Raw genomic sequence first — 54443 nt, forward strand, 5'->3', positions numbered from 1 at the left:
CCATACCCATTTAGAACCCAACAGAATAAAATAATCAAAGCGCTGAACGCGCATATTAGCCAGAAAAGAAACAAATAAACAACTCCCTTAAACATCTCTAAATGCCATAGGAGAAGAACAGTCATGCGACAAAGAAACACTTCCCTTCCCGAAAAAGCAGGGGCATACTTCAAGCAAGGCTACAACTGTACCCAAAGTGTTCTACTTGCAATGCAAGAACACTACAAACTCGAAAACGAGCTCATCCCGAAAATCGCTACGGCCTTCGGAGGCCGGAATCGGAAGATGCGGCTCACTATGCGGAGCCCTAACAGGCGCCATAATGGCAATCAGAATAAAACATGGAACCAACCAGCAAACCCAGAAAACCGAGAAAAAGCATACACACTAGCCCAGAAGTTTTATGAACAATTCGTAAAAGAATGCGGCAGCACTTATTGTCGAGAACTCATCGGATACGATCTAACCAATCTAGAAGACCTTGAGAAGGCTAGGAAGTTAAACGTGTTTGACAAAAAATGATCCCACTTCGTAAAGAAAGCCGTTGAAATACTAATTAACTTAGAAACATAGCGAAGCCCCGAGCGGGAATTGAACCCGCGACCTACAGCTTACAAGGCTGTTGCTCTAGCCACTGAGCTACCGGGGCACACGTGTATTCTCCGACAGAACCAACAAACAAACAGCTTAAATATTTTGTTAAATACACACGCACATTTCACTTTATGCTACAGAGTTGTCGGAATGCAATTTAAGACCGATTATCAGGTTTCCAATTGAGCCGCTATTTTGTTTCCAAACTCTTTGCATCTAGGAAACTCTTCCTCTAGAATCGGCCCCTTCATTCCTTGAACTTTTATTGACAGCCCATGAACCAGCAGTTTGGATTCAGGGACCTTTTCCTTTATTCTTTTCTCCATTTTCTTCACCGCCTTTTCGAAGAAGTAGCCACTTTTTTTCCCAAGGTATGTGTCAAAAGCAGCAAACAGTTTTCCCTTCAAGTCGAGTTTCCCAAGCCTGTCGATAAACGCCTTTACCCCCTTAGTTGGTCCGCCATAATGGTTCGGAGAACCAATCAAAATCGCATGGTAATCAAGGATCTTGTCGAGGTCAACCTCTTTGAGCTCACTGAGGGCAACTTCTATTCCTTCAACTTTTCTTATTCCTTCAACGATTTCTTCCGCTACAAGTTTGGTGTTACCATATTTCGATTCGTAAATAACGATGACTTTCGCCAACACCTCACCTCCTTTCAGATTCTTTAGTGCCGGGGGCGGGATTCGAACTCGCGACCTCTGGGCTTGGGCTCACAAGGCCCCTTTTCAGCTCTCCAGATTATGAGTCTGGCGCCCAAACCAGGCTAGGCTACCCCGGCTCAACCAATCTTTTTTACAAGCCACAATAAAGCCTTTCCGAAACAAAACAACCTCTTTTCAATAAAAACTTATCTAAACAACCATCACTCTTAACCCCTATCAGAAACTCACACAAAATAGCGGCAGGAGAAAACATCAATGGGCTATGAACAATGGTGGAAAACCTTAGAAAACCTCATAACCGAACTTCGAAAAAAACAGGTAACAATCTCCACAGAAGTCATGACCTCTCTACGATCTGCAAAAACCACGATAAACATCTACAAGGCAGACCCATCACGTTTAGAATCTATTCCTGTCATAGAGAACTACCTAATGACTGTCGAATCCAACCTCATAAACAGAGCAAAAGAGAGATTTGGCCAAGCCTTCATAGAGCGTTGGATTAAGAAGCTGGAAAAAGCTAGAAGAGAAGAAAACCTAAAAGCTGAAACGGCGACTTCACGGTTTATTCCAGGGCTTCCAAAAGGTAAGCATTGGATAAGAGTTTCAACTTCCGACGACATCCTTAAAGAAAACGTTGAAAAGTTGGCTGGCGAATTAGGGCTTTCCTGCAAGATGCAAAAAGACGGTTACGTATTAGTGTATGGCAGCAAGGAAGACGTGAAGGATTTTGTCAAAAAAATGGCGAAGGAATACCGAGGAATAAGGAAAAGTTAGACGCTTTTGTTTAAAAAACTGTTAAACGTCAGATTAAGTTATTTATAGAAGAATTCTATAGAAGAAGCTGTAAAGCCAATAGGCTGGCTAGCGAAAGCCGGAAAACCGTGGAGCGACCCCAGAAAGATGCCCTACGTGAAAAAAATCGAATTAAGAGGCTTCAAATCTTTTGGGCCAAAAACAGTAACTGTCACCTTAGACAAGGGTTTCACTGCCGTAACAGGACCAAACGGCAGCGGCAAAACAAACATCGTGGACGCTATTCTTTTTGTCTTAGGTGAACTCAGCGCGAGGAGAATGCGCGCCGAAAACCTGGCTAAATTAATATTCCACGGTTCACCAGATGCGGGATTAGGAAAAGCAAAGTCGGCTAGGGTTGTGCTCCAATTTGATAACAAAGATGGGCGTATACCTATAGACACCAACACTGTGACGATATCTAGAGAAGTTTTCAGAAACGGGCAGTGCGTCTACCGACTTAATGGACGAAGAATTTCGAGAACAAACATTAATAATATGCTCTCCATGGCAGGGATCTCATCTACTAGCCACAACATAATATTACAAGGCACAATTAACCGCATGACAGACATTTCTTCAAAAGACCGCCGAAAGATTCTTGAAGACATGGTGGGCATCGCTCAGTACGATTCTGAGAAAGCAGAAGCAGAAGAAAAACTACGAGTAGCTGAGATTTCAATTCGAACTGCCATGGGAAGAATCGACGAGGTGCAGAAACGAGTTGACGACCTTGAAAGAGAAAGAAACGAGCTACTTCGATATAACTTCATACAAAACGAAATAAAACGATTTGAAGCAATAAAGCTTTCTCACCAAATCTCAATCACCGAAGAGAAAGGGACGGAAATCTCTTCAAAACTTGAAGAAGCTCAACGCAGATTTGAAAACCTACGCCAAGTCCGCGACAAAATGCGGGATAACCGCCATTCCATTGAACGCGAGTGGAGAAGACTCAGCTCGGATATGGTGGAGGAAGGCGGTACACGGGTTCTTGAAGTTCAAATTAAAATAGGAGATTTGAAATCAAGACTAACTGAACTTTCAACAAAGACAAGTGCAGGCACAACCACTCTTGAAGGTTTAAGGAAAGTTAGGGAGAACAATATTCAACAGCTTGATTCGATGCAGGCTGAGATAAGTGAAAATCGCAAAAGAATGCAACAGCTAAAAAGAAAACGAGAGCGACTGTTAAAGGACTTCGACGCCAAACAAGCTGAACATGATATTCTCACCAGCGAGACTACACAACTCTGGGGAGATATTGGAGAAAACAGTAAAGAAATCCGGGAAACCGAACAGCAACTTGACAGGCTTTACCAAGAACTCGCTGACTTGAAGGCCGACTATGCTCAAGGGCAAACATCTAAAAGAATTTTGCTCCACAGACTAAACGACCTAAAAACTCGAAAGGAAAGGTTCACCGTCACTCTGGAAGAACTAGAAAAATCTTTTGTTGACTTGAAAGACGTTCAAAAAGAACAGAAAACGCGGCTGAACAGTCTGCAAAAGTCGCTTGAACGTAGAATCATACAGAAAGAGGCAGTTGAACGAGAAATTGATGAAGCAGGAGAAATTGCAGGCACCGCACGCGAAGCAGTTGTCGAGTTTGCAACCCAACGGGAACTTGCCGAAGCAGTCGCTGCAGAAGAAAACGCCTTGAGAAACATTGAAGAATTAGGCGAACTTGGGGTCATCTCAGGCGTTTATGGACGTCTTAAGAATTTGATCAAAATTGAAGGCCGCTACAAACAAGCTTTAGAAGCGGCTGGAGCAGGTTGGCTAGACGCTTTAGTAGTGCGTGATTTCGAAGCCGCATTTACGTGTGCTGAAACATTGAGACGTCTAAAACTTGGTAGGATTAGAATTATCCCGATAAAGGGGCTGGCAAGGAAAGTTGCGAGTCCGCGAGAATTAAGGAATGTTGAGGGATTCGCAACGGCCTTTGTGAAGTGTGCAAGAGAACATGAGCCAGCAGTTGATTTCGTTTTTGGCGATACGGTCGTTGCAAGGAACGATAAGACAGCATTGGGTGTATGTCAAAAAGGATACAGAAGTGTAACGACAAATGGAGACGTTTACGAAGTTGGGGGAGGGTTAGAAAGCGGCTTTTTCCGTGCACCCATCGATTTCTCCGCAATAATTCCAAGCGAAACCGCTATCAAAAGCCTAGATGAAGCCGTGAGAGCCCTTAAAGAACACTTAGCAAGAAGAGGAAAAGACGTTTCATTCTTCGAAGAGGAGATAGAGCTAACTCGAAGCGAGATAATAGGATTATCTGAAGCCATCGGCACCCTCGATGCTGAAATAGCTAGAGTTAAAAAAAGCACTAAAGTCACAAAACGAAACATCCGACGAATAGGCTTTTACATTCAAGGCGTTCAAGCAAAGCTGGAAAAAGAAAAAACGGAAATCGGGCTTCAAAAGGCTCAGCGACATGCAATTCGAAAAGACATGCGAAAACTGCGCACCAAATTGGCTGAATTAAGGCGCAAAACAGACCCGACACACATACAGAAGCTAGAAATCCAGAGGGATAGATTAGCCGAGAACATTATCATGCTTAGACAAAACTTAGGTAGTGTCAAAACAGAGTTCTCAACTTTGCAATCGAAATATGACAACGTTCTAAGGTTAGGCTACCGAAACGTCAAAGTTCAGCTTAGGAAGGTAGAAAAGCAGCTCGCAGTTGTGGAAAAAGAAGTTTATGAGGCACTGCAAGAAAAAGAACAGTTAAAAGAGGAACTTCTCAAGCTCGAAAAATCTAGAGAAGAACTTTCTCGCACTGTCCTAGGCGCAAGAGAAGAAGCAAAGAAGTTCACCGCTCAAATTGACGACATTGATAAGGAACTCAGAAAGATAGATGCTGAATACGAGCGTGCAGACCGTTTGCGCAATCAGCTTCAACTTTCACATCAAACATTACAACTTCAGGTGGACGGTTTTAGACGACAGTTAAGAGAATTCGGCTATGAAAAATTAATATCAATAACTCCTAGGCAACTTGAAGAAGCTGAAACTTCTCTTAGAATGATGGAATTTGAAGTAGAACGGCTAGGAGCAGTCAACCAGCTCGCTCTTTCTCATTACGCTGAACAAATATCCCGCTATAAGGAACTGTCACTACGCATGAACGAGCTGGAACGCGAAAAGCAATCCATAATAGCCTTCATGAACGAAGTAGAACGCAAAAAACGCGCGGTCTTCATGGAGGCTTTCGAAAAAATAAATAAAAACTTGAGGAGATACTTCTTAAAAGTAACAGATGGGGGTAATGCAGAGCTAAAGCTAGAGAACCCTGAAGACCCGTTCTCCGGAGGCATCGACATGATAGTTCGGTTTCCAGGCAAACAACCCTTACTCGTAAGCGGAGCCAGCGGCGGAGAAAGATCGGTTTCGGCAGTTGCATTTTTATTGGCCATACAAGAGCTTACGCCAGCCGCATTTTACATTCTTGACGAAGTTGACGCTCACTTAGATGCCTTGCATGTTGCAAAACTAGGAGAGCTTTTAGCAGAAGAGGCGGACAAATCTCAATTCATAGTAGTCACGTTGAAGCCTGAGATGGTTAACAAAGCTCAAAAAATTTACGGAGTTTACGAACGCAATGGAGTCTCCAAAGTGGTTTCCACCATGTTCACGGAGGCCAAATCCTAGTGACCATGAAAAAACCTTTTTATCTGCAACCCCCATGGAACATTCTCTTTGAAATTCACAAACTGGAAAAGGTGAAGCCTTGGAACGTTAACATATCCTTCCTGCTGGCGTCTTTCTTGGATGAAATGCAGAAGCGAGGCGAGGTTGACTTCCGCGCGTCAGGCGTGGCTTTAGACTCTTCTGCTTTCATATATTTAATGAAGTCAAAGCTTCTGCTAAAACTTGAGGAACCACCTGCTCCACCTAAACTCCCGCCGGACTTCATACCACCACCAATTTTCCTTCCACTACGGTACGAATTAACCTCTACTACGATTGAACAATTGCTTGAGGCTTTAGATTCGGTTTTGAAAGGCGAAAAACTATTACCATTGAAGCTCCGTTCAGAACCAATTCTACCCCTGCCAACTGATATTCTGCCTGAAATCGACCGTTATCTAATGGAAATCGAAAACTTGATGGAAAAACTATATACCAACATGCTTTGCCTCTCCAAAGGAAAACCGTTCTTGAACTTCAAGAAACTCATATTAAAAATGGATAGGGTTGAAGCAATCCGCACCTTTATTCTTCTTCTCTTTCTAGCTCAAAGGCGAAAAATTTGGCTCTGGCAAGAAGAAGAGTTTGGTGAAATCTACATCTCTATGAAGGGAGACGCTGTTGTTGAAGGAAGTGGAGCAAGCATCGCCTGAGACAACATCGCCAGAAATAAACAGGCAGAAACAGCGCCTAGCATTAATAGAGGCAGCATTGTACGTCGCCGGAAGACCGTTAGACTTGAAAACTTTAGCCTCTGTAGTTAAGACGCGTTCAAAAAATCTGGTTCAACAACTTGCACGCACCCTTAAACAAGAATATGACAATCGAAATACGAGTTTGGAAATATTAGAGTTGATGGATGAACGCTTCGTCATGCAACTAAGACCAGAATACTCTCCGCGCGTGCAAAGACTAGCTATGCGCCCCCTCCTGACGGTTGGCCCGTTAAAAACACTTTCATACATTGCCTATAGACAGCCTGTCCCCCAAAAACAAGTACTAAACGTCCGTGGCCACCATGTGTATAGCCACCTGAAGCAGTTAGAGGACTTTGGACTAATCACACGAGAACCTGTAGGTCGAACAAAAGTTATACGGACGACCCAATTTTTCGCAGACTACTTTGGCCTAAGCCACGACCTACGCGCCATGAAACGCCAACTCAAAAAGGTTTTTGGATCCGCCGAACCCGAATCCAAAGGAAAAGAAGAGAAATAGCGCTAAGCTTATATGTTAAATTTCGGTAGTCTCATGAAGTTCCACTGGAGATATTAGCGTTGTCTGTTTGGCACGGAGATTCACACAAAAAGAAACTTTCAGGCGGTCGCAAACGCGCCCATCGCAAAAAACGCCGCTTCGAACGAGGTTCTTTCCCAGTAGAAACTAGGTTGAGCGAAAGAAAACTAAAAACAGTTCGCCGACGAGGCGGTAACATAAAAACACGAGCCCTCAGAGAAAAACAAGCAAGCATTTCCAATCCAGCAACAGGAAAAACAGAAAAAACAGAGATCCTGCGAGTAGTGAAAAACCCAGCTAACATAGACTATGACAGACGCGGTGTAATCACAAAAGGAACAATTATAGAGACAAAGTTAGGACTTGCACGTGTAACTTCACGTCCTGGGCAACACGGATTAATAAACGCCATTTTGATTCCAGAAAAACAATAGCCTTGGACAAGCATTTTCTTATCACCCAGCACGCTTTGGATAACGCTATGACTTCTATGGAAAAGAAAGGCTATTACACACGCGCTTTTCTGATGGCAAAGAGTCTTTGTAGTTAGCACCAAAAAAGTAAGAGATCCTATTCTCTTGTTTCCTGACGGATGGCTGCTATTTCCTCAGCCATTTTCATTAAAGTTTGCATTTTTGTCTCTCTTTTCTGCACCATTATCCGTCCAGTTTTTCGCCAATGAATCGTTGGGTAGGTGGAATTCGTTTCGACTTCCGGCTTCAATTCTAAATGTTCTGCCGCTTTTTGAATTTCTGCCAAGTTTGGGTTTGGCACTGCAATATTTTTTGGCACTCTTCGTCCTTCCTTCCTCGTCTTAGACGAGTCGAAATAGACTGGCCAAAGAAGTATCTTCTTCTGCTTTCGCATATTTTTCCCTCTCTTAACATCAACATTTATTTTGCTCTTCTGTATTTCTATTTTCTTGCCGGATGATGAAAAGGTATTTGTTTGACTCGATGATATATCAGAGTTACACAGACGGCAACTCACGAAACTCATAGATGCTTTCTACAATTTGAGTCTAAAACTGATGAAACTAATAGTTTGCTTGCCGGATAACGATTTTTTGCTTCTTATTTTGTGTTTTCCGCTTTTTTGGGGATGTTTTCGTACTTTTAAGTTTTTCGGTTGCAGGTACTGTGTCCTCTGCGTCGGATTTGAAATCTGTTTTTTTTCGTCGGATGGAATAAACGGCAATTTTTGAGATTTGAAATTTTCTTTTGAAGTGATTTCTTCGTAAAGAATAACCACCTGATGCAATAAGTAGTCAATTCCACGATCTAACGGAACATTGTTTTTCTCAGCATAATCTCTCAGCCTCAAAAGCGTTAAATGTAGAGTCTCAAACAGTTCCATGTTGAGTCGATGCATACGTAATGTTTCATCGCACACATCTCTTAGCTTTTCAATGATATCCAAAGTCAAATACCTCACTTGTTCTCCATTAACCATTTTTTCTTTTGTTCCTTGGCGTTTTCGATGTCTCTGATACGAGGTCTTATTCGTTCCTCAAGTTCTTTTTCTATTCCTTCAAGATCTTTCTGTATTTTGTCTAACTGGGTTTTGTCTGCTTTGCCCTTGAGTGAACGCACTTCATCAGTAAGCGAGGACAATGCACGTTTTAGAGCGATCATTTGGTTGTGAAGCGGGAAGACTATATCAGTTATGAACCCCAAATGTTCATCCGTTTTTCGTCGGGTTTTTTGCTCGTTTTCTATTAGCATATAAGTGTCTCCAACATAGAAGGCAAGTTTTTGTATTATGTGATTTAAAGGGCGCACAATGTTTGATATTACGATTCGTGCCACTGGCAACGAGCTATCCAGTTTTTCGAGTTGTTTTATGAGATCTGCGGTTTCTTCTTGGCGCCTCTTGAGGTAGTTGTCATTTGTCTTCATCATCTTTTTCCCGCCTCTTTTTGTGGTTTGGATAGATCTTGTTTAATCCACAAGTCAATAGCTTCTTCTATGGCTTCGCTAATGTTTCCTTTTTTCATTCCCTTTCGTTCAAAGATTGTTCGTCTGAACTTTTCTTCTAGTTTGTCCTTAAGGACAACATTTATTTTCCCCATTATATCACCACAAAACCTTATAGAGATAGATACATAAAAGGTTTTAGGTTTGGAGAGATAAACCGATAACCTTTTATACTTATTTATGTATTTATAGAGATAGAGAGATATGTGGTGATTGAATGATAACTACTACACAACAAACCGCTCGAAAAGAACGGGGAAAAACAATAGCGATTATAGGCGGTCAAGTGAAGTTTTTTGAAGAAACTATTTTTGAAGTGAAAAGTCAGTCGGGTAATGGCAAATATGAGGTTTTGAAAACGAGTATAGGTTGGATGTGTAGTTGCCCAGACCATATTTACCGACACATTAAATGCAAACACATCTACGCAGTCAATTTTTCTCTAGCATTAAAGAAACGAGTAGAATCTAAACGAATAACTCCAATAAACAATGTTTCTTCTTGCATCTACTGTAAATCAACAAACATAGTAAAGGATGGAGTCCGACACAACAAACACACAGACATTCAAAAGTTCTACTGCCGAAACTGTCAACAATACTTCTCTTTCAATGTAGGATTTGAAAAGATGAAACATAGCCCCCAAGCAATAACCACGGCATTGCAACTATACTTCAGTGGAGAATCTTTAAGGAACACTCAGAAATCGTTGAGACTTTTAGGCGTGGAAGTTGTACACTCAACGGTTTACAAATGGATAAAGAAGTACATCGGTTTAATGGAAAAATACATCGAGAAACTAAAACCAGAAGTTTCTGACACTTGGAGAGCTGACGAACTTTGGGTAAAATTCAAAGGCGACATGAAATACGTCTTCGCTATAATGGATGATGAAACACGTTGCTGGATAGCTCAAGAAGTTGCAGAAACCAAGTTTAAGCATGATGCTAGAAAGCTGTTTCAGTTAGCCAAGAAGGTAACTGGAAAAAAGCCTATGACATTGATAACTGACGGTCTTCCAGCTTACAATGACGCATACAAGAAAGAGTTCTGGACACTTAGAAATCCAAGAACCAACCACATACGACACATCAAAATACGAGGCGACAAGAACAACAACAAAATGGAAAGACTAAACGGAGAAATTCGTGATAGAGAAAAAGTCATGAGAGGATTGAAAAAGAAAGACACTCCAATACTTAAGGGATACCAAATATTTCATAACTACATTAGAACCCACGAAGGTTTGAACGGCAAAACACCCGCAGAAGCATGTGGAATAAACGTTGAAGGAAAGAACAAGTGGAAAACTCTAATTCAAAACGCAAGTAGAAACGGAAATTAATTCAACAGTCTAATACGATTCCAACATTTCCCCATGAAGAAAGGTCTAATTCAATATTATGGAGTTTCTTTCTTGGAAAGTTATCACCAGTCATTCTCACTTCTAGGACATATTTCTCACCTTTAGGAAGTACGAGAGGTTGCTGAAGGATTGTGCGGATAGCGACATTAAGTGATTTCTTTGGCACTTGACATAGTTGAACGATTATTCTATCACCAGAATTGATACTTGTACGTCTTTCATAGACTGGATGTGGCAAAATGAGCTGATAGTCGTCTTCCCCACGACCTTTTACTTTTATTTTAACCTTACAATCTATTGCTTTGGTTTTTCCCTTGTTTCTGATTCGTAAAAATAGGTCTTTATACTCGTCTTTAGTGCCAGCGTTACGAAGCTTTACCCATGAGTTCTCGATTGTAAAGTCGGGTTCACTAAACATTTTCAGAACATATCCTATACCGCCAAACATAGCAAAAAACCCCAGAAATAGAGCTAGAATTAATGCCCCGAATCTCTCGTCTCTCATGTTCAAGAATGAATAGTAATAGATGGCTAGAGCAATTGAAAAACCAAAATATGCCAATGAGACCATTTTCACAATAGTCTTGTCTTGAACCATAATCAACACTAATATTCATCTTCGCATTTAAGCAAAAAATGTTTATCCGACGAAAAAAACCACATTTCAAATCCGACATAGACGATACAGCACCCGGTTGCACAAGGTTTAAATAAGGCGAAGTTTTTGAGTTTTTTGTCCTTTTGTGAGGGGATCTGGAAATTTGCAGCATTTAGGTCATGTGCTTCACGTAAGTGTAAGTCGGAATTTAATTCTAAAGGCAAAACTTCAGCCAAAAATCGGCGACAAAGTTGTAGATGAAAACCTAAGATATGTTGGTTCTGTTTTCGATGTTTTCGGTCCTGTTTCCTCACCTTACGTTTCAGTAAAACCTATAATAACAGAGCCGCAAAGCTTGATTAAAAGTACACTTTACACGATTCCCTCTACAGCAAGGAGAAAGGAGAAGAGAAAGTATGCAAGATAAAGGAAGCTCTACGATTACTTCTGCTTCCACTCAGCCAGTAAAAGTTCAAAAATGCCCAGAATGTGGAAGCGACCGCCTTATACGTGATTATGAGACTGCTGAAATTGTTTGCATGGATTGCGGTATTGTCATTGCTGCAAAGCTTCAGGATACGGGACCTGAATGGAGGGCATTTGACGATGAGCAACGGGCTAAAAGAATACGGGTAGGTGCGCCGTTAACATATACGATTCATGATAAAGGCTTATCCACTGTGATTGACTGGCACGACCGAGATGTTTATGGCAAGCGTCTTTCACCTGGCCAAAAGGCACAGGTTTATCGTCTTAGAAAATGGCAGCGGCGTATTCGAGTTTCAGATGCTACGGAACGGAATCTGGCTTATGCACTTTCAGAAATTAGCAACATTGCTAATGCCCTCAGCTTGCCCAAAAACATTCTCGAAACCGCTTCAGTAATTTATCGAAGGGCTGTAAAGGCACGTCTAATTCGCGGTCGGTCTATTCAAGGCGTAACTGCTGCTGCAATATATGTTGCCTGTAGGCAGTGTACTCTTCCAAGAACTTTGGAAGAAATTGCCCAAGCTTCACACATAAACAAGAAGGAGGTTGGCCGTAGCTACCGTTTCCTCGTCAAAGAACTTGATTACTTTATTCCACCACTTAAGCCAAGTCAATATATCGCGAAGTTTTCGAATCAGTTGACGATGCAGGGCAAAGTAGAAGAGATAGCTCATAAGATCTTGGCAACCGCAAAGGAGTTGAGATTGACTTCAGGAAGAGGCCCCACAGGTATCGCTGCAGCTGCAAGCTACATCGCATCTGTCTTAACAGGAGAAAGAAAGACTCAACGAGAAATCGCTGAAATTGCGCAAGTCACAGAAGTAACCATAAGAAACCGTTACAAAGAACTTGTTGAACGCCTCTCATTCGCAATAAGCATGTAGCCTTCACCCTTTCTTTTTTTAGATTCTTGCACAAGTTGCCACTATGACGAACCAAACCAGCCTTTATGATAACAAAGCATTTTAGCAAAATATTGCCTAATCATATTGGAGCTGCAAGTCTTGGCTAAATGTCCAAAGTGTGAAACTGAAGTCACCGTTCCTTTCAAGACATGGTCTATTTCGAGAAAGACTTCAAAACCTGGTGGCACCACCGAGATTGTTTTTGGAATGTTTGAATGCCCAGAATGTGGAAATAAATTCCGTACTGGCGGGAAAAGAGAAGAGAAAAAAGAGTTAAGCATAAAAGGAGTGGCGGAAAAGATTAAAGGAATCGAGGGAGAACTGGTGAATACGCTGAAAAACCTGAGAGAAAAACTAAAAACTTTAGAAACAGAACGAGCAAACCTCCTATTGGAAATTAACGGATTGAAAAAAATGGCTGAGGCTAAGGCTAGTGCCTTGGAAAGCGAAATCGGAATGCTAAGAGAAGAAGTGCAGTCGCTAAAACAGTTACTTGGCGTTGGCGAAATGGAATCTTGAATAACGATTGTCTACCTCAATAAGCGTTCGCTCAGCTTCGCCATGAAGAAAATTCGACAAATAGAAGCTTATTTTTTCTCTTTCATTCACCCTTATTATTAAAAATCTTTTTATGATTCCGTTCATCCTTCTTACTGACATGCAGATATTGCAGTTATCAACGGCCGCACCTAAAAGTAGGTATTCAACAGATGAACTCATGGAAGCCTTTCCATGCCAGATTCCGGATGGTATTAAAAGGAACATCATGAATTTAGGAGTCTCAAATAGACATTTAGTCAAATATGCTGATTCACCTTCAAAATCAGAGACTATTTTGAGCGAAACGGGCCTAGTCAACCTTTGCCTAGAGGCTTGTAAACACACTGTCGAAAATGCAGGCCTTTCTATTAGAGAAATAGATTACTTTATTGCAGCTTATGATGCGAACCCATTTTTGTGTCCAGGTCTCAGCCAGCTTCTGATTCGGAAACTTGGCTTTAACCCTTATGTTAACCATGTCAATGTTCAAGGAATGGGCTGTACAGCCTTCACGAAAGCACTTGAGCTCGCTCAAAACTATCTTGCGGCGCACCCAAGAGGTTTCGTTCTGCTTTGCATTTCTGGGGTAAATTCATATTGGTTTTATAATCAAGTACAAGGCATGAAAGACATTATGGAAATCAGCAAAATTAACTCGATAATGCACAAAGATAGAAGGCAGATGGAGCTGAGAAAATGGATTGCCGCCATGGAGTTTTTCCTCTTTGGAGACGGGGCAGCCAGCATCATAGTGTCAAATGAGGGAAGCGGCCTGTCCTTTGATAAAATTGTGGAAGTCACGAATTTTAAAAAGATGGATTATTTAGCTGGTTACACCAGACTGACAGCCTTAAACGAGCCATTCAATTTCGGCTTTTACTCACACCTAGACAGAGAAATTCCAGAACTCGGCGTCAAATACATTTCTCTGGTTCTTAGAAAACTGGTTGGAGAACATGTTGAAAAAATCATGAAAGCCACGAGAAAATTGGCAATCCACACCGGCAGCGAAAAGATACTTAACCTCATAGCTGAACACTTCGGGATTCAACCTGAAAAACTTGAAGAGTCCCATGAAGTGCTTAAGGAGTATGGAAATTTAGCCGGAGCAAGTTTGCCATTTATCCTTGAAAAAATAGTTTCTAGAAACAAACTTGCAAAAGGTGACGTTGTTTTAACGCTTGGTTATGGATGGGGCTTTTCAGCCTCTGCCTGTTCATTTGAGTTCAAGAAATAACATAGTCATAACTTTGATGTTAAAGTTACGTGTGCATAAATCATTTGGCCTCCATTAGGCTTCCATTTGGAACCATACAAAAACTGGAGAGGATCAGGAGTTGCACATACACAAGGTTGCACAAATATTCTAGAGCCTAAAATACAGATCTTAGTTTAAGGGTGATGCACACTAGAAATCTCCACTTTTAAATACAATAGAATAGTCTCTTCTTTCAGCCATGCAGAACCAACCCACAATACGCCCAGCCCAACAAAGTGACAAAGAAGTAGTCTTCAAATTCTGTGAACACACGTTCAACTTGGGCGACTACATCGCCAACGTCTGGGACAGATGGCTAAAGGAAAAACAGGCCAGACTACTCACAGCCACACTAAACAGCAAACCCGTAAGCATAATGCGTGTCTCACTGCAAAAACCTGGCGAAGCATGGCTGCGAGCGCGCGTGCCTACTCCTGCCAACAAGAGATCGCAAACGTCTACGCCTTCGCGTGTAACATACCTATAATCTCTGTCGCTCTCACTGAAACTGGCTTCAACAGCGAAGAACCCACAATTGAACTAATCTATGAAAAGAAACTAAACCGATAAAAAGCAAGCAGAAAGAGTTAGCCGCCGCCTACAGGCGGAACAATCGCTACCTCATCGCCTTCCCTCAACCGCGTCTCCAACCCCTCCGACAAGCTTACACTCTTCCCATTAACAAGCAACTGCAAATGCTCCCGCACCCTCCTTTTTTCATCATATAAGTAGTCTTTGAACTCTTTCCCATGCCGTCTCACCAGTTCTTCCAAGACATCCTTGACAGTAACGAATCCCACATCGAATTCCAAGGTCTCATCACCTTTTTGAGCCAATTCACGCAACATCGTAAACAATCGCACCGAAACCTTCAAAACAGATACGACCTTTAAAAGTCAATGTAGGAAATCTAAAAATAAACCTTCCTAGAGAAGTCAAAACTTAAGCATCGCTGAGAACGTTCGAATGTAACTTGGAAATTAACCAAATGCAAAACCTGTAAGATAATATTCTTAGCTTCTCCTTTCTCCCTCTTATTCTCTGCCATTTCTCAGTAAACGTCGACTCAATCTTAGGATTTTGGGCACTGCAACGACTTCGAACTTTCTCCCAACGCGTTAAATAATATTCTACTCGGTTTTCAGTGAGTAAAAGCTATTTTTGTCCAATAAGATTACTTCTTCACAGTGCTTTTTGAGAGCCTTTTTTCTTATACATTTTCCAGCTTAGCGCCATGGTTCTTGGATGTGAAGCTTTTACCTCGTCCAACCTCGTAACAGCAGTGTTTCTGGGCGCTCTCAAAACGATATCTGGGTTAACCTCTGCTTCTTCAGCAATCTTCCGCATAGCTTCAACGAAGCGGTCAAGCTCCTCTCTTTCAAAAGATTCCGTCGGTTCAATCATCAAAGCCTCTTCCACAATCAATGGAAAATAAGTGGTGGGCGCATGAATCCCATAGTCAAGGAGTCGTTTAGAAATGTCTATGACCCTTACACCTTCCCTTTTCTGAAGAGGTTTTGCGCTGAATACACATTCATGCTTCCTCGGCCTCTTTGCATCGTAGGGCAGCTCATAAGCACCGATTCCTTCCATCTTCTTAACTAGATAGTTTGCGTTTAACACCGAAACCTCTGCGGCTTCTTTCAATCCTTCTGCGCCTAAACTAAGTATGTAAGCGTATGCTCTGAGGAGAACCGCCACATTTCCATAGAAACTTCTGACTTTACCAATACTACTAGGCCTATCATAGTCCAAATGATAATTCTCACCATCAAAAACTATTCGTGGGACAGGAAGAAATTTTTCCAATTCTTCAGATACACCTACTGGCCCTGCACCAGGTCCTCCCCCACCATGCGGCGTGCCAAAGGTCTTATGGATGTTTATGTGAACTATGTCGAAGCCCATTGCGCCTGGCCTAACCTTGCCGAGAATTGCGTTGAGGTTTGCACCGTCGTAGTAAAGCAGCCCGCCAGCATCGTGAATTATGTCTGCTATTTCTTCGATATTTTCCTCAAAAATGCCCAACGTATTTGGGTTGGTTAGCATCAAACCAGCTGTTCGGTTTGAAACGGCTGTTTTTAAAGCTTCAATATCTATGCATCCACTTTTGTCGGAAGGCACAATTATTACGTTAAAGCCAGCCATTGTGGCGCTCGCAGGATTAGTCCCATGAGCAGAGTCGGGTATTATGAACTCACTACGGTTTGAAAGGTTCCCGTTAAGCTTGTGGAAAGCCCGCATTATGAGGGCACCTAAAAATTCACCATGCGCCCCTGCTGCAGGTTGAAGTGAGATTTCGTAGGTGCCTGTAATTTCAGCGAGCCACTTACCTAGATCGTAGAGAATTTCAAGCGTGCCTTGCACGTTCTTCTCATTTTGGTATGGATGGAGCTGAGTCAAAGATGGCAAGCTAGCTAAGAGATCGTTGATTTTTGGATTGTACTTCATCGTGCAACTTCCAAGAGGGTAAAGTCCCAAATCTACACAATAGTTCATTTGAGAAAGCCTAGTGAAGTGACGAACAACTTCAACCTCTGATAGTCCAGGCAGTTCTGGAGGCGATTGGCGACGTATTTTCTCAGGGAGCAAAGTCTGTACGTCGCCTAGCGTTTGCCTAATAGAATTCTCAATCTTAGGCACTATGTAGCCTCTACGACTATTGCGTCCAAGCTCAAAGATAACAGGTTCGTTCCAGCGTGCTTGCTTGAAATCTGTCATTAATTCTCACCTCTTCGCAGAACTTCTTCCAGAATATCGGCTAATTCATCAATGTCCTTTTTTGAATGCACCTCTGTGACACAGTAAAGTGCCGTTTCACCAAGTTCTGGAAACTCTTTTGAGATGTCCTTTCCGCCTTGAACATTACGTTTCAGTAATCTTTCATGTACGTTGCTAATACGCCATTTGGCGAAGTTCATAGTGAACTCTTGAAAATGGGGCGATTGGAAAACAGGTGTACTTATGCCTTCAATCTCTGACAAACGCTTTATAGCATAATGCGTCTTGAGCATAATAGTTTCGCCGAGTTCTTTCAAGCCGTTGGGTCCAAGTAGCGCCAAATAAACTGCAGATGCAGCAGCGCATAGAGATTCATTAGTGCAGATATTAGATGTAGCTTTTTGCCGTCGAATATGCTGTTCACGAGTTTGAAGCACCATGCAGAAACCTTTACTGCTTCCATCTCGAGTGGTCGTTATGCCAATAATTCGCCCAGGCATCTGCCGAATCATTGACATGTCGTCCCTACAGGCGAAAATTCCGAGCAGAGGACCGCCAAAATTCATAGGGTTTCCGAGAGGTTGCCCTTCGCCAATAACAATGTCTGCATCATAATTTCCAGGAGCTTTCAAAACCCCAAGTGAAATGGGGTCGACACCGACAATAAATAAGGCTCCTTGGTTATGAGCGATTTCTGCAACTTCCTCGCCTTTCGTTTCAACAAAGCCTAAGTAAGAAGGATTTTCAATGTAGATACCTGCAGTCTTGTCAGAAATTTTTGTCTCTAAATCTTCTAGGTTCAACTGTCCAGTTGTTCTTTCGTAACCTACTTTTTGAACATCCATCCCTATCGGTTCTATGTACGTCTCCAACGTGGCATAGCGTTCAGGGTGAATAACCTTGGGAACCAGAATTTCTCGACGACCAGTTATGCGCATGGCCATTCGCGCAGCTTCTCCTAGCGCTGAAGCCCAATCGTACAAGGAACTGTTAGCAACGTCCATGCCAGTAAGTTCGCATATCATACTTTGATATTCGAAGAGTAATTGAAGCATGCCTTGCGAAATCTCAGGTTGATAAGGTGTGTAAGAGGTAAGAAGTTCGGTTCGTTGAACAATATTATCAACCACAGCAGGTACGTAGTGTGGCCAGCACCCAGCACCTAAAAAAACAGGCATATCTTGGCAGGTTTTGTTCTTAGCCAATAGCGACTCTATGTGGCGTTTAACTTCATATTCAGATGTTGGGCTTGGCAGGTTCAACCTGTGTTTTAGCATAAATCGTTTTGGAACATCAGAGTACAGTTCGTCGATGTTTTCTATGCCAATTTCTTCCATCATTGCTTTTTTGATTTCCGGCTTCGAATTTGGAATATAAGGATGGGTATAGGGCTCAGCCAAGAGTTTTCACCAGCAAACGAGAAATAGGAATTCTCTTAACTATGTCTTTAAGTTTTTGAAAGCGTTTCTGCAACCATCTTTAATAGAGTCTCTGTGTTGCTCAAAACTTGCTTTTTGTTGAAGGCTGGTTGCCATCCAGATGCGTTCAGAATGTCAGAGATCACATGTGCCGAAGCTGTTTCTACGCCTCGATGCTTCGCAACGGCACAAAGGGCGGAAGTTTCCATGTTAATCGCTAAAACCTCAATTTTCCGAAACTTTGCTAGTTTACTTCTTGTTTCTCTATAGACACCAACTGTGGTCAAAACTGAAGTTATCCAATTAAACTGTTAAAAGCTTTTAAACTTCATTTCCTTCTCCTTAAGCAACTGAACATGGAGGCATCGATGATGAAAAGCTACAAAGAACTTCTAAAGCGTGCTCAATCTCAACTTCCACAGGAAAAAGACACTAGGGAACGCTTTGAAATTCCTAGAGTGCGTTCCTCTGTAATCGGTATGCGCACTTACATCCATAACTTCAAGGAAATCGCAGACACACTAAATCGCGACCCACGTCATTTGATGAAATTTTTGACAAATGAAATGGCTACAGCTGCCACCTTGGAAGAGACACGTGCCACTTTTCAGGGTAAGTTTCCCCATAATACACTTGAACGCTTAGTACGCATATACACTGAAAACTTCGTCATATGCCCTGTTTGCAAGCGTCCAGATACGAGAATCGTGAAAGAGAAGCGTCTCTTCTTTTTAGTGTGTGAGGCGTGTGGCGCAAAATCATCAGTAAAAGCAGTCTAAACTCATAGAAGCGAAAAAACATTGGACGTTTACATAAACCTGCAGAGACGGAGAGAATGTATCCTGCTGGCAATGTGCGATGCTAACATGTTAGGTAAAACTTTGAAACAAGGGAAAATAGTCTTCCATATCCGCGAAGAATTCTACAAGGGCGCCTTAGTCAGCCTAGAAGAGGCTGTAGACTTGATTCAGCAATCAACTATAGTTAACATGATTGGACGAAGAATCGTTAAAAAAGCTGTAGAAAAGGGGTTAGTGCATCCAGATGCTGTTCTAGAGATTGCAGGCGTTCCCCACGCTCAAATTGTGAAAGTATAGATAGAATATATTAAAGCAACACTTATTTAAGGAATGGAACAGAGCCTTTTTGAGGTCAGTTCAGATTTGACATGGCAAGAGATGCGATTCACCCAATTTATAAGAATCCTTGTCCAATAAGATGACAGAAAAAAGGGAATTTGGGATGTCTGAACGCAAAGCAATGAAACGCCTTGCCCGCAAGGAAGACCGTTACGAGCGGGAGCAACGGTTGCTGCGTAAAGACCTTTCATCTGAACGAATGGTTATGGAAGAAGTTTTCGACAAATCCACTCTTATGACGATATATGAGCTCTTAAACAAAGGGACAATAGACGAAATCCACGGCGTTGTAAAAGCTGGAAAAGAGGCAAGAATTTATTGGGGAAAAGATCGAGATGGGAAAGAGCTAGCTATCAAGATTTATTTAACAGTAGCAGCAGAGTTCAAAAAAGGCAAACTCCAATACATCGAAGGCGATCCCAGATTTAGGCATGTAAGACATGACACGCGATCCCTAGTTTTTGCGTGGGCAACGAAAGAATTCAAAAACTTGCACCTAGCTCTAAGAGCAAAAGTCAAAGTTCCTAGACCTATTGCAATAAGAAAAAACGTGTTAGTAATGCAATTCATAGGTAAAAATGGTTATCCCGCCCCAGAATTGAAAGAATTGCCTCCTAAAAATCCCGAATTCATTTACAATGAGCTCTTGGAATATGTCAGAAGACTCTACCAGAGAGTAGAACTGGTTCACAGCGACATAAGTGAATACAACGTAATGGTATGGAGAGGCAAACCGGTTCTTTTCGACATGGCACAGGCTGTCCTTCTTTCCCATCCCATGGCAACCACTTTTCTTAAACGTGACCTGCAAAATCTTAACCGATACTTCAAAAGGCTAGGAGTAAGAGTATTATCAGTTGATGAGACGTACAGGAAAGTCACAGAGAATGGCAATGCCTAGCACTTTTGTGAAAATCCCCAAAAGCCGTATAGGTGCTCTCATTGGCCCGAATGCGTCCACAAAAGAGCTTATTGAAAGAAGACTTGGGATACGGCTTGAAGTCAACAGTGAAAGTGGCGACGTAAGCATTAACCTTGCGCCCAAAACAGCCGATCCTTCAATGCTTTTCAGGGCAAAAGAAGTCATTTTGGCCATTGGCAGAGGTTTCTCTCCAGAGAAAGCTGGAAGGCTCTTGGATGACGATGAGGCTATGCTAATAATTATTGATTTGAGGGATTTTGTCGGAAAATCGGAGTCTGACATTAAGCGGTTGAGTGGGAGAATTATTGGTAGAGATGGAAAGACTAGGAGATTTATTGAGGAACTGACGGACGCCTATGTGTCAGTGTATGGCCATACAATTAGCATTATTGGCGCTATTGAAGAGGCTGAAATTGCTCGACAAGCTATAGAGATGTTTATTCGCGGACGTTTGCACAGGTCGGTGTATAGATTTTTGCACGCAAAGAGGAGAGAGTTGAAGAAAAAAAAGATGGAGCTGTGGAAAAGACCCTACAAGAAAATTTGAAGCGCAAAGCGTCCGCATGTATGCTTCTTTGGCCCCATCTAGGCGGTAAACAACCCAAAAACCTAAGCCACGCAGAAAATTGCTTCAACAGTTGTGAAAAGATATATTTTTGCACGTAACAACATATACCTACTAACAGTCAAAAGGCGGAGAAAGTGGGATGGTAAGTCAGGCGTTCGAAGAAATTAGTCCAGCCGACTTCTTTTATCGTAACCGCGACATAGCAGGTTTCACAAATCCATCCCGCGCTATATTCGCCTCCATAAGAGAACTGGTAGAAAACTCGTTAGATGCCGCAGAACTCGTAGGAGTCCCTCCAGACATATATGTTCGCTTAGCTTATGGTGAAGGTGGCCCAGAGTCAGGAGTGTACAAGCTGAGAGTTGAAGACAATGGATCAGGAATCACCTCACGCCACATCCCCTCAGCTTTTGGACAAGTGCTTTTTGGCTCAAAGTACAAACTGAAGCAGTCTAGGGGAACCTTCGGACTAGGTGGCACAATGGCTGTTCTCTACGGACAAATTACTACTCACAAGCCTGCCTACGTAGTCTCCAGCACAGGCTCCACGAAAGTTTATCAATATAGCATAATGATTGATATTCAAAGGAACAGGCCGATTATTCTGGAACGCAAAGTTTTGATAAATAAGGAACAATGGCATGGAACAATCGTAGAGTTTAACCTTGAAGGCGACTATTTCCGCGCTATGCCAAAGATCGTGGAATACTTGAAGCAAACTGCACTAGTAAATCCTTACGCCAACATAACCTTTGTCGACCCGAAGGGACGCTTGTACAAGTTCACACGTGTAACAACGAAGATGCCGCCTTCACCTAAAGAAACCTTACCTCACCCCTATGGCGTGGACGTGGAAACCGTTAAGCGCCTCATACAAGTGACGCCGCATCGAAACATGGTAGATTTTATGAGAACCCATTTTCATCGAGTCAGCGAAAGGATAGTACACAAATTTCTGGAGTTTGCTGCCATTCCAAAGACAAGAAATCCAAAGAAGTTGGGTCCTCAAGACATTGTGAGGCTTGTGCAAAGGATGAAGCGCTTTGAAGAGTTCCGACCGCCAAGTGCCAGTTGTCTGTCACCTCTTGGGGAAGAATTGTTAAGGGCTGGAATTTTGAAGGAATTGAAACCAGAATTTATAGCAGTTTGTCAACGTAAACCTTCCACTTATGCAGGTCATCCTTTCATTGTAGAAGCGGCAATAGCTTATGGCGGAGACATTCCAAAAAGAGGTGATTTTGTGCTCTACCGTTTTGCCAATCGTATTCCGCTTCTCTATGATGAAGCGAGTGATGTGTCGTTTCGTGTCGTTAAAAGTATGAATTGGCGTAGATACAAGGTCTCACAAGACATGCCTGTAGCTGTGCTAGTTCATATCTGCAGTACGAAAATTCCATACAAAACTGTGGGCAAAGAGTTTATTGCAGATAGACCTGAAGTGAAAAGGGAAATCCTGAACGGCATACGAGGAGCAGCTCGACATCTCCAACGATTTTTGTCAAAACGTGAACACGTGGAAAGGGAGAAGAGAAGATTAAGTGTGTTTTCAAAATATTTGCCAAAGATCGCCAAGTTTTCCACACAACTTGCCGGTAGAGAGAAAGAACCTGACATTAGAAAGCTGTTAGAGAGTGTGAATATCATTGGAGGAAAAGAAGCAGGAAAATAACATTTCAGCATTAGAGAAGAAGGAAGCAGCTGTATACTTAGAAAAGTTTGGTGAAACACTTTATCACCAAATGGAGCAAGGCGAGTTCCCGTGGATCAAGATGCCCAGCCGCTCCACAGAAAATATTTGCTACAGCCCAGAGCTTCGCCAGTACATCTTAGGAGAGAGAAAAGTCAAGCGAAGCACTCGTAACATCCGTCACATCCGCCCCTTCACACAGCTAGTTTGGACAGCTTTCTTTGCCCATCAACTCTCAACTCAACGCAAAACCTCAACCCTCCGAGACGTTTACTATTCAGCCCAAGCCTACAATATGTCCTTCAAGGACCAATCAGAGTCAGACAACGTGATCACAGATTTGGAAACAGTAATAGGTCTTCCCAGAGAAGACTTCAATGTCTTCCCAGAAGAACGTTCAGCCATCTTCGGCGACCTAACAATCGAATACACCGTGCCAGGCTATGAAGGAAGACAGATGAATCTGACATCGCATCCAGATGGACTAATGATAGGCCCAGCTTTGACATACAGCGAGTTCGTGAAAACCAGCGCAGACAAAGTAATTGCTATCGAGAAAGGCGGCCTATTCACAAGGTTTATCGAAGAAAACGTGCACAAAAAATACAATGCACTGATTGTTTTAACCGCAGGGCAAGCTCCTCGATCTACTCGCCATTTCATTCGCAGACTCAACAAGGAGTTGGAATTACCGGTCTGCATTTTGACGGATGCAGACCCATGGGGGATGCACATTGCCATGGTCATAATTTCTGGTTCAGCCAACGCTGCACATCTTCGAGGCTTAACAACACCTGACGCCAAATGGAGCGGTGTTTGGGCAACGGATATAATCGATTATAAGTTGCCAAGCGACCCTTTGACCGAAATCGACATGAAACGGCTTCACGAGTTGCACCGAGACCCACGCTACAAAGACGAGCTGTGGCAACGGGAAATAAAGACTTTCATGAAAATTCGGAAAAAGGCAGAGCAGGAAGCATTCAGTCGTTATGGCCTCACATACATTGTAGATGAGTATCTACCAGCTAAACTAGAGGCAATAAAATAAAAGAAGTACTTAAGAAGATTAAAATAAAACCTAGGCCATCATATGTAAACCTCAGTTACAAAGGTGTTTTGATTTGAGCAACAAAGGAGATCTAACAGGGTTCACAATTGCAGAGAAATTCTTTGCTCTAATAATAATTCTCATTGGATCAATAGTAATCTATATCACCACAATAAGTCCTAGTTTGATATACCCCATCTTGTTTACTGTGGGCGGTTTGGCTTTAATAGTTCTCGGATTTTTCATGATTCTTGCAAAAACCCAATAGTTATTGACTCACAATTCAACCGAATGCTTTCTTTCTGTAGAATGCTCAAAACTAAAGCAAAGCCGACAAAAGAAAACCACCACAATCTAGAAAGAGGCTGCAACCGTCTAATGTTTGTCGCAATCTCCCTCTCAAACATGTCAATAAGTCGAATCTTCGTATCCTTATTGTCCAGCGCATTCAGCAATCTCAACAGATTCGCATCTCCGCACACAGGATTCACGCTCCGGTTTAGAGATACACTGCCATCCAAAAGATGAAAATGCGGCATATTAGGCTTTACCACCGAATCTGTAGGCTTCAGCTTCCTTACAGCCTCATAAGCCTCCAAAAGACTTCGTCTAGTGAAATGTGCCGTGCCCAAGCAAGCCGATATAGTTATTGTGGTTCCAGTTGAGAATTTCTGCCAACCACAAACCAGGACTCTTACTACTCAATCCTCATAGTCCGCCTTTTCTTATCCCCAACAGCTTTCTGAATCTTCGGAATCGTCACCTCAAGCACGCCGTTTTTGTAGCTTGCAGTAGCCTTCTCGAGATCAACATTACTGGTCGCTAAATTCACAGTCTTGGAGAAGTTCTTAGCTCTCACTTCAACAGACCCGCTGACTAGATTAAGCTGAATATCACTTTTCTCAACTCCAGGTAACTCCATGTACATCTTGACCAGCTCCTTCTCCTCGAAAACATCTGTTAACGGCTCCCGATCTTCTTCCTTAGCATGCCTTGGAAGATGTATTGGCGCGCCGCTGAGTTGAAATTGTCCCCGGGCAACATACCCTTTTATGCCAGGCTTGTTAATTGGTTTAATGTCCCAATTGCCCTTAAGCTGTCTACTGCTAACAGCCTTTTCGAAATCCTGAATTTCCCTGAACATGCGCTCCATCAACCGATTATAGAAGCTGCTAATGTCCCGAAAAACTTCATCGTCTTCGTAATAGTCTACCATGACCTTTTTTCACCTCCCTTCAACACTTTCAAACATATCTCGCAAATGCCTTAGTACGAAGCTAACCATGATAAAACTGGCTTCTCCAAATTCGGAGCAACGATACCTTCCGTTATCGCTTTTTTTAAGAAGCCCGCTTTCACTAAGTTTCCGTGTGCTTTCCCACACTAATTTAGGGTTAAGATTTAGATCGCGAATGAACTCGGCAAACCCCATCGTCAGATCTTCATCTTCTATCAAAAGCTTCATCATCCTTAACCTGTTCTTATGTGACAATGCGTCGAAGAGTTTAGAAAATTGTTGAAGATCTCGCTCTACGAATCCCAATTCATTTCTTGAAAATTCTTTCGACCACTCTTCCCTTGAAAGTGGTACTTCAAAGATGACATTATCGTCCTTAACCAATATTAACCTCAGCTTCGTTAAAGCACTAGGCATTTGGGTGGAGGGTTCAGCTGAGACAGGCTGGACTTGATATTTGAATGGAAGACAGATTACTTCATCAAAGAATCTTTCGAGATCCTGTCTCTTTTTTGGACCGCAGTAACCGCATGCTACAGCAACTTTGCGTTTTGAGCTCCATCCGACGGCGTCGACTCGGTAACTTTTGAACCAAAATTCTTCATATATTTCATCATCTGCGAAGCCTTTTTCCTTTAAGATTTTTTTGGCCTCCTTTACCAAGTCCCTATGGGTTACCGTCATTTGCGCATTCCTCTATATATCTTGTTACCATTCGGTAATAAATGCTTACCAAAAGGTAATATTTAAGCATTGTGAAAAACAACACCTATAAGAAAACAAACAATATCATATGGAGGATGAACAACATGCCCCTTCACGAAGCCATGCTGTACGAGAAACTGCCCAAAAACAGAGTGCACTGTTACCTATGCGCACGCCACTGCAAAATAACCGAAGGCCAACCAGGATTCTGCCTAGTTCGAAAAAACGAGAAAGGCACACTATACTCTCTAAACTACGCCAAAGCCTGCTCTGCATGCGTCGACCCCATAACCAAAAAACCTCTTGCTCATTTTCATCCAGGCGCACTAGTCATGTCAATAGCCACAGTAGGCTGCAACTTCCGCTGTCGATTCTGTGATAACTGGATGATAAGTCAAGAAAAAGACACCACTGGACACCATTTTCCGCCAGAAGAAGTAGTAAAGGCTACTCGAGATAATGGCTGCCAAGGAGTAAGTTACACATACACCGAACCCACAATATTCTTCGAGTATGCATATGACACAGCGAAGATGGTCCATGGCGTGGGCTTCTTCAACACTTTTGTCACAAATGGTTACATGACACCAGAAGCAGTGAAAACTATTGCTCCTTACTTGGACGCAGCAACTGTAGATTTCAAAGGGGCGGCAGACCCAGAATTTTACAAGAAATTTTCATCAGTACCCTCTACAAAGCCCATTTTCGAATCTTTGATAGAAATGAAGAGAAACGACATCCACATCGAAATCACCAACTTAATCGTGCCTAAAATCGGAGATTCGATGGATAGAATCAAAGAGTTGGCAGTATGGGTGCATGATAATTTGGGCGTGGATACACCCCTTCATCTTTTGAGGTTTCATCCAAGCTACAAGATGACTGGGCAAGCTGTGACTCCGGTGGTGGTTCTGGAAGAGGCATACGCCATTGCTCGAAAAGAAGTTGGTCTGAACTACGTTTATATGGGAAATGTGGCGGGGCATCGTTTTGAAAACACTTACTGTCCCAATTGTAATGAGTTGCTGATAAAACGTTTTAGCTTCGAGATAGTGAAATGGAACCTAACTAAGGACATGCGTTGTCCAGCATGCGGGTACAGCATACCAATAAAAGGAGAGCTACATGCAACCAGAGTTGCCTACCCATATGCCTTGTTCTAAAAACTTTGGGACGAATATGTCGATTATAATAAGGAATTTTGAACTTAGGCATTCTGGAGAACTAAGGCGGTTGAAAACACTTTTTGAGCAAGAACTCCAGTGGTCTCCGCCTGAAATATTCATTGAAGAATTTCTCAAAGTTGTTGCTGGGATATCAAAAAAGGCTCTGAACTTGTAAAACTGGCGGTTGCTGATGGCAAAGTGGTAGGCTACTGCATTGCAGCTAAGGATTTACATTCATGTGAGGGAGTTGTGCTCGATATTACTATGGACTCCGCCTATATTTGGGACATGTATGTTTTGAAAGACTTTCGTCACAAAGACGCGCGCGCTTAGCATTCACCTTCGCTTTGGCTTCTGCCCTATCTATTTTCTCGGCTCTTTCAAACAACGACTTTGGCATCCAGCGCTCTATCAGATCATATGTGTAAGTCATTCTCGGTGCTTTCTTTATACCAACGATTGCAATAGCAAAAGTTAGCTTCAACTCATCAACAGCTTTCGTGAACTCAGACTTCTTTTCCTTTCCCCAGAAACCGAGGCTTTTTCGCAAAACAGTAGTCGAAGCTGAACCGTGCGTTTCTAGAAAATTGAGTGTTTTCTCGGCGAGGTCGCTCAAGTCATCTCTTCTACAAAGCCTGTAAAGTGAAGGAAACAACTCTAATGAAACCAGTGAAACGTGTTTACGAACAAGCTTTCCATAATGAATCAACTTCTCCATAGCTGAATCGTCTGCCCACCCCCACGCCTTGTCAAACTTCTCTTGCCGATTCCCTTTCGTGGCGCGGTAAAGACTGGGAAATGGTTTGCCTTTTATGGGAAATAGCGTGACAATGCCGTATTTGTTGATGAACCCCAACGCCTCTTCTCGCGAGTTTATGACGTTTTCCGGTATCGAATCTACATCCCCCATTTTTTGTTAAAGCCATCCCAACCATATAAATTGACGTTTAGCACTACTTTTCTTTGATGGTCAACGTATGTGGGCGATTCTAAGACCAGATGCAATGGCTGTGTTAAAGGATAAGAATGCTCGTGCAAGCTTGGCTAGATACTTTGATGTCATGCAAAACGACAAAGCAGCCAAATTCATCATTGCCCGAAAACTCGCCGCCCACTTTAAAGATGACTCTACGGCAAAGCTATGGAAAATGCACAACCAACTGTTGAAGGAATTTCGTCAACTTGAGAAGAAACTCGACAGCCGCCTAACAAGCTTGGAAGAATTAGAAACGCCCCCACAATCTTTCTTGGACTTGAAAATTAAAATCGCAAACCGCATTTTAGAAAGCTGCCACTTCTGCACTAGACGATGCGGCGTGAACAGAAAGGAAGGTAAGTTGGGCTACTGCAAGTGCGGCACCCAAATCATAGTCTCCACGATGTTTGAGCACATGGGCGAAGAACCAGAACTCGTACCCTCTGGAACCATATTTACCCTTGGCTGCACGATGCGTTGCCGCCATTGCCAAAACTGGACAATATCCCAGTGGATGGAACCGGGAGAAATCTACACCCCTGAACGTCTCGCAAGAGTGGTGGGGCATCTGCGTAATAATGGTTGCAGAAACGCCAACTTAGTGGGCGGTGACCCAACGCCGTGGCTTGCTCAATGGCTTGAAACTTTCAAACATGTTAAGGTCAATGTGCCGGTTGTCTGGAACTCCAACTCTTATTACAGTGAAGAAACAGCCAAACTCCTAGCAGGATTTGCAGATGTTTATCTTCTCGACTTCAAGTATGGAACTAACGAGTGTGCCAAACACATATCTAATGCCCCACACTATTTGGAAGCTTGCACTCGCAATCATAAGTATGGAAAGGAACACGGCGAACTCCTCATCCGACTCCTGGTTTTACCCGGCCACCTAGACTGTTGCCTCAGTAAAATTTTAAGATGGATAATCAAAAGCCTTGGATCCACAACACGAACAAATGTTATGTTTCAATATAGACCTGAATGGCGTGCGCATGAAATTCCTGAGCTACGAAGAGGCTTAACAGAAGCTGAAAGGAAAAAAGCCGTCCAACTTGCTAGGAAGGCAGGGTTAACTAATTTTATAACTTGACGTGTTTTCATGGACAATTAACCAAAAGCTATTTCACTTTGAATTAGTCTTCTATGCCAAAGGAAGAAAAGCAGATGCCCTATTGCCCAGAATGCGGCGGCGAAATGCAATACATTTCCATGACAAAACGCTATGCGTGCAAGAGCTGTGGGCTCTCAGTTACTCATCAGGAGCTGATTGAGCTTAGACAGCAATTGCGACCAAGGTTCCAGTCGGATAGCGAAGAGCGCAAAAAAGCGCATAAAGAGTACTTGAAATGGTGGCTCGGTAAGAAGAAATAAAAACAAAGGTATGCGTAGCGCTTAATCTTTAGTCTAGACAATTGACTTTTATTTTCTTACTGTAATTATAGCTTCCACACACCCCTGAATTACGGAGTGAAGCTAAGAAAATGGCTACATATGTAGAAATTGTCTCCATAGGAAATGAACTATTAATTGGAAAAACACTAAACACAAACGCTCAATGGTTGGCGAAAAGAATAACATCACTCGGACTTTCTGTCAGTCGAATAACTGTTATTGCTGATGAGGTCAAAACAATCGCGGAAACTTTGAGAGAAGCAGTTCGTCGAAATCCGAATTTTATAATCACAACTGGGGGTTTAGGACCTACATTTGACGATAAGACACAAGAAGGGATCGCTGAAGCCTTTTGCTCTCAACTCGAAATAAACGAGAAAGCGTTGGAGATGGTTAAGGGAAAATATGGCGAGTATGCAGAGGAGATGGGCCACGAAACGTTCGAGTTGACCCCGGCAAGAGTTAAAATGGCGAAAATCCCCAAAATGGCAGAGCCTCTACCAAATCCTATGGGCACTGCGCCAGCAATAGCCATTAGAAACAACAGTGTTACTGTTTTTGCGTTGCCTGGAGTTCCCTCGGAAATGAGGGCCATTTTTGAAAACTCCCTTTTGCCTATTCTTGAAGATGCGGCAGGTAACCTGACGTTTTTTGAAACAAGCCTATACGTCGCAGGGGTTATGGAGTCAGAGATGGCACCATTAATAGATCACGTTATGCACGATAATCCTTACATTTACATCAAGTCTCATCCCATGGGTGCCGAGAAAAAGCCAAAAATAGAGTTGCATCTCTCTACTCAGGCAAAAGACGCTGAGACAGCAAAGAAGCGAGTTGACAGAGCGTTAATACAGCTTTTAGAAATAATTAAAGCAAAAAGTGGAAAATCCACAATCGCTAAGACAAAAAAATTTTGATGCTTTGCTAGATAGAAAAGACTTTTGTTTCTCAAGTACCATTTTCTGTTTGGTTGCGATGAGGGAGCAGGCTAGACTCTGACTCAAAGATGATTGCAGATCCGGGTTCCTGAAGCAACCATCTCCAAAAGAAAGGAAATAAGTAGGAACTTAGCTTCTAAGCTGATTATGTGTAGGTGCATTCTGTGTTCGTTGTGTTTGTTATAGGCACGGCAGGGTCAGGCAAAAGTCTTCTTACCTCAGCTTTCTCGGAATGGTTAAACATGGCAAAACAAGACGTAGCAATCATAAACTTAGACCCAGGTGTGGTGGTATTACCATACACTCCTGACCTGGACGTAAGAGACTACGTGAATATGGCAAGTTTAATGGAAGAATACCGTTTAGGACCAAATGGAGCTTTGATTTTAGCTGCTGACCTCATTGCAGAGAAAATGGAAACGTTGAGTAGAGAGACTGAAGAGCTTAACGCAGATTTGGTTTTAGTTGACACTCCGGGGCAGATGGAGCTTTTTGCTTTCAGAGCTAGTGGACAATACATTGCAGAAGAACTAACTAAAGAACCAAAAGCCATAGTCTATCTTTTCGATCCGGCGTTTTCGCTTAGCCCTATAAACTATGTTTCAAACCTCTTCCTCTCAGCTGCAGTTTACAACCGTTTCCTAATGCCCCAAGTTCACGTGCTGTCAAAAACTGACCTTCTACCGCAAGAAAAAGTTGACAGCATCGTAGATTGGTCCTCGAATCCAAAGATGCTAGAAATGAACATTGAAGAGAAATTAAAAGGTACTCAGCGTCTGTTAAGTCGTGACATAATGCACGCGATTTACAGGTTGGGGCTTCGCTTTCCTTTGATTCCTGTTTCAGCAAAAACCAATGATGGAATGACAAACTTAAACGCAATGTTGGAACGCATCTTCGCTGGTGGGGACAAATTTACCCACTAGGGACATTGTGGTTGTTTAGGATGCTCAACGCCGCCGCTAGAGCACCGTACTCAGCTTTCTCCAAAGTATCTGCACTGCCAATAATAATGGCGTCATCCTCTTCAGGTTCTAACGAGCCCATGAGCTTTCTATAAATATCCGGAAAATCTTCAGCAACTCCACGGTACTCTGGAGGAACCATCAGTTTACCACCTTTAAAGACAAGAGTTGTCGCTCCTTTCGCACCCATCAAAAGAGCAGCGTCTCGTTGTTTCATCCCAAGCTTAACCTTGCTACCGCATCCTTTAACTAATACGGCAACGTTGAACGCTGCAAGTGTCAACCCGCTTCTATCCAAGAAAACTTTTCGAGGAAAGATTGCGCACAAAGCGTTCCACAACTTTTCACCCTTTTTTGAGAAAATGCAACCCGTCCGATCTACCTTGATTAGGCCATAATTTTTCAACCGTTGAATTAATGTTCGTGTTGCCCCTTCTCCTAAAACTAGCTCTTTTGAAAGCTTATTTCTGCCAATAGGTCTTTTCGAAATCAGCTCAAGCGCTTTGACAACATGAACTACCGAAAAGGAATGCCTAGGACCAGGCGCCTTCTCGCTGGTTAGCTCTTTCAAAAGGCGTTTCAAACATGTAGCCTCCTTGCAGTAAGTTACTTATAGGGTTAATTTCTATTTTTCTCAAAACTTGACGTATGGAAGACAACAAAAACTTAAAGAATATCAAGTTTGGCTTTAATTGTGAAACCAACGGGCCCGTAGCTCAGCAAGGATAGCGCGCCAAGCGTCCAAAGCACCGGGCTTTTAACCCGGGGGTCTCGGGTTCAATTCCCGACGGGCTCGCCACCATCCATATACGTGCTCTACAACAGATATTGTTAACCTCGACATATTTTCCATATGAAACATGATAGATAGACAAAGTTGTGAAGAATAACGATGGAGAAAATCGTTGAGAAAAAAGAAGAAAACAGCAGAGCCGTTTTCAGAAAATTATACGATTTTTCATGCCTTAGTTGACGTGATGAAAGAAAAAGAAGGAAAAAAACCAACATCTCTGCTTCACCGTCTGAACCTTCGCAAATAAACTTCATAATGCCTACGAAATAGTTCTCCTTTTCATATTTACTGCTTTTTAGTTATCAAAGATATGAAAAAGAACTACAAAAATGATTTTGGTTGATCATTACTAAGAGGAGGTTAGGAGGGATAGGAAACCTTCCTCTCAGCTCTTTAACGCCTTCTCCTTTCTCCTATGTGGGCGTTCAAGCAATCGTATATGGTCCAAGGTAATAAATGGGTTACTACGCAGATGGTAATATATCTTAACCGAATTATCTCGAAGTTTCGAGCATTTCAACGACGGAACTTCGCTTTTACGATGCTTCAACAGTGTTTTTATTGATGAAGTATGTTTGAGAATATGGCTGTCTCCGCGGTACAGTTCCTTATCATCATGTTTTGGGCAGTAATCGTTTTCATGGTGATTTGGGGTGCTTTGTGGCTACGCTCGCTGCGACATGTCAAGAAAGAATGATAAAGTTTGCACCACTCTAAGAACCTGAAGGACTTTTCTTTTAAATGGGTGCCCAGATTAAGCTTCCATGCCTTAATGTAAAATTCTCCCTTTCTGGGCGATTTCTTCAAGAGACAAGTTACTGTTTCCTCTTTTAGATACTAACTTTACTATGAAGTAATAATATAATGGTTTTTGCATCGAGGGCTGGAGGACACATTGCCTTTCACTCAAAGGAAATGGTCTTTCGCCACAATAGCACTATCTATGATTTCCACGTTAAAGGTGAAGGTGAGAGAGAGAACATGTCTTCGGCAGCGAACGATCCTTTCAATTGCTGATTCAAGAGATTGAGAATAGTTACAATGGAGTTGAGGAGGCGATAGAACGAGTTGTCATAACCATCAGAAATACTTACGGGTATTCTTCTCTAACCTTTCTTCTGTCCGACTGAGCTAAACTTTGTACATATAAAAATTATCCATAAGTGAAAAGTGAAGACTGTAACGGTTTATTTATACAAATGCTCAGATGGTGCTGTTTACCCAAGAGCCAATATGGGAAAAAGGAGCGTACAATTGTCTCCAACAGGTGCTTAGTTGTTGTGGACAAAAAATTGAGGCCAAATGCATCGAGTTCGCCTATGAAAAATTTAAGTAGAAGCCTTTTTTCTTTTAGGAATAGGTGCCCTGGTAGTATAGTCCGGTCTAGTATAGGCGGCTGTCGCCCGCCCGACCCGGGTTCAAGTCCCGGCCAGGGCGCCAAAACCCCTTGTATTGAAAGACCTATGGGTTTTGGTAAAAATTTGCTTAGGATGTACACGTAAGCCATATATTGTCGAAATAGATATTCCGTCTGCGGCGATCAGTATGGCTAAAATAACTGAAACATTGAAGTCTAATTATGATAAACTAATGACGAAGGCTAAAGAGTTAACAATTCTTCAAACAATCGAGTCCGTCGTCCATTGGGACATGGAGACAAAGATGCCTCCGAAAGCTATCAATCTGCGAAGTCAGCAACTAGCCATGCTCAGTCAAATCGAACACAGAATGAGCACGGACCCTAAAATCGAAACATTACTATCAAGAATTGAAAAACATCAAGACTATGAAAGCTTAAACGAGTTGCAGAAAAGAAACGTGTATCTAATCAGGAAGTTCTACGATGAACAGACTAGACTTCCAGAAGAACTTGTAGTAGAGACTGCAAAACAACAAGCTATCACCATTGATGTTTGGAAGAAAGCAAAAGCCGCTAAAGACTTCTCCATGTTTAAGCCTGAACTTGAGAAGCTTCTTGAGCTAAGAAAGAAAGCCGCATCAATCCTTATGCAAGTAAAAGCTACCAAAACACCTTACGATGCCCTCATAGATATATTTGAGCCTAGGATGACCGCTGGGATGATTGCCCAAGTTTTTGGAGAGCTGAGAAAAGGACTAGTCTCCATTTTGAATAGATGTTTAAGTGCACCGAAGCAACCCGACACGTCATTCCTAAAGCGCAGAGTTCCTTTGGATGTTCAATGCAAGATTTCTAACGAACTCGTCAGGTTCATTGGGTATGATGTGGAGTCTCCAAAAGCCGGAGGTAGAATAGATGAGACCGAGCACCCCTTTACTACAGGTTATTACGATGACGTGCGGATTACAACTCACTATTATGAAGATAATATAGCACCCTCTCTGTTTTCTGTATTACACGAGGGCGGTCACGCTATTTACGAACAGAACCTGAAGCCAGAATGGATTTATCAGCCAGTAGGTACTGGTTGTTCTCTAGGATTCCACGAGTCGCAGTCACGGTTCGTGGAAAACATAGTTGGACGATCACGCGAATTCTGGATCTACTTTTTCCCAAAACTTAAAGAACTCACAGGTAACACTTTTTCCGATGTAGCTTTGGACGATTTCGTTCGAGCTATAAACCGAGTTAGACCTTCAAAGATTCGTGTTGAGGCAGACGAAGTTACTTACTGTCTTCATGTAATTATCCGTTTTGAGATTGAACGTGAATTGATAGCAGACAAAATCACTGTAGCTGACCTTCCTGAGGTTTGGAACCAAAAATACAAAGAGTATCTAGGACTGGATATCGAAAACGACTCCGAAGGCGTCATGCAAGACATACACTGGGCCAGTGGCTACTTCGGCTATTTCCCAACCTACGCGCTAGGCAACATATACAGTGGACAACTTCTCGTCATGTTGGAAAAAGCCATGCCCAACTGGAGAGGCCAAATTGCAAAAGGCAACTTTCACGACGTTAAAAAGTGGCTAACAGAGAACGTTCACTACTACGGAAACCTTTACGACCCAACAGTCCTCATCAAAAAAATCACTAGTGAACAAATAAACGTCAAACCCTACTTCGAATATCTAAACAAGAAATACTCATGGATCTACGAATACTAGGTAAAAAGGAACAAACCACAGTATAACACGTTAGGAACCTATTTGCAGCCAAACAAACACTAGAGAAATCTAGAAGCGACATACACCGCTCAGAATAATCCTTACTGACCACCAATCAAGACCAAAGTAAATAGCCCTGTCTAAGCACAGAACGCACGTGCAATAGTGGTTAAATACCTGTTCTTGCATAAAAAACTTGAAGAACCTCAGAAAAAGAAGCAGGGTGTAGCACATCATGAAAATCGACGAAGACCATTTCAAAAAGATGTTTCCAAACCTCACAAGAGAAGTGGATGCGGGTAAACAGAAGGTTGCAATTGACTCTGTACGCTCTGACCGAAAAGCCGCTGAAAAAACAGCATCAGCACAGAAAAACCTTTCCAACTACAACCCAGACGTAATCGATTTCCTCCGCCGATGCGACACCAAACAACAAGCAAGAGAAATAATCATCTACATGGAAAACTGCGGCAAAATATCTCGCAATTACGCCAAAAAATTGCGGCAACAACTCCGAAAGAAAGGCGTTCGAAGCTTCGGACCTAAAAAAGAAGAAGGATACTACTTTAAAGTAAGTAAACAATAGTTCTTTCTCAAAAATAAACAAAACCATTGTGAAAAACCATTTTCCTTAAGAAGCTAAAACGCGTAGACTGGCAAAAAGTAGTGGCTAGCTGCGCGCGCCAAGAGGATAATTCAATCAAGAAGAGACATTAAAATTCGTTTTTCATCAAACCTGGAACGAATCATTGGTGCAAATCTTACCAAACGCATAAACTGCTACGTAGACTTGATAAAAGATTAACAGATTTTCTAAAGACTAAATAAAGGAAAGTAAATAAGGATAATCTGCAATAAATATGGAAGGCTAATCCAAGAGGCATCCAACTTGAAAAAAGCAACGCTGTTCCTACTAATATTCATCCTCCCAATTGCCTCAATTACCTTACTCGCTCCGCATAACACGTATGCAACTTCGCCTCCACAAATCCAAGTCGACAAGATAGACCACATAGTAGAACCTATCTATGGAGGGTATCTCCTCATCAACGACACAGTAAAAATATCTCCAGTAACTGGAAATGCCACGGTAGAAAACTTCTCGATAGGATTCCCACTAGAATACAGAGCAAACCTTCGTTATTCTATGGCTTACAATGCCACAAACTTCGATGATCGGTTAGATGTAACCTTAAACACAGGTTTGGGAGTAATAGGCTATTACGGTGTAACTATAGCTTTTCCCAATAAAGTGCGCGACCTGCTTTACAATGGACAACCTTACACTTTTACAATAGTATTCGTATTTTCAAATCTCATTGATTCCTCAACAAAAGTCGTGAATGCAACCACGAAATATGTATTCACAGCCGATTTTCCTGTATATCCAAGTCTTGCTCAAAATGCTTCAACATGCAATGTCAACGTCATCTTGCCTAAAAACACAAAATACGAGCCCAACAACTTTCCTTTCAACTCTACTGAAGACGATGAACGTTACTATTTGAATTACACAAAAACCCCACTTCCAGAACTTACACGGATGTCCACAAAGGTCAGTTTTACCTCTGAAAATAAAGACAGTTTTGCTTGTTTTTCAGTAAAGAAACTAAGTCAAGAAATAACGATAGATACGAACGGACATATTTCATCTTCTGAACTGCTTTTAATAAAAAGCAAAACTGCCTTCACTGTTGACAGCATAACATTACAGCTTCCCAGCGATGCTAGTAACGTCGCTGCTTTCGACGAACTAGGAAAGAAATTAGATTTCAATGAAGAAGAGAAAAGAGTTTCCCTTAATTTGGTGGAAAATCAGTCGAGAAGCCTTAAACTGACTTACAATCTTTCTGGGGACCGTCTCGTTCAGCAAGATTCGCAAAGTTACATGTTGACACTTGGCCTTTCTGAAAACTTGCAAATGATGCCGAGCACTTTTACTTTGAAGATTATTTCCCCTGAGGGCGCTGTGATTCAATCCTTTCCACAGCAAACATTTAGCATCCACAAGGATGTTTTTCAAGAAACACTTTCGCTCTCCTTCTCTAACATCACGTGGATGCAAAATGACCAGTTGAGTTTCACCTACAGCTACACGATTTTTTGGGCATCCTTCCGACCGACTCTTTGGACAACTGCATTAGTTGTAATTGGTTCCATAGTCGCTCTTGCTTGGCGGAGACCTAGAGCTCCAGTGCCCATTTCAATAATTTTGGTTCCGCGCAAAACGTTGAACGATTTTATTGAGACTTATGAAGAGAAGAAAAAAGTTCTTTCTGGACTTGAACAAGCAAAGCAGAAAGCACGGAAAGGAAAAATTTCTAGGCGGCGATACAAAGTAAGAAAAACTACTTTGGAGAATCGGCTTTCTTCGCTTTCTAGAAGGTTAACAGGCTTACAGCAGAAAATTATGAGTGGCGGAGCGAAATATGCTGATATCATGAGGGGGCTTGAAGTTGCGGAAACAGAGCTTGATAATATCGAGGCAGATATTAGGCGAATTGAAGTTCGATTTAAGCGTGGAGAGGTTTCTGCTCAAACTTATCGGCGACTCATTGAAGACGATTTGCGAAGGCGAGAGAAAGCAAGAATAACAATAGATGGGCTTCTTTTAAGGCTTAAGGAATAGTAATATTCAACAATATTACTTCCCCAAACACTTTTATGTATAAATTACCTTTTGATTCAGTTCCTAAAATCAAGAGGTAGACAAGTAATGGTTGAAGTGAAAGTAGATTTGGAGAAATGTGATGGATGTGGCACCTGCGTTGACACCTGTCCTGTCGAAGTGTTCGAAATAAAAGATGACAAATCTGTACCTGTTAAGCAGGAGGAGTGCTTGGTCTGCCAAGCCTGCGAAGTGCAATGTCCAACCAGTGCAATACAAGTCATAGAATAAAAGTTAGGAGTCTAAACTCCAAAATGCTGACTGTACTTCCTTTATTTCTTCTATAATTTTTTCTGCTTGTTTCTCGGCCCTTGAACTTGTTGGTGGGGTCTCAATTTTTGTTGGATATGAAAAACCAGCCATCATTGAAATTGTTGACACTACGAGTTTCCCTAGTTGTCTGAGGGAATAACCACCTTCTAGCACGGCGACAAATCTGTCTTCGCAAAAAGTTGACGCATAACTAAGGATTTTCTCAAAAATTAAGGTATAAGTAGCAGCGGAAAGGCTTAGCTTAGCAACAGGGTCGCCATAGTAGCCATCATAGCCAACAGATGCCAAAATAAACTGAGGCTCATATTGTCGTATAATGGGAATTACTATATCGTCTATTGCCGCCAAGTACGCTTTGTCACCAGTCCTGAAGGGAAAAGGAATATTAACGTTATAACCCAGTCCTTCACTTTCTCCAATTTCATCTACAAATCCAGTCCCAGGAAAATCTCGGGGGTCTTCATGTAAACTTATGTAAAGAACTTTGTCTGTATTGTAAAAGATTTCTTGTGTCCCATTCCCGTGATGAGCGTCTATGTCCAGAATTAGAACCCGTTCGAAATTGAACCTTTCAACCAAGTGTGCTGCAGCCACAGCTACGTTGTTGAACACGCAAAAACCCGCAGCGTAATATGATCCTGCATGATGCCCAGGAGGGCGAACCAAGGCAAAGGCGTTCTTAACATTTTTGCTCAAAACGAAGTTTACAGCTTTTATTGCTCCTCCAACAGCGTAGCGTGCTACTTCAAAACTTTCTGGGGAAACTACAGTGTCGCCGAGGTCAAGTAGGCTTCCCCCGTGTTCGCAGATGCGTTTCACTAGTTGAATATGTTCTGGGATGTGGACGAGTTCCAAATCTTCTATGCGTGCCAGATCGGGTTCGACCAATTTGCATTCGTTTGCCTTAGAAAATAGATTTATTTTTCCCATTTCGTTCATTATTACTTCGAGCCGTTTCGAAGTTTCGGGATGATCTGGCCCGGTGTTGTGCTCATAATATTTAGGCGTAAAGATTATAGCCGTTTTAGCCATCTTTTATTCCAGCATTTTGCAAGTTTTTAAGAAAGTTTCTTCTACGTATTTTCGCAGAGTTAAACCTTCCTTTTTCGCAAGTTTTCTCATCGCTTGATTTACGCCTGTTGTATATTGGATGGCTTTTTTGGTTTTTTCAGTAATGATTTTGGGAATTCCAAGCTTTTTAGCTGTCCGTCTCAGAATCTTTTTACGTAGAATGTCTTTTGATGAAGCAATCTTAAAGTCTGCGGGAAGGCTTAAGGCAAGTTGAATTACCTCCCAGTCAATGAAGGGCATCCTTAATTCTACGTTATGAAAGGAGCACACTTTGTTGTCTCTTTCGAGATTTGACTCATGGAGTGAAACTACGTCTTGATAGAGCTTTCCTTGCAAGCCAACTAAACCGTGTCTGGCATAGTTTTCAAGGTAGCGGTGATATCCACCGAAAAGCTCGTCTCCTCCTTGCCCAGCCATTAAGACGTTGAAGCCAAGTTTGGCTGATTGTTCAGCAACCCAAAAAATAGGTGCCGCGATACTAGCGTTTACTGGGTTGGGTTCTTCAATTAGCCATAGAACTTTTGGCAAGATTTCTTTTACATCGTTTATAGAATATGTGAAAATGTGAAGTGGGATGCCTAAAGCTGTTGCAGCACGCTGCGCAAAAGCAGTTTCCTTCTGTCTCTCTAACGCCACATAGACTAAATGGACATCAACATGACATAGTTTGGTCAAAAAAGCGACTATACTGCTGTCGATGCCTCCAGAAAAAGCCACTGCAACCTCTTTAACGTTTGAAATGCGCTCTTTTGTTGATTGAAACAAGATTTGTTTGAGCTGTTGAGCAGCAGTTTCCATGTCTGATTTTTGTGAAGGCGGTTGAGTTATGATTTTAGCGATTTCAAAACGGAAACCTTTCTCATTGATTACAGCCAATTTTCCAGGTGGAAACGAATTAGCCTTCGTTATGCCTATTTTCCATAGGGCTTTGCGTTCCGAAGCTACGGCACAAATGTTTTCGTTTTCACCGAAATAAAGTGGACATGCTCCAACCGCATCCCGCCCTACTACGATTTCGCCATCTCTTGCTATCGCAAAAACGTAGTCGCCATTAAGGCTTCGAATAAGGTACACCCCTTTGTTTTCAATATCCTCGAGCTTTCCAAGCAAATAGTCTACTTCACTTTTCGAAGGAGCAGGAAACAAGCGACCATCAAAAGCAAAAGTGAAATCTCGGTTTTGGACCGGTTGAGCTTTATCTTTGGACAAGATTTTGGCAAAATTATGACCTACTAAAATGTTCGAGTTCATGTCTTCTTTCCGTAGCTCTTCCACAGTGTTTTTTATCACTACTTTGTGGGGCGAAGCAACCCCAAAGGCATCGGAACCTCGGTGCATTAGCACCTCAAGCATTGTAACAACTACATCAGAGATGTTTGCGCCTTTTTTGTCTACAGCAGCAATCAAAGCACCCATTCATTTTTTCTCCACTTTAAAGGTAGGGGCAAATGGTAAAAAGTTAATCTTTAAAGCAGTATTGCATTAACATGTTTAGGGGGTAGATGAATGCCAATTCTCCCTATAGATACGATGCGCTATGGAACCAAAGAAATGAGAGAGATTTTTGAAGAAGAAAGCAAGCTTAAGCGAATGTTAGATGTTGAAGCTGCTCTTGCATGGGCACATGCCGAAGTTGGGAATGTCCCGCAAAAAGACGCAGAAATAATTATGAAGAAAGCATCAACACGATATGTTAAGCTGAAACGGGTCAAAGCTATCGAGAGCGAGATTAAACATGACGTTGCTTCAATTGTCAGGGCATTAGCTGAGCAATGTGGCTCAAGCGGTGCCTATGTTCATCTAGGTGCAACAAGCTATGACATCGTTGACACCGCAAACGCTCTTCTGCTAAAAGACGCTGTGAAGTTTATCGAACAGAAATTGGACAGCTTGGAGCAGATTTTGATGAAAAAAGCCAGCAAGTTTAAGAGAACAATTATGATTGGGAGGACACATGGTCAACACGCCTTACCAACAACTTTAGGCTTTAAATTCGCAGTTTGGATGCGAGAAAACGCTAGAAACATCCAGCGATTGGGGCAATGCCGTGAGCGTTTGCTCGTTGGAAAAATGACGGGTGCCGTGGGAACTCAAGCAGGTTTGGGTCGACATGCCATGGAGATTCAGAAACTTGTGATGAAGAAAATGGGCATAAAACACGCTGACATTTCCACGCAGATTGTGCAGCGTGATCGCCATGGCGAATTTATTTGTCTCTTAGCTTTAATTGCTTCTTCATTAGACAACATAGCTACAGAAATTCGGGAACTGCAACGACCGGAAATTGCGGAGTTATTCGAGGCTTTTGAATATGAGAAACAGGTTGGGAGCTCTGCAATGTCGCATAAACGTAACCCAGAAACTTGTGAAACGGTTTGTGGATTGGCGAAAGTTTTGAGAGGCTTAGTTTCGCCTTCACTTGAAAACGTTGTAACCTGGCATGAACGGGATTTGACACAGTCTTCAGCTGAACGCTTCGTGATCCCGGAAGCTTGCATTCTAGTTGATCACATGTTGTTCCTAATAATCAATGTTCTAGACAACCTGCGAGTTGACATAGAACGAATGAGGCGGAATTTGAAGATTACACAGGGACGGGCAATGTCTGAGGCTGTCATGACAGCGCTTGTAAAGAAGGGAATGAACCGCCAAGAAGCCCATGAACTTCTAAGAAAGCTGACAATCAAGAGCGAATTAGAAAGTCGTCACTTCAAAGAAGCCTTAGCTGAGAGCGGAAAAATACGGAAGTTCTTAACAGAAACAGAGATTAGTGACGCTCTTAACCCGCAGAAATATTTAGGCACTGCCATCGAGCAAGTAGAGCTAGTTATAAAGAAAACACAAAAAAGAAGAAAAGCAAGAGCACGAACGTGATTTACTTTCCAAATCTACGTTTACGCCGTTGATAAGTTCTCACTGCCCGCAATAAATCAATTCTCCGAAAATCCGGCCAAAACATATCTAGAAAACACAGCTCGCTGTAGGCACTTTGCCACAGCAAAAACCCACTTAGCCGCTCCTCTCCGCTAGTCCTAATAATTAAGTCCGGATCAGGCCTTGGCATGTAAGCTGTATACAAGAATTTCTCAAATGTGCCTTCGTTGATCTTCTCCACTAGTAACTCTCCTTGCTTAACCTTCTCGGCGATTTTCTTGGCGGCATCCACTATCTCAGCTCGTCCTCCATAAGCCAAGGCTATGGTCAAGAACTGTTTATCGTACGCTTGTGTGGCCTTCTCTACTTCCCGAATTAACTCTTGCAGCTTTTTCGGCAGGAGTTCAGCTCGTCCAATAACTTTTACTCGAACCTCATTCTTATGAATGCGTTCATCAGCCAAGATCTCCCGTAACTTTTCCTCAGTAAGACGTAGAATCTCCTCAACCTCTCGTGGCTCCCGTGCAAAATTCTCAGTCGAAAATGAATACAAAGTCACACATCTTACACCTAGATCCAAACACCAATCAAGCAACTGGCTAACTCGTTCAGCTCCGTGTTTGTGACCCATCCACGATTTGAGCAGCTGCTCAGAGGCCCAACGTCTATTGCCGTCTAAAATAATGGCAATGTGCTCTGGCATCTTGCCGCCTTTAACTTGGTGCCAGAGCCACCGTTCGTAAATTCTGTAGGCACCAATTGCCGAAAGTATTCCTTTTAGCATAGTAATGAAACCTCAAAGTTGTGCGTCTTCTAAAGCATGAGCACAAACGCAACTGCGCGTCTTCGGTAGAAGAACAATTGCCTCTTTTAAAACTTGTTCAATGACGAATTTTTTCTTTTCCGCAATCTCTGTTAGTTCGCTGATGGTTTGATGTTTCTGCAAGCCAACGGCCATATTAGAAACGTAGCAGAGTGAAGCATAACACATCTCTAATTCTCGAGCAAGAACAGCTTCAGGCAAGCCAGTCATCCCCACTATGTCACATCCAAAACTTCGAAGCATCTTAACTTCGGTGGGGGTTTCATATCGTGGACCTTCGGTGCAAGCTAAAACTGCTTCATCCCAAACGCTTTCTGCAGCATGTTTTGCCGCTTTTATCAAAGCATCACGAATCTCTGGACAATAGGGCTGAGACATATCTATATGTGTCACAGGGGCACATTCATAGAAAGTTCCTTTTCTAAGCTTAGTGAAGTCCAAAAAATCGTTAGGAACTACCAATTCTCCAAGCTCTAAGCGTCTGTTTATGCCACCCACAGCATTAGTTGCAAAAACTCGTTCCACTCCAAGCAGGTGCAAAGCAAAAATGTTGGCACGATAATTTATACGATGCGGGGGAACTGTGTGACTCAAGCCGTGACGAGAAAGAAAAGCTACGGCTTTGCCTCCGATTCCTCCAACAGAGATTGGCGAAGGCAAACCGTAAGGAGTCCCGATTCGAACATGCTCTACTTCTCTCAGTAAACCTTCTAAACCACTACCCCCAATAAGAGCTACACTAGCTTTGCTCAAATTCTTCAACTTTCTTTTTCCTCTTCTTGAAAAAGCTGCCGTATTTTATATTAATTACAAGAGCTACAAGAGAAATTGCAATAGCCAACAATATACCAATGAATATTGTGAAAACGAGTTCTGCCCATGCCACTGTGGGATCAATAAGAATTTCTGAAACTTGCTTAAATATTTGTGAAGACCAAGCGATCACAACAGTAATAACTAGTGTGCGTAGAAGTCGAATGTCGCGCTTGAAATACCAATGGATTGCTCTTCCAGATAATACTACACAAATCCCAATGACCATTAGGTATATGCCTTGCCCAATAAACTCACCTGTAAACCTTGGCAGCAGACTTAGCCATGCATCCAGAGTTGTTGGTGGAGTGCTAAGACTTGAATAGTATGCTGTTGCTCCGTTTATCCCGAGAAATATTCCGACAGCAGCTGCTATGATTCCTCCAGCAAGGGCAAAGCCTGAAATCTGAACTGGAAGTGGAGGAGGTTCGTATTCTTTGATCCACCGAAGAAAGTTCATCGTTGCTTTGTCAATGCCGAATCCTTTGACAAGAAGAACAGCTCCTAAAACTAGGAGAAAGGCTATCCACGTATAGTATAGCAAGCCCCCAAGATACATGATGGCTAAAATTATTAGCAGGAGTCCTGGAACTCCGAGGGCAACTCGTGAGTAGCGGGGGGTTTCTGTGAGCATCTTGAGATATTTACCGAAAAGTGCTACAGTTTCTTCGATGGATTTGCTGTGTTTGATGATAATTCTTCGAACCGACGTGACAGGCACCCTCGATTCAACCAAGGGGAGTACCGCCTCATCTGAGTATCCATCAGTTACGAGGATGACACTGTTGGCTGGAAAAGCTTTTAAAACTTGTTTTAGTTCTCTGACCAGTTTCCGGTCTGCGTCGACACCGAGCAACTGTGAGCCAGAGATTGTGGCGATTTGGAATTTTTCATGTCGTTGGCCTTGCTTTTTAAGTTGGTCGTAAACTCTCACAGCTTCAAACATGGCGTTGGCGTCTGGCTCTTCGGGATCTTTTAAGGCTAGTGAAACAGCGGCATCAAGATTTTTCTCTCTGCCTAGTATAGGGGTTTTATCTTCTGTCTTAGTGCCTATGTCGCCATCTCGGTCAACGCATAAAATCAGTAATCTTTCTTCTTTTTCTTTTGAAGCCATAGATAGTTTCCACTTTTGTTTGTAGGTTGTCGCAACTTTAACTTTACGTTCTATTAATAAGAGATTTCGTGTGCAGTATAAGTATTTAGCCTATAATTTCTAGAATTTAGACAAGTCCTTTGGATTTCCTGAAGAACATGATACCATTCTTGCCGACAATTATTCGAAGCAGGCGCAGAAAAAGAACATGACCTTTTAGTGCACCGAGAACACGATTAGAAGCAATGTCTATCCAAGTCATCGAATTGAAAAGCCTCATAAAGAAACTGCAAAACAATGGACACCAAACCATACACACACAAAGACCAGACTAGTTGCTCATTGTCAAGCTGGGGCTTAAACTCAAACGCCAATTACACAAAGTAAATGGTAAGAGGGGACATGGGTGTATCGCTATCTTCTTGGAAATCCTTGTGCTGTATGCAGAAGCCTGAACTTTCAGGCGTCAAAACGTGCAGTGAGGAAGTCTCCTATCTGAATTAGACTAAACATTCTCAACCGCGGCAGAATATGTAGCTTGAGGATGAACGTCGCTTTAGGCTGCTTTAAGGTGATTAAGCATTCCATAATTTATTCAGATTGTTGTGGGTTTTGGAAAGTTTGTGCTCTATCAGCAAACGTGATTTCAATTGAATCGTGCAACTGTTCAATGTTAATGGCAGAAATAGTGACTTTTCAGACAAATTCATTAAACTGAACGCGTGGAGAATCATAAAAGATAACAATTCGTTGCGAAGTACATTGTATTCCGCAGGGGTTTCGAGTCGCATTTCAGTTTTCAGGTAAGGAGTTCTCATTGGGCCACAGACCTACCCCCCTCCCCCTATCTTTTGTTACATTCGGGCTTTCAGATATGGATCCTTTGCAAGTGTGAAATGCGCACGGTTGTTTTCAAGAACTTTTTTCTGGAGGAAGTTAACGTTAAGAAAAGCCCAAAACCGCAGGTTTCCTAAGCATCTACTATAGAGGCTTTGGGGATTCCCGGTGTCTGCAGAAATGACTAGGTCTCACATACTTGTGAGACTTAATCTGTGTCACTGAACATTATCTGACTGGTTGCTGTCTCATGTGACTGCTCTAGTTAACTGGTTTGCCATGGGTTCCGCACGCGTAAATTAGGTCTCTTCTTCCGCCAAGAGCTTGAATTCTTCAAGCGTTAGTTTTTTGCCTTGTTCTAGTTCCTTCAACGCTTTCGCTTTCAACTTCTTTCGTGTCTCTTCTTGCTTCAGTGTTCTTTCTTTTTCTTCAGTTTCAGCTAACCCTTTTTTTAGTGCTTTAACCTTCCTCTCGACTGCGATATATTCTTCGCGGATATTCTGTGATTTCTGCTTACTTTGGAGGAAAACTTGGTGATAGTGGTCTGATTCAGGTTGTAATGCTTTTGCTTTGTCTATGGTTTCCATCATTTTCTTGTGGAGTTCTTGGCTTTGGTCGGCCACTTCTGAAAGTCGTGTGTGGAAAAGTTTCGCTTCTTTGTCCATTGCTTTTGTTTTGTCGTGTAATCTTGTGATTTTCTCTTTTGTGTCACTTATTTTTTGGTAGATGTTTAGTTGGACTTCAAGTCGATCTGCCTTTTCAACGAGGGGTTTTTCTTCCTGAAGTGTTAAGGAGGTTGTTTGAATCTTCCATTCGATTTCCTCTTTTTCTTTCCTTAGAGTATTGGCAGTCTGTTTTGGTTTCTTTGCGTTTAGAAGCTGCAACTTTTCTTTGAGTTGTTTGATTTCTTTAATTTTCTTTTTCATTAGCTCTCTTGTCTGGTCTCTTTGCATCTTTAATGTTTTTACTCTGGTATTTGTTGCGTCACGTCTTTCTCTAGTGTTTGCAGCCTCCAATCGCAAGTCCTTAATTTGTTTGTGGATCGCGTTTCTTTTTTCTGCCCATTGCTCCGTTTCTTTGTTGAAAGAGTCTCGTTGCTGTTTAAGAGGTTTGAGTTGTTGGTTTAGTTTTTTTATTTTCTCTATTAGTTCATCAGACAATTTTTTTGCCTCTTTCACTTTCAGTTGATCCAATTTCCAATGGCAAGTCGACGAATCGCTCATGCATATCTACCATCTAGGCGCACGAAAATATGTGTTGTCGGTTGAATGGAGAATGTTGAGGAAAATCCGTTTATCGATGAGTTTGAAACAGGCTTATTCAAGTATGATTCTTGCATCAACCGTTTTTGCTCCCTTCTCATAAACCATAATCGGGTTCAGGTCTAATTCCTTTATTTCTTGGTGATCTGTCACAAGTTTTGAAGTGTTGACTATTATTTCTGCTATGGCGTTAATGTCTAAGGGCGGCTGATTTCTGTATCCTTTCAAAACTGGGTAGGCTTTTATCTCAGTGATCATTAACTCGGCTTCTTGTTTTGTTACTGGAGCAATGCGAAAAGCCACATCTTTTAGAATTTCTACGAAGATTCCGCCGAGGCCGAACATTACTGTTGGACCAAACTGATCATCTTTAATGGCGCCTATTATGACTTCTGTTGAGGATGGAGCCATTTCTTGCACTAGGATACCGAATATTTTCGCGCTTGGCTGATGATTATTCACATTTGCCAGAATTGTTCTGTAAGCCCTTTCCACCTCAGGGCCAGTTTTCAGGTCTAGCATAACACCGCCTACATCAGATTTGTGAATAATATCAGGTGAAACAATTTTTAGCACAACAGGAAAGCCTATTTCTTCAGCAAACTTCACTGCCTCCTCCTCTTTCTTAGCTACTTCAAATCGCGTGACTGGAATGTTATACTCTTGACAAATAGTCTTGGCTTCAGGCTCTAGGAGGCTTTTCCTATTTTCTTTACATACGCTAGCGAGGATTTCTGAAACTTTTCCCATAGCCCAACACTCCTTGACTCATTTTAGACGCTGGAGGCTTAAGATATTTTAGCCTTGACTATTGCTGAATTGTTAAACTTTTGGGTTGCCACCAATAAGAAGCCAGACTATGCTAAGATAAGAAAGCCAAATGAAACATAATTATCTGTCAGCAGTCCACATAAACCTTCAATTACGCTGCCTTAGGTAATTTGCGGAAATCCCTAAATAATCACTTTGCATATTTTTAGAGTTAGACAGCAATTATGGAAGTGATAATATTTTCCATAACCTCTGAGATACAGATCAAAGAATTCAAACAGTGGCTTGGAGACGAAACAGCGAACATTTTGCAGCCTTTTAACGAGCAAGCTAAGAAATTAGTTGACAAAATAAAGGAGAGACTAAACAATGCCCGCAAAGCTTGTGAGAAACTGGCAGAAGAAGGAACTAAAGAAATGGAAAGAGGAAAGGCAGCCCGCAAAGCTAGAGTTACAGAAAAGCTTTCCAGATATTTTCTGAAACAAATCGGCAAAATAGCCTTTCCAGACAAAATGTCCTTCAGTGAACTACATAATCTGCATAAAGATTTAGAGAAAATGTTTTCTTATGTTGCGCGAGAAAGGAATGCTTGGTTTCCCCGAATTTCACCCTTGTTCATAATTACGAGAAAAAAAGTTGACTTCGCATTCACTAGACTAGTAGGTTCCATCTCAGAGTTAGGTAATTTCTTGTCAGCTGAGTATTCAAAGGCAGAAGCCATAGAGAAACTGTTTTTGGAGGCTAATGAAATGATGAGATTACTAGACGAATCAAGCAAGTATGAAGGGCACAGAGCGAGTATTGAAGAGAAGATGCAATTTCTTCAGCAAAAGATGGAAGAAAGCGAAAAAAACAGCGAATCTATTAAAAGCAGTGCGGAACTCGGCGATCTTGCTGAAATGAACCGGAAAATTCAACAGCTAAGAAAACAGGTGAAATACGATTTGAGGCATCTTCAAAAACCTTTCATGAAGTTTGCAAATCTGACAAGGGGTCCCGGGTACACTCTTTCCGCAGAAGAGATAGAAAAGCTTAGCCACTACTTGGATGATTCGTTTATTGCTTTTGCTACCGAAAAGCCTGGTTACCCGACGCTTAAAAGTATATTAAGAAAGATAGAACGGGCGATGGATGGAGGAAAACTCAAGCTGAAGAGTAGCCGTTTGAGAAAGGGCAGAGAGGAAATCAATGCAATTCTGAACAAAAATAAATTGGATAGCTTGCATCAAGACTGTACACACGCTTTTTCATTAAATCAGCAGTTGATCTCTTCAAAGGAAACACAAGTAGCACAAAGAAAAGCCAAACAACTACAAAGGAGATTCGAGGAACTGCGAAAACGAAAAGACGCATCTGGAGCTAGGCTAGATACACTGGTAAAAGAGCATAAACAACTACTGAAAAAGGTTAACGAACAAAAGAAGATGCTGGAGAAATTAGTGTACGAAATCTTGGAAAAGAACGTTAAAATAAAGCTTAGATAAGAACGACCATGTTACATGTCAAGAATTGTGCGTGCAAGTCGAAAAGCCATAAGAAAAAAGGCGCTGCGGATTCCTTTTCTTCCTTACTGTGAAAATCACGTTTCTTGCAACGCGGCGACCTTTCTATATAAACCGAAAAAGAGAAGCCATAGAAATGTATCAAGGTTAGATCGGCGAAAAACACCTCATTCTATCTGGTTATAGGAGCTTTGCAACTTCAGACGAACGATTTTTAAGGACATGATTATGAAAACGACTAGTGCAGAGACACATTGTTAAAGAAAAGACAGGTAAGAATCACTATCGTGCATGTCTCTAGCGAATTTGTGGATTGGGCTTGCTCAGATGCTCGTTTTCACAACTCAATGGTTTCACCGTAGTGGCTTGCGACTATAACAACATCGTAAATGTTGATTACTCCATCTTCCACCAAATCAGCTCTCGGGTCCCAGCAAGGCTCTCCTTCCAAACATCCATAGATTCCAGTAACAGCAACAACATCGAAAATGTCTACATCTCCGTCACCGTCAATGTCGGGGTTCATCTTTACTTTTACTATGCCATCGACATAGACATTGTCTAGGGTATCGGTTTCACCCTTTACAGTGCTTGCAATCGCACTTATGGAGTATTTGCCACTTAGTGTGCTTGTTGTATTCCAAGAGAAGATTAATGTTGTTTGCTCCGTTGGAGCCAAGTTAATAACCGTAAGTGTTTGAATGGCGTTAAGTGTGGGTGGATTGAGCTGCTCGAAGGCTTGGTTAGATATGATGAATCCATTGATGGCGACGTTGTTAATATACCAGCCCTCCTCGAGGTGCCCTAAGTCGGTCATGTAGCGGAAGCCCAGAAGCACAGTCTCTCCAGCGTAGTCGCTGAGGTTAAACGTCATTGTCATCCACTCTGGCCAGCCTTCACCAGTTCCAGTGAATCCTGGAAGATTTGCAATAATGCTTGAATCCGTGTCAGGTTGATGCTCGTGAGTGGTATACGCATTTTCTAGGGAAGCCCACGTTGCTCCTTCATCGGTAGAGATTTGAACGAACCCGAAGTCATAGAGGTGCTCGATATTATATTTAGTTTCAAAAGTCAACATGGGGCTATCAGCAGGTATGCTAGTTGAAGTTACTAAAAGAAAATCTCCTGAGTTTTTGCCATTTGAATACCATACGAGGTTGCTATCCATCTCGATTAGGTGCCACCCATGAACTTCTGAAGCATAAAGAGTAACGTTGAATGTTTCAACCTCTGTGCCCTCGTTCGCTACGATAACTGAGACGTTGAGGACTTGATGCTTGTAAACCTCAGTTGTAGAAGTAACATTAACTATTGCTACGTCGGGTATGCCCCCAAGGATCGTCTTGGCAGCTTGCACTGAACCAAACGCCCCATCATCATCAGTCACAGTCAACACCACAGCGAAAGTCTCATTAACAAGATAGGCGTGTTCAACGACCATCCCAGTAGCATTAGTGCCATCACCGAAATCCCAGAAGTAGCCGGTAATGTACCCATCCGAGTCATAGCTTGCAGAGGCATTGAAGTCGATGATTTCGCCAACATAAGCAGTTTCTACTGATTCTGTGAATGATGGAACTGGCAACCTGTTTAAGACGGTTTTGACTACAGTAGCACTATTCGTTGCTCCTTTGTCATCAGTGACTGTTAACGTGACTGTATAGTTGCCATTGTCGACAAAACCATGTTCAACAACTATTCCAGTTGCGTTTGCACCATCGCCAAAATCCCACAAGTAGCTGGCAATGTACCCATCTGAATCATAACTATTAGAAGCATTAAAGATTATTGTCTCGCTCGTATAGACTGTTTCCGCCGACTCTATAAATGATGCAATAGGCAGTTCGTTTTCAAGGATCGTCTTGGCAGCTTGCACTGAACCAAACGCCCCATCATCATCAGTCACAGTCAACACCACAGCGAAAGTTCCATTAATAGAATAAGTATGACTAACTGTAACGCCTGTTGCATTAGTGCCGTCGCCAAAGTCCCAGAGATAGTTAGCAATATACCCATCGGCATCATAGCTATCCGAAGCGTCAAACGCAATAGGGACGCCAACCCAAGAAGTTTCGGTAGATTCCACAAAATTGGCTACTGGGGATCTGTTTAAAACCATTAGCCTTACTGTTGTTGTGTTCTGCGCCACATCATCATCTGTAATGGTTAGAGTCACGAGGTAACGTCTGTCGTATGAGTAAGCGTGATTGACGATGACGCCGTACGCGGTGTTGCCGTCGCCGAAATCCCAGAAATATGAGACAATTGTTCCATCTGGATCATAACTCTCAGAAGCATTAAAGGTAATGACCTCACCAGTATAAACTGTTGTAGAAGATGTTGTGAAAATTGCTACAGGAAGCCTATTTAAGATAGTTTTGATGGCACTTGCTGAGGATGTTCCTCCGTTGTTATCTACAAGTGTCAGTGTAACTGTGTATTGCCCATCATCATCATACACATGGGTTACTACGATGTCTGTGGCGTTGGTTCCATCACCGAAATCCCATAGGTAACTAAGAATGAAACCGTCAGAATCATAACTCTCAGAAGCATTAAAAGTAATGACCTCACCAGTATAAACTGTTGTAGAAGATTCTGTGAATAATACTACTGGAACCCTGTTGAGAACCGTTTTAGTGGCGCTGACCGTGTACGTTGCTCCTCTGTCGTCTGTGACGTTAAGCGTTACTGTATAGTTACCATCATACAAATAGGTATGTTCAACAGCCACATCCGTGGCGTTGGTTCCATCACCGAAATCCCAGAAATAACCAGCGATAGCGCCATCTAAGTCGTAGCTGCTAGAGGCATTGAACGTGATGGTTTCACCTTGATAGATTGTTTCTGCGGACTCTGTGAATAATGCAACAGGTGGCTCGTTCCAAAGAATGGTCTTGGTAGCAGTTGTCGCATCAGAAGCTCCCTCATTGTCCGTTACATTTAGTGTCACCGTGAACGTTCCGTTAAGAGAATAAACATGTCCAACGATTACTCCAGTGGCATTAGTGCCATCACCGAAATCCCAGAAATAACTAACAATGAAACCATCAGAATCATAACTACCAGAAGCATTAAACATGATAGATTGACTAGTGTAAACAGTTTCTCCCGATTCTGTGAATACAGCAACAGGGGAACTATTCAAGACTGTCTTAATAGCTGATGTAGAGTTGTAAGCATCATCATCGTCGGTGACAGTGAGGGTTACAGTGTATGTTCCGTTATCTGTGTATGAGTGACTCAGGGCAACGCCAGTGGCGTTTGTACCATCACCGAAATCCCAGAAATAACTAACAATAACACCATCCGGGTCATAACTATCCGACGCATTGAAGGTAATGGCCTCGCCAGTATACACTATTTCTGTTGATTCTGTAAACAATGCGACTGGTGACCTGTTTAAGATGGTTTTGCTTGCAGAGGCAGTGTTTATTGCTCCATTGTCATCAGTGACTGTTAACATGACTGTATAGTTGCCATTGTCGGCATAGCCATGTTCAACAACTATTCCGGTTGCGTTTGTGCCGTCTCCAAAATCCCAGAAGTAGCTAGTTATATAACCATCCGAGTCATAGCTGTTAGAAGCATTGAGGTAAATGGCTTCGCTAGTGTAGGCGGTTTCTGTAGACTCGGTGAATGACGCTACAGGTTTTTCATTCCAAAGAATAGTCTTGGTAGCTGAAGTTGAGTCTGAAGCGTCATCATCATCCGAGACTGTTAGAGTAACAGTGTAGGTTCCGTTTATGGAATAAGCGTGCTCGACAACAATGCCCGTGGCGTTGGTTCCATCACCGAAATCCCAGAAATAACTAACAATGAAACCATCAGAATCATAACTACCAGAAGCATTAAACATGATAGGTTGGCCTACATAAACGGTTTCAGCAGACTCTGCGAATGATGCCATTGGAGGCATGTTTAACACAGTCTTGGCCGAAGTTGTGTTCTCACTTACACCGTCATCATCAGTAACCGTTAATGTCACTGTGTAATCTCCGTCATCGATGTATGTATGTTCAACGGTCATGCTGGTTCCATTTGCTCCGTCACCGAAATCCCAGAAATAACTAACAATAGTACCATCCGGGTCATAACTTGCTGAGGCATTGAAGTATATGGTCTCGCCGACGAGCACGCTTTCCGCGGACTCGGTGAAGGATGCCACAGGAGGCCTATTCAGGACGGTTTTGGTGGCTGACGTTGAGGCTGAAGCGCCGTCGTCGTCAGTCACGGTTAAGGTGACCGTATAAAGTCCATCTTCACTATATGCATGTCCAACCGTGACGCCTGAGGCGTTAGTGCCATCGCCAAAGTCCCAGAAGTAACTAACAATAGTGCCGTCGGGGTCGTAGCTGTCGCTGGCGTCGAACGAGATAACCTCGTTGGTGTAGACTGTTTCTGCCGATTCGGTGAAAACGGCTACGGGGGGTCTATTCAAAACGTTTGTAGATCCTGTGGCTGTGGTAGTTGCTCCATCATCGTCAGTCACTACAAGGGTCACCATGTAGGTTCCATCACCTGTGTATGCGTGGTTAACTATAACGCCCGTGGCGTTGGTACCGTCGCCAAAGTCCCAGAAGTAACTAACAATAACCCCGTCAGGATCAGAGCTACCCGATGCGTCAAACTGAATGATCTCACCTGTATATACCACGGTTGCAGACTGAGTAAACGTAGCTACTGGGGGTCGGTTCAAAACTGTCTTAACCGAGGTAGCGATGGCAGTTGCTCCATCGTCATCTGTTATTATGAGAGTTACCGTGTAGGTTCCATTATCTGCGTAGGCGTGGCCTATAGTGACGCCTGAGGCGTTAGTGCCATCGCCAAAGTCCCAGAAAAAGCTAACAATAGTGCCGTCGGGGTCGTAGCTGTCGCTGGCGTCGAACGAGATGATTTCGCCTGTATTAACGGTTTCTGTGGACTCAGTAAAGACGGCGACAGGCGGCCTATTCAAAATAGTCTTAGTGGCTGACGTTGGAGTCGAAGCTCCGTCGTTGTCTGTAACAGTGAGCGTCACTGTATAGTTTCCGTCATCCATGTATGAATGAACTACAACTGTGCCGGTTACGTTAGTGCCGTCGCCAAAGTCCCAGAAGTAACTAACGATGGAACCGTCAGGATCATAGCTTTGAGATGCGTTGAACGTGATAGTCTCGTTCGTGTAACCAGTTTCCGTAGACTCGGTGAAGACTGCTATAGGCGGTGTATTTAATACTATCTTGGTGGAGCTCGTTGATGATGTCGCTCCATCATCATCTGTGATGGTCAGCGTCACTGTGTAGTTTCCATCATCTGCGTATGAGTGATCTACTGTGACGCCGGTAGCATTGGTTCCATCTCCGAAATCCCAGAAGTAACTAACGGTAGTACCATCTGGGTCGTAGCTGTCTGAAGCATTAAAGTATATGGTTTCCCCAGTATAGACGGTTTCTGCAGACTCCGTGAAGGATGCTATTGGGGGTCTGTTCGAGACAGTCTTAGTTGAGGAAGCAGTAGCAGTAGCGCCATCGTCGTCGGTTACGGTTAGTGTAACAGTGTATGTTCCATTATCTGTGTATGCATGAGAC

Annotated in this window: 53 protein-coding genes and 4 tRNA genes; 33 read left to right on the forward strand and 24 right to left on the reverse strand. The window is 42.4% G+C overall.

Annotation, left to right across the window (positions count from 1 at the left end; all coding sequences use genetic code 11):
• Positions 1-123 precede the first annotated feature (123 nt).
• Entirely contained in the window at positions 124-522 is a 399-nt protein-coding gene (locus NWE91_07095; GenBank protein MCW3986155.1) for a C-GCAxxG-C-C family protein, read from the forward strand.
• Positions 523-576: 54 nt separating this feature from the next.
• Here the strand turns inward: NWE91_07095 and NWE91_07100 are convergent.
• From NWE91_07100 to NWE91_07110, 3 genes are all read right to left on the reverse strand, one after another.
• A tRNA-Thr gene (locus tag NWE91_07100) sits at positions 577-649 on the reverse strand.
• 115 nt (positions 650-764) lie between these two features.
• Positions 765-1238 (reverse strand): flavodoxin family protein, encoded by a 474-nt coding sequence (locus NWE91_07105; protein ID MCW3986156.1) that lies wholly within the window; start codon positions 1236-1238, stop codon positions 765-767.
• Between the two features lie 27 nt (positions 1239-1265).
• Positions 1266-1375 (reverse strand) — tRNA-Met (locus NWE91_07110).
• A gap of 139 nt (positions 1376-1514) precedes the next feature.
• On the opposite strand from NWE91_07110, the gene NWE91_07115 reads away from it, so the two are divergent.
• The 5 genes from NWE91_07115 to NWE91_07135 all read left to right on the forward strand — a co-directional run bounded on the left by NWE91_07115 (position 1515) and on the right by NWE91_07135 (position 7420).
• Positions 1515-2036: a DUF2096 domain-containing protein gene (locus NWE91_07115; GenBank protein MCW3986157.1), complete on the forward strand. Its 522-nt coding sequence runs from the start codon at positions 1515-1517 to the stop codon at positions 2034-2036.
• A gap of 126 nt (positions 2037-2162) precedes the next feature.
• Positions 2163-5711, forward strand: a complete 3549-nt coding sequence (gene smc / locus NWE91_07120) for a chromosome segregation protein SMC (protein MCW3986158.1) — start codon at positions 2163-2165, stop codon at positions 5709-5711.
• Positions 5711-6403: a hypothetical protein gene (locus NWE91_07125; protein MCW3986159.1), complete on the forward strand. Its 693-nt coding sequence runs from the start codon at positions 5711-5713 to the stop codon at positions 6401-6403. Before smc ends, NWE91_07125 begins: the two co-directional genes overlap by 1 nt.
• Positions 6384-6968, forward strand: coding sequence for an SMC-Scp complex subunit ScpB (locus NWE91_07130; GenBank protein ID MCW3986160.1), 585 nt, complete (start codon positions 6384-6386; stop codon positions 6966-6968). The genes NWE91_07125 and NWE91_07130 overlap by 20 nt, the downstream gene beginning before the upstream one ends.
• A gap of 59 nt (positions 6969-7027) precedes the next feature.
• The gene (locus NWE91_07135; GenBank protein MCW3986161.1) at positions 7028-7420 is read left to right on the forward strand and encodes a 30S ribosomal protein S8e; all 393 of its coding nucleotides are present in this window, start codon (positions 7028-7030) and stop codon (positions 7418-7420) included.
• A 136-nt stretch (positions 7421-7556) separates the two neighbouring features.
• Here the strand turns inward: NWE91_07135 and NWE91_07140 are convergent, their stop codons facing one another.
• The 4 genes from NWE91_07140 to NWE91_07155 form a co-directional block, all read right to left on the reverse strand.
• Positions 7557-7853: a signal recognition particle protein Srp19 gene (locus tag NWE91_07140; GenBank protein MCW3986162.1), complete on the reverse strand. Its 297-nt coding sequence runs from the start codon at positions 7851-7853 to the stop codon at positions 7557-7559.
• Between the two features lie 141 nt (positions 7854-7994).
• Positions 7995-8420: a hypothetical protein gene (locus NWE91_07145; GenBank protein MCW3986163.1), complete on the reverse strand. Its 426-nt coding sequence runs from the start codon at positions 8418-8420 to the stop codon at positions 7995-7997.
• Positions 8417-8887 carry a hypothetical protein gene (locus tag NWE91_07150; GenBank protein ID MCW3986164.1) on the reverse strand — a complete coding sequence of 157 codons (471 nt, stop codon included), beginning with the start codon at positions 8885-8887 and terminating at the stop codon, positions 8417-8419. The genes NWE91_07145 and NWE91_07150 overlap by 4 nt, the downstream gene beginning before the upstream one ends.
• Positions 8884-9057 (reverse strand): hypothetical protein, encoded by a 174-nt coding sequence (locus tag NWE91_07155; protein MCW3986165.1) that lies wholly within the window; start codon positions 9055-9057, stop codon positions 8884-8886. The genes NWE91_07150 and NWE91_07155 overlap by 4 nt, the downstream gene beginning before the upstream one ends.
• A 122-nt stretch (positions 9058-9179) precedes the next feature.
• Here NWE91_07155 and NWE91_07160 point away from each other — a divergent pair, with 122 nt between their 5' ends.
• Positions 9180-10307, forward strand: coding sequence for a DDE-type integrase/transposase/recombinase (locus NWE91_07160; protein MCW3986166.1), 1128 nt, complete (start codon positions 9180-9182; stop codon positions 10305-10307).
• Between the two features lies 1 nt (position 10308).
• On the opposite strand, the gene NWE91_07165 is transcribed toward NWE91_07160, so the two are convergent.
• Positions 10309-10926, reverse strand: coding sequence for a hypothetical protein (locus NWE91_07165; protein ID MCW3986167.1), 618 nt, complete (start codon positions 10924-10926; stop codon positions 10309-10311).
• Between the two features lie 163 nt (positions 10927-11089).
• Between NWE91_07165 and NWE91_07170 the strand changes: the two genes are divergently transcribed.
• The 5 genes from NWE91_07170 to NWE91_07190 all read left to right on the forward strand — a co-directional run bounded on the left by NWE91_07170 (position 11090) and on the right by NWE91_07190 (position 14605).
• A complete protein-coding gene (locus tag NWE91_07170; GenBank protein MCW3986168.1) occupies positions 11090-11353 on the forward strand; it encodes a Gar1/Naf1 family protein in 264 nt (87 codons plus the stop codon).
• On the forward strand, positions 11343-12299 hold the full coding sequence (locus tag NWE91_07175) for a transcription initiation factor IIB (GenBank protein MCW3986169.1): 957 nt from the start codon (positions 11343-11345) through the stop codon (positions 12297-12299). Before NWE91_07170 ends, NWE91_07175 begins: the two co-directional genes overlap by 11 nt.
• Before the next feature lie 120 nt (positions 12300-12419).
• Positions 12420-12839, forward strand: a complete 420-nt coding sequence (locus NWE91_07180) for a hypothetical protein (GenBank protein MCW3986170.1) — start codon at positions 12420-12422, stop codon at positions 12837-12839.
• 316 nt (positions 12840-13155) lie between these two features.
• Complete coding sequence (locus NWE91_07185) at positions 13156-14097, forward strand: hypothetical protein (GenBank protein ID MCW3986171.1); 942 nt, start codon at positions 13156-13158, stop codon at positions 14095-14097.
• Between the two features lie 220 nt (positions 14098-14317).
• Positions 14318-14605, forward strand: coding sequence for a hypothetical protein (locus NWE91_07190; protein MCW3986172.1), 288 nt, complete (start codon positions 14318-14320; stop codon positions 14603-14605).
• A gap of 100 nt (positions 14606-14705) precedes the next feature.
• Here the strand turns inward: NWE91_07190 and NWE91_07195 are convergent, their stop codons facing one another.
• From NWE91_07195 to NWE91_07210, 4 genes are all read right to left on the reverse strand, one after another.
• A complete protein-coding gene (locus NWE91_07195) occupies positions 14706-14981 on the reverse strand; it encodes a MoaD family protein (GenBank protein ID MCW3986173.1) in 276 nt (91 codons plus the stop codon).
• A gap of 319 nt (positions 14982-15300) precedes the next feature.
• A complete protein-coding gene (gene gcvPB / locus NWE91_07200) occupies positions 15301-16839 on the reverse strand; it encodes an aminomethyl-transferring glycine dehydrogenase subunit GcvPB (protein MCW3986174.1) in 1539 nt (512 codons plus the stop codon).
• Positions 16839-18239, reverse strand: a complete 1401-nt coding sequence (gene gcvPA / locus NWE91_07205; protein MCW3986175.1) for an aminomethyl-transferring glycine dehydrogenase subunit GcvPA — start codon at positions 18237-18239, stop codon at positions 16839-16841. The genes gcvPB and gcvPA overlap by 1 nt, the downstream gene beginning before the upstream one ends.
• 47 nt (positions 18240-18286) lie before the next feature.
• Entirely contained in the window at positions 18287-18544 is a 258-nt protein-coding gene (locus tag NWE91_07210; GenBank protein MCW3986176.1) for a hypothetical protein, read from the reverse strand.
• Between the two features lie 84 nt (positions 18545-18628).
• On the opposite strand from NWE91_07210, the gene NWE91_07215 reads away from it, so the two are divergent.
• The 7 genes from NWE91_07215 (at position 18629) to NWE91_07245 (ending at position 23892) form a co-directional block, all read left to right on the forward strand.
• Entirely contained in the window at positions 18629-19036 is a 408-nt protein-coding gene (locus tag NWE91_07215; GenBank protein ID MCW3986177.1) for a translation initiation factor IF-2 subunit beta, read from the forward strand.
• A gap of 21 nt (positions 19037-19057) precedes the next feature.
• Positions 19058-19354 (forward strand): DUF424 family protein, encoded by a 297-nt coding sequence (locus NWE91_07220; GenBank protein MCW3986178.1) that lies wholly within the window; start codon positions 19058-19060, stop codon positions 19352-19354.
• Between the two features lie 145 nt (positions 19355-19499).
• Positions 19500-20297: a serine protein kinase RIO gene (locus tag NWE91_07225; GenBank protein MCW3986179.1), complete on the forward strand. Its 798-nt coding sequence runs from the start codon at positions 19500-19502 to the stop codon at positions 20295-20297.
• Positions 20290-20865, forward strand: a complete 576-nt coding sequence (locus NWE91_07230) for a KH domain-containing protein (protein ID MCW3986180.1) — start codon at positions 20290-20292, stop codon at positions 20863-20865. Before NWE91_07225 ends, NWE91_07230 begins: the two co-directional genes overlap by 8 nt.
• Positions 20866-21025: 160 nt before the next feature.
• Positions 21026-22555 (forward strand): DNA topoisomerase VI subunit B, encoded by a 1530-nt coding sequence (locus tag NWE91_07235; GenBank protein MCW3986181.1) that lies wholly within the window; start codon positions 21026-21028, stop codon positions 22553-22555.
• Positions 22524-23624: a DNA topoisomerase IV subunit A gene (locus NWE91_07240; GenBank protein ID MCW3986182.1), complete on the forward strand. Its 1101-nt coding sequence runs from the start codon at positions 22524-22526 to the stop codon at positions 23622-23624. The genes NWE91_07235 and NWE91_07240 overlap by 32 nt, the downstream gene beginning before the upstream one ends.
• A gap of 73 nt (positions 23625-23697) precedes the next feature.
• Entirely contained in the window at positions 23698-23892 is a 195-nt protein-coding gene (locus tag NWE91_07245; GenBank protein MCW3986183.1) for a hypothetical protein, read from the forward strand.
• 429 nt (positions 23893-24321) lie between these two features.
• Here the strand turns inward: NWE91_07245 and NWE91_07250 are convergent, their stop codons facing one another.
• Complete coding sequence (locus NWE91_07250) at positions 24322-24840, reverse strand: Hsp20/alpha crystallin family protein (protein ID MCW3986184.1); 519 nt, start codon at positions 24838-24840, stop codon at positions 24322-24324.
• Between the two features lie 9 nt (positions 24841-24849).
• Positions 24850-25545, reverse strand: a complete 696-nt coding sequence (locus tag NWE91_07255) for a winged helix-turn-helix domain-containing protein (protein ID MCW3986185.1) — start codon at positions 25543-25545, stop codon at positions 24850-24852.
• A gap of 125 nt (positions 25546-25670) precedes the next feature.
• On the opposite strand from NWE91_07255, the gene amrS reads away from it, so the two are divergent.
• Entirely contained in the window at positions 25671-26729 is a 1059-nt protein-coding gene (amrS, locus tag NWE91_07260; GenBank protein ID MCW3986186.1) for an AmmeMemoRadiSam system radical SAM enzyme, read from the forward strand.
• A gap of 265 nt (positions 26730-26994) precedes the next feature.
• On the opposite strand, the gene NWE91_07265 is transcribed toward amrS, so the two are convergent.
• On the reverse strand, positions 26995-27642 hold the full coding sequence (locus tag NWE91_07265) for a winged helix DNA-binding domain-containing protein (protein MCW3986187.1): 648 nt from the start codon (positions 27640-27642) through the stop codon (positions 26995-26997).
• Positions 27643-27709: 67 nt separating this feature from the next.
• Between NWE91_07265 and NWE91_07270 the strand changes: the two genes are divergently transcribed.
• The 4 genes from NWE91_07270 (at position 27710) to NWE91_07285 (ending at position 30964) form a co-directional block, all read left to right on the forward strand.
• Positions 27710-28798: a radical SAM protein gene (locus NWE91_07270; protein ID MCW3986188.1), complete on the forward strand. Its 1089-nt coding sequence runs from the start codon at positions 27710-27712 to the stop codon at positions 28796-28798.
• 53 nt (positions 28799-28851) lie between these two features.
• Entirely contained in the window at positions 28852-29079 is a 228-nt protein-coding gene (locus NWE91_07275; GenBank protein MCW3986189.1) for a hypothetical protein, read from the forward strand.
• Between the two features lie 110 nt (positions 29080-29189).
• Positions 29190-30017 (forward strand): nicotinamide mononucleotide deamidase-related protein, encoded by an 828-nt coding sequence (locus NWE91_07280; protein MCW3986190.1) that lies wholly within the window; start codon positions 29190-29192, stop codon positions 30015-30017.
• 185 nt (positions 30018-30202) lie between these two features.
• A complete protein-coding gene (locus NWE91_07285) occupies positions 30203-30964 on the forward strand; it encodes an ATP/GTP-binding protein (protein ID MCW3986191.1) in 762 nt (253 codons plus the stop codon).
• Here the strand turns inward: NWE91_07285 and NWE91_07290 are convergent.
• Positions 30954-31586, reverse strand: coding sequence for a hypothetical protein (locus NWE91_07290; GenBank protein MCW3986192.1), 633 nt, complete (start codon positions 31584-31586; stop codon positions 30954-30956). The genes NWE91_07285 and NWE91_07290 overlap by 11 nt on opposite strands.
• A gap of 122 nt (positions 31587-31708) precedes the next feature.
• Here NWE91_07290 and NWE91_07295 point away from each other — a divergent pair.
• The 7 genes from NWE91_07295 to NWE91_07325 all read left to right on the forward strand — a co-directional run bounded on the left by NWE91_07295 (position 31709) and on the right by NWE91_07325 (position 37785).
• A tRNA-Lys gene (locus NWE91_07295) sits at positions 31709-31802 on the forward strand.
• A 106-nt stretch (positions 31803-31908) separates the two neighbouring features.
• Positions 31909-32043 (forward strand): hypothetical protein, encoded by a 135-nt coding sequence (locus NWE91_07300; GenBank protein ID MCW3986193.1) that lies wholly within the window; start codon positions 31909-31911, stop codon positions 32041-32043.
• Between the two features lie 1115 nt (positions 32044-33158).
• Positions 33159-33236 (forward strand) — tRNA-Asp (locus tag NWE91_07305).
• A gap of 105 nt (positions 33237-33341) precedes the next feature.
• Positions 33342-34886 (forward strand): carboxypeptidase M32, encoded by a 1545-nt coding sequence (locus NWE91_07310; protein ID MCW3986194.1) that lies wholly within the window; start codon positions 33342-33344, stop codon positions 34884-34886.
• Positions 34887-35121: 235 nt separating this feature from the next.
• Entirely contained in the window at positions 35122-35472 is a 351-nt protein-coding gene (locus tag NWE91_07315; GenBank protein MCW3986195.1) for a DUF2095 domain-containing protein, read from the forward strand.
• 303 nt (positions 35473-35775) lie between these two features.
• Positions 35776-37515, forward strand: coding sequence for a hypothetical protein (locus NWE91_07320; protein ID MCW3986196.1), 1740 nt, complete (start codon positions 35776-35778; stop codon positions 37513-37515).
• Between the two features lie 87 nt (positions 37516-37602).
• The gene (locus tag NWE91_07325; protein MCW3986197.1) at positions 37603-37785 is read left to right on the forward strand and encodes a 4Fe-4S binding protein; all 183 of its coding nucleotides are present in this window, start codon (positions 37603-37605) and stop codon (positions 37783-37785) included.
• Positions 37786-37788: 3 nt separating this feature from the next.
• Here NWE91_07325 and NWE91_07330 read toward each other — a convergent pair whose 3' ends face one another.
• Positions 37789-38859 (reverse strand): histone deacetylase, encoded by a 1071-nt coding sequence (locus NWE91_07330; GenBank protein MCW3986198.1) that lies wholly within the window; start codon positions 38857-38859, stop codon positions 37789-37791.
• 3 nt (positions 38860-38862) lie between these two features.
• Positions 38863-40314, reverse strand: coding sequence for an asparagine synthetase B (locus tag NWE91_07335; GenBank protein MCW3986199.1), 1452 nt, complete (start codon positions 40312-40314; stop codon positions 38863-38865).
• A 90-nt stretch (positions 40315-40404) separates the two neighbouring features.
• On the opposite strand from NWE91_07335, the gene purB reads away from it, so the two are divergent.
• Positions 40405-41772: an adenylosuccinate lyase gene (purB, locus tag NWE91_07340; GenBank protein ID MCW3986200.1), complete on the forward strand. Its 1368-nt coding sequence runs from the start codon at positions 40405-40407 to the stop codon at positions 41770-41772.
• Between the two features lies 1 nt (position 41773).
• Here the strand turns inward: purB and uppS are convergent, their stop codons facing one another.
• The 5 genes from uppS to NWE91_07365 all read right to left on the reverse strand — a co-directional run bounded on the left by uppS (position 41774) and on the right by NWE91_07365 (position 47350).
• A complete protein-coding gene (gene uppS, locus NWE91_07345; GenBank protein MCW3986201.1) occupies positions 41774-42556 on the reverse strand; it encodes a polyprenyl diphosphate synthase in 783 nt (260 codons plus the stop codon).
• Between the two features lie 12 nt (positions 42557-42568).
• Positions 42569-43348, reverse strand: a complete 780-nt coding sequence (locus NWE91_07350; GenBank protein ID MCW3986202.1) for an S-methyl-5'-thioinosine phosphorylase — start codon at positions 43346-43348, stop codon at positions 42569-42571.
• Positions 43335-44522: a DUF373 family protein gene (locus tag NWE91_07355; GenBank protein MCW3986203.1), complete on the reverse strand. Its 1188-nt coding sequence runs from the start codon at positions 44520-44522 to the stop codon at positions 43335-43337. Before NWE91_07355 ends, NWE91_07350 begins: the two co-directional genes overlap by 14 nt.
• A 1115-nt stretch (positions 44523-45637) precedes the next feature.
• A complete protein-coding gene (locus NWE91_07360) occupies positions 45638-46561 on the reverse strand; it encodes a hypothetical protein (protein MCW3986204.1) in 924 nt (307 codons plus the stop codon).
• A 93-nt stretch (positions 46562-46654) separates the two neighbouring features.
• Entirely contained in the window at positions 46655-47350 is a 696-nt protein-coding gene (locus NWE91_07365; GenBank protein ID MCW3986205.1) for an acetate--CoA ligase family protein, read from the reverse strand.
• Between the two features lie 245 nt (positions 47351-47595).
• On the opposite strand from NWE91_07365, the gene NWE91_07370 reads away from it, so the two are divergent.
• Positions 47596-48855 (forward strand): hypothetical protein, encoded by a 1260-nt coding sequence (locus NWE91_07370; GenBank protein ID MCW3986206.1) that lies wholly within the window; start codon positions 47596-47598, stop codon positions 48853-48855.
• Positions 48856-49210: 355 nt separating this feature from the next.
• Here NWE91_07370 and NWE91_07375 read toward each other — a convergent pair.
• Positions 49211-54443, reverse strand: a 5233-nt coding sequence (locus tag NWE91_07375) for a PKD domain-containing protein (GenBank protein ID MCW3986207.1), incomplete at its 5' end; no start/stop codon positions are given.

This window comes from Candidatus Bathyarchaeota archaeon, from assembly GCA_026014805.1.
Taxonomy (GTDB): domain Archaea; phylum Thermoproteota; class Bathyarchaeia; order Bathyarchaeales; family SOJC01; genus JAGLZW01.

What these genes read in the sequence shown, in the direction of transcription:
- NWE91_07095 (MCW3986155.1), top strand. Translation starts at nt 124, where the DNA reads ATGCGACAAAGAAACACTTCCCTTCCCGAAAAAGCAGGGGCATACTTC.
- NWE91_07115 (MCW3986157.1), top strand. Translation starts at nt 1,515, where the DNA reads ATGGGCTATGAACAATGGTGGAAAACCTTAGAAAACCTCATAACCGAA.
- smc (MCW3986158.1), top strand. Translation starts at nt 2,163, where the DNA reads ATGCCCTACGTGAAAAAAATCGAATTAAGAGGCTTCAAATCTTTTGGG.
- NWE91_07140 (MCW3986162.1), bottom strand. Translation starts at nt 7,853, where the DNA reads ATGCGAAAGCAGAAGAAGATACTTCTTTGGCCAGTCTATTTCGACTCG.
- NWE91_07150 (MCW3986164.1), bottom strand. Translation starts at nt 8,887, where the DNA reads ATGATGAAGACAAATGACAACTACCTCAAGAGGCGCCAAGAAGAAACC.
- NWE91_07155 (MCW3986165.1), bottom strand. Translation starts at nt 9,057, where the DNA reads ATGGGGAAAATAAATGTTGTCCTTAAGGACAAACTAGAAGAAAAGTTC.
- NWE91_07160 (MCW3986166.1), top strand. Translation starts at nt 9,180, where the DNA reads ATGATAACTACTACACAACAAACCGCTCGAAAAGAACGGGGAAAAACA.
- NWE91_07165 (MCW3986167.1), bottom strand. Translation starts at nt 10,926, where the DNA reads ATGGTTCAAGACAAGACTATTGTGAAAATGGTCTCATTGGCATATTTT.
- NWE91_07175 (MCW3986169.1), top strand. Translation starts at nt 11,343, where the DNA reads ATGCAAGATAAAGGAAGCTCTACGATTACTTCTGCTTCCACTCAGCCA.
- NWE91_07190 (MCW3986172.1), top strand. Translation starts at nt 14,318, where the DNA reads ATGCAGAACCAACCCACAATACGCCCAGCCCAACAAAGTGACAAAGAA.
- gcvPB (MCW3986174.1), bottom strand. Translation starts at nt 16,839, where the DNA reads ATGACAGATTTCAAGCAAGCACGCTGGAACGAACCTGTTATCTTTGAG.
- NWE91_07215 (MCW3986177.1), top strand. Translation starts at nt 18,629, where the DNA reads ATGAAAAGCTACAAAGAACTTCTAAAGCGTGCTCAATCTCAACTTCCA.
- NWE91_07225 (MCW3986179.1), top strand. Translation starts at nt 19,500, where the DNA reads ATGTCTGAACGCAAAGCAATGAAACGCCTTGCCCGCAAGGAAGACCGT.
- NWE91_07230 (MCW3986180.1), top strand. Translation starts at nt 20,290, where the DNA reads ATGCCTAGCACTTTTGTGAAAATCCCCAAAAGCCGTATAGGTGCTCTC.
- NWE91_07235 (MCW3986181.1), top strand. Translation starts at nt 21,026, where the DNA reads ATGGTAAGTCAGGCGTTCGAAGAAATTAGTCCAGCCGACTTCTTTTAT.
- NWE91_07250 (MCW3986184.1), bottom strand. Translation starts at nt 24,840, where the DNA reads ATGGTAGACTATTACGAAGACGATGAAGTTTTTCGGGACATTAGCAGC.
- NWE91_07255 (MCW3986185.1), bottom strand. Translation starts at nt 25,545, where the DNA reads ATGACGGTAACCCATAGGGACTTGGTAAAGGAGGCCAAAAAAATCTTA.
- amrS (MCW3986186.1), top strand. Translation starts at nt 25,671, where the DNA reads ATGCCCCTTCACGAAGCCATGCTGTACGAGAAACTGCCCAAAAACAGA.
- NWE91_07265 (MCW3986187.1), bottom strand. Translation starts at nt 27,642, where the DNA reads ATGGGGGATGTAGATTCGATACCGGAAAACGTCATAAACTCGCGAGAA.
- NWE91_07270 (MCW3986188.1), top strand. Translation starts at nt 27,710, where the DNA reads ATGTGGGCGATTCTAAGACCAGATGCAATGGCTGTGTTAAAGGATAAG.
- NWE91_07275 (MCW3986189.1), top strand. Translation starts at nt 28,852, where the DNA reads ATGCCAAAGGAAGAAAAGCAGATGCCCTATTGCCCAGAATGCGGCGGC.
- NWE91_07280 (MCW3986190.1), top strand. Translation starts at nt 29,190, where the DNA reads ATGGCTACATATGTAGAAATTGTCTCCATAGGAAATGAACTATTAATT.
- NWE91_07310 (MCW3986194.1), top strand. Translation starts at nt 33,342, where the DNA reads ATGGCTAAAATAACTGAAACATTGAAGTCTAATTATGATAAACTAATG.
- NWE91_07315 (MCW3986195.1), top strand. Translation starts at nt 35,122, where the DNA reads ATGAAAATCGACGAAGACCATTTCAAAAAGATGTTTCCAAACCTCACA.
- NWE91_07325 (MCW3986197.1), top strand. Translation starts at nt 37,603, where the DNA reads ATGGTTGAAGTGAAAGTAGATTTGGAGAAATGTGATGGATGTGGCACC.
- NWE91_07330 (MCW3986198.1), bottom strand. Translation starts at nt 38,859, where the DNA reads ATGGCTAAAACGGCTATAATCTTTACGCCTAAATATTATGAGCACAAC.
- NWE91_07335 (MCW3986199.1), bottom strand. Translation starts at nt 40,314, where the DNA reads ATGGGTGCTTTGATTGCTGCTGTAGACAAAAAAGGCGCAAACATCTCT.
- purB (MCW3986200.1), top strand. Translation starts at nt 40,405, where the DNA reads ATGCCAATTCTCCCTATAGATACGATGCGCTATGGAACCAAAGAAATG.
- uppS (MCW3986201.1), bottom strand. Translation starts at nt 42,556, where the DNA reads ATGCTAAAAGGAATACTTTCGGCAATTGGTGCCTACAGAATTTACGAA.
- NWE91_07355 (MCW3986203.1), bottom strand. Translation starts at nt 44,522, where the DNA reads ATGGCTTCAAAAGAAAAAGAAGAAAGATTACTGATTTTATGCGTTGAC.
- NWE91_07360 (MCW3986204.1), bottom strand. Translation starts at nt 46,561, where the DNA reads ATGAGCGATTCGTCGACTTGCCATTGGAAATTGGATCAACTGAAAGTG.
- NWE91_07365 (MCW3986205.1), bottom strand. Translation starts at nt 47,350, where the DNA reads ATGGGAAAAGTTTCAGAAATCCTCGCTAGCGTATGTAAAGAAAATAGG.
- NWE91_07370 (MCW3986206.1), top strand. Translation starts at nt 47,596, where the DNA reads ATGGAAGTGATAATATTTTCCATAACCTCTGAGATACAGATCAAAGAA.